The following is a 57,671-nucleotide window of genomic DNA, read 5'->3' as shown; positions in this document are numbered from 1 at the left end:
TTCGGGGTCATGTTCCAGCTCCGCCTCAAGCTTCTCAAAGCCCTCGGAATCGCCCAGATCCACGTCGTGGTGTGCCCCCAGATAGGCGTCGATGACAGCCTGGTCCTTCATGACCACATCCGGCGGACCTTCGGCAACCACCTTGCCTTCCGCCATGACGATGACCCAGTCGGCGATGTGGCGGACCATGTGCATGTCATGTTCCACAAAGAGAACGGTCATGCCCTCGGCCTTGAGGTTCTTGATGTGATCCAGCAGCGACTGCGTCAGCGCCGGGTTTACGCCGGCCATCGGTTCGTCCAGCATGACCAGTTTCGGGTTGACCATCAGGGCCCGCGCCATCTCCAGCAGTTTCCGCTGGCCGCCGGAGAGGGACGCGGCGTAGTCGCTGCGTTTGGCATCCAGCTTGAATTTGGCCAGCAGGGCGTCAGCCTGCCGGGTGATCTCCCGTTCACGGCCGCGCCACAGCGGCGGGAAGAATGCCCGCCACAGCGACTCGCCGGGCTGGGACGAGGCGCCCAGACGCATGTTCTCAATTACGGTGAGCTTGCCCATGACCTTGGTCAGCTGGAAGGTGCGCACCATCCCCAGCCGGGCCACTTTATAGGCGGACACCCCGGCCAGGTCCCGGCCCTCAAACTGCCAGTCCCCGGACTGCGGCGTATCGAACCCGGTGAGCAGGTTGAACAGCGTGGTTTTGCCGGCGCCGTTGGGGCCGATCAGGGCCGTGATCTTGTGCCGCGGAATCTCCACGTGCGCCACGTCCACGGCATTGATTCCGCCGTAGGTCCGGGTGACGTTGCGTGCCACCAGGATGGGATCACGCTTGCGGCACCCCGGTTCCACTGCGCCCTCGGTGATGGGGCGGCTGTCTGTCATGTATTCATTGGCCGCGGGTCCGTCTGCCGGTTCAGCGGCGTGCGCGCCGCCGGAACGCTCCCCGCGCTGCGGTTCGTTTGCCTGGGAACTCATGCGAACGCCAGCTCCTTCTTATTACCCAGGATGCCCTGGGGCCTGAAGATCATCAGCAGCATCAGTGTCACACCCACAAGGATGTAGCGGACCTGCCCTGCCTGGGAAGTGTCAATGAACGTGATGTAGCCGGCTTCGATCGCTCCGTAGAGGAGGCCCTGGGTCAGGGACAGCAGGACCCAGAACAGCATGGCACCGATCACGGGACCCAGCACCGTGGACATACCGCCCAGCAGCAGGGCGGTGTAGAGGTAGAAGGTCAGCTCGGTGCCGTAGTTGGCCGGCTGGACCGCGTCACGGGGGAGGGTGAAGACTATGCCTGCGATGGAGCCCAGCAGGCCGCCGAGGATCAGGGCCTGCATCTTGTACGCGTAGACGTTTTTGCCCAGCGCCCGGACGGCGTTCTCATCCTCGCGGATGCCCTTCACCACGCGGCCCCACGGGCTGCGGATCAGCATCCATACCAGCAGGCAGGCAACGATGACCAGGGCCCAGGCGACAATACGGACCCACACATCGCGTTCATTCATGGCAAACGGTCCCAGGTTGTAGCTTCCCGGCGGAATGGGGTTCAGGGCGTAGAAATCTCCGGTGAAGGCGGACAGCCCGTTGGCTGACCCGGTGACCGCCGTCATGCTGTTGGTGGTGACAATGTAACGGATGATTTCCGCGGCGGCGATCGTCACGATGGCCAGATAATCGGCGCGCAGGCGGAGAGTGGGGATGCCCAGGATGACGGCGAAAACGGCGGACGCCCCCAGCGCGATCAGCACCGCAACCGGCAGCGGGGCGTTGAAGGACAGGATAGGGACAGCGAATCCGTAGGCGCCCACAGCCATGAAACCGGCCTGCCCGAAGTTCAGGAGCCCCGTATAGCCGAAATGCACCGCGAGTCCAAGGGCTGCCAGAGCATAGGCAGCCGTCGTGGGGCTGATGATCTCGTTGAGAGCCCCCAGAAAAATATTTGCAAAGTCCATCGCTGCTAAGCCCCTAACCTATGCGCTCGCGGCGGCCGAGGATTCCCTGCGGCCGGACGAGGAGGACAAGAATCATGATGACCAGGGCACCCACATACTTGAGGTCCGCATCCAGCCAGATTGTGGAGATTTCCACGAAGAGCCCCACAATGACGGAGCCGACCAGAGCGCCGAAGACCGTGCCGAGGCCACCAAGGGTCACGCCGGCGAAGATCAGCAGCAGGATCTGCTGGCCCATGTTGAAGGAAACTCCGGGGCGGTAGTAGGCCCAGAGGATGCCGCCCATGGCGGCCAGGGCGCCGCCGGTAACCCAAACCAGGCGGATCACCCGGTCCACGTCGATGCCGGATGCCGCGGCCAGGGACGGGTTGTCCGCAACGGCCCGGGTAGCCTTGCCGATCCGGGTGCGCAGCAGGAGCACAGCGATGATCAGGATGACTGCCAGCGAAACAAACAGGGAGATCAGGGTGTTCCGGGGGATGGAGATGGGTCCGAACTCGAGCGTGGGGCTCTGCGCTCCGGGCAGCTGCTGCATGGCGCCGCCGAAGAAGAAGAGCACGGTGTAGCGGACGGCTACCGCCAAACCGATGCTGACAATCATCATCGGTACCAGGCCGGTGCCGCGCCGCCGCAGCGGTTTCCACAGCACCCCGTCCTGCAGGTAGCCGAATGCCGCCCCGCCGAGGACAGCGAGGGGCAGCGCCAGCCAGGCTGAGAGGCCCAGTGCGGAGAAACCGAAGGCCAGGACCGCGCCCAGGGTAACCATCTCGCCGTGGGAGAAGTTGGTCAGGCCGGTGGTGCCGAAGATGAGGGACAGTCCCACGGCGCTCAGTGCCAGGAGCATTCCGAAGCTCAGGCCTGCCACGGCGCGCTCGGTGAGTGTGGAAAGGAAGCTGTCCTGCTGCAGGACGATGCCTTCGCCGAGGAGGAACAGCGTGGTGATGTTCGAGGTTCCGGCGAAGGTGACAGTGCGCGGGTTCTGCTGGTTTTCAGCCAGTGCAACACCGTCCGGAAGCGTGGATTCGTCCAGCTCCACTTCAAACGCGCCCTGTTCGGGAACGCCGATGGACCAGGAGCCGTTCGCTGCGGTCAGGGTCTCGCCCTCATAGCCGTTACCGGTGGCGGTGATCTTTACTCCCTCGAGGGGAACGCCGGCATTGCGGAGGACGCCGCTAATCCGGTCACTGTATTCAGAACCGTTCGTTGGCCCATCGGGATCCTGGCCTTCAGCAGTTGCGGATGTGCTCCCCGACGGCGAGGGTGCGGGTGTGGTTGTTGTTGCGTGGACGGCAGGAGCGGAGAACAGCAGGGCGGCGAACACCGCCGCCACCGCCGCCAGCATCCCCAGATACCTGGTCAGCGCCGATGTTCTTAGCAAATTCGAAAACCTCCACGCGCAGGCCGTGCGCACCGAGAAACCGGCACTTAGGCGGATCTGATTGTGACGTCTGTCACGGACTGGGGATCATGCTACCCACAGAATGTTTCAGGCAGTGACGTTTGGCCCGGCCCGAATGTCGCGATCAGGTAACGACTTCGAAGCGAGGCTCCGGAACACCAGTGCCGGGGGCCGGAAAGCGGCCGGGTATGCGGAACTGTTATCCCGGCTCACTCCGCTGCGGGGGAATCTTCAGTGCCCGGTAACCGTTGACATTGGTAGGCTCTAGGTAAACAGCCCCCCAGATGGAGGACATTTCATGGCACTTGGCGGTAATCCGGTATTTAACGGAAAGAATTTCAATTCCCAGGTTCGCGGCGGTCGGATGAACCAGGGTTCCCTGGCCACCCAGCCCCATGGACAAATGACGCCGGAGCAGTTGCAGGAGCTGTACACCGCTCCCTCCGCGGGTCCCTCCCAGACGGGCCGGATGACCTACGATGACGTGATCATGAAGACACTCGCCTGCCTGGCGGTGGTGCTGGTTGGCGCTGCCATTCCCATGCTGGTGCTTCCCGGTGCGGCTGCACCGCTCATGATCGTCGGCGCCCTCGGCGGCTTCGTCCTGGGCCTGGTGAACTCCTTCAAGCGTGAACCCGCCCCGGCGCTGATCCTGGCCTACGCAGCACTCGAGGGCCTGTTCCTCGGCGGACTGACCCTGGTACTGGACAACATGTTCCCGGGCATCGGTCTGCAGGCCGTCCTTGGTACGCTCTCCGTCTTCGCCGTGACCCTGGTGCTCTTCAAGAGCGGCAAGGTCCGCGCCACGCCCAAGGCCATGCGCTTCTTCATGATCGCGATGATCGGCTACGCCGTGTTCTCCCTGGTCAACGTTGGCCTGATGATCTTCGGTGCCGTAGACGACCCCTGGGGCGTGCGCGGCATGGAAATTGCCGGCATCCCGCTGGGCATCATCATCGGCCTGTTCGCCGTTGGCCTGGCCGCGTTCTCCCTGATCATGGACTTCACCTCCATCGAGCAGGGCGTGCAGGCCGGCGCTCCGGTGCGCTATTCCTGGACCGCTGCCTTCGGCCTGACTGTAACCCTGGTCTGGCTGTACGTGGAAATCATCCGCATCCTCGCCATTCTTCGCGGCGACGACTAACGAAGCGCTGCTCTCCGGCCCGTCCGGAGAGATGGCGAATCATCGACGGTGGCCGGCAGGCAGTGACCTGCCGGCCACCGTCATTTAACCGCTGCCGTTCAACCCTCCGCCGTCCCGGGAGGAGTGAATTCGCCGTTCGCAGTAAAAAGACGGCCATCACCCTGTGCACCTCCGGCACCGGACCGTAGGCTGTGGCTCGCCGAAGGATCCAGGTGCCAAGGGGAGGGACCACAGTGACAGAGCCTGCTGCAACGGAGTTGTCTCCTGTGCGTCTCCAGGAACTGCTGCTGGAGCATCCTGCACTCGAGGGTTTCCTGACCGCGCTGGCCCGTGACCTTGCCTGCCACTTGGCGGAATGGGACATCTCCGGCGTATCCATTACGGTGGTGCGGCCGCGGCGGCAGACGGTCCACGCAGGCAGCGGACCCGGGGTGCCGGCTGCCGCGCGGCCAGCTGCAGATTCCGGGTCCGGCGCGTTAGCGCAGGCGGCAGCCCTTGCCTCCGTTCCGGTTCCTTCAGCCGGACCCGGAGGAACAATGCTCTCCGTGTATTCGGACCACCCTGCAGCCCTTGGGCAGGCGGCGGTCCGTGCCGTGGAGCGTGCGGCTGCGGAGGCTGCAACCGCAGTGGCCCTGGCGCTGCGCCTGGATGCCCGGGCACACCGCGCGGAGAACCTGCAGGCGGCCCTGGAGTCCAGGACCGTGGTGGATCTTGCCGCCGGAATCATCATGGGACAGAACAACTGCAGCCAGCAGAGGGCCGTCGAGATCCTGCGCGGAGTATCCAACAGCCGCAACGTCAAGGTTCGGGACATTGCCGCCGGCGTCGTCGCGGTGGTATCGGATCGGGTCAGCACTCATTTCGAAGAGTGAGCGGCTGTACGCTTATTTGATGAATTCTCCCGCCATGGCCGGAGCGGTCCGGCCCGCCACCGGTACGCAGTATCAGATCAGCCGCCGAACTCCGGCGGGCCGGGCCGAAGCCTGCATCGCGTCCCTGGCCGGTGCCTTGCGCAGCTACACCGTTGACGGCACCGGGTATGTGGAAACCTACCCGGATGACTCCCTCCCGCCGTCGGCCTGCGGCATCCTGCTGGCGCCCTGGCCCAACCGGGTGGCCGGGGGTACATGGGAACTGGACGGCAAGACCCAGCAGCTGGACATCACGGAGCCGTCCCGGGGCAACGCCAGCCACGGACTTCTCCGCAACACCGGATACCTGGCGCCCGCCGGCACGGCAGGGGAGAGCAGCGTGACCCTGCAGGCGGAGATCTTCCCCCAGCACGGCTATCCGTTTCACCTCATCCATGAGGCCACCTACAGCCTGGACGACGACGGCGGCCTGCGGGTGCGCCAAAGCCTCACCAACGCGGGTCGGCAGCGGGCGCCGTTTGCCCTGGGTGCCCATCCGTTCCTGCGGATCGGTTCGGTGCCGGTGGAAGACCTGACGCTCACCGTGGCTGCGGACACGAGGATCACAGCCGACGAACGTCTGATCCCCGTGGGACGGGAACCCGTGGCGGGGGAGTATGACTTCCGGACCGGGCGCCGGATCGGAGACCAGGCCCTGGACAGCGCCTTCACCGGACTGGAGCCGGCGCACGGGGAGCACCGGCACTGCCTGGCCGCGCCGGACGGCAGGAGCGTCACGCTGTGGAGCGGTCCGGAATTTGGCTACGTCCATGTTTTCCTCACCGACCAGCTTCCCGGGCGGTCCCGGGCCGTTGCCCTGGAGCCCATGACAGCCCCGGCCAACGCGCTGAACTCCGGGGAAGGGCTGCGCTGGCTTGAGCCCGGAAACACCTTCGCCGCAGAGTGGGGAATCCGGCCCGGAGCAGGCGGCTGAGAGGCGCACGTAAAGGTGGGAACAACAGTGCCCGAGTGTGGAAAGATGACCCCATGAGACCTCACGCACGCAGCATTGCCGCGCCCAAAGCGGTGCAGGCTGCGGCAGTCCGTTCCAGCCGGGGAAACGACGACGTCCCGTACGCGCTGCGTGTCAGTGCTGCATGGGCGTGGCGCCTGGGCGTTGTCCTCATCGTTGCCGGCGGCCTCATCTGGGTGCTGCGTGATTTCTCCCTGCTCCTCATTCCCCTGATGATCGCCGGTCTGCTGGCCGGTCTGCTTTCTCCGGTGTCCGAGTGGCTGCGGCGCAACAAGGTGCCCGGCGGCCTGGCCGTGGCCGTCACCATTGTCACCTTCCTGGGCCTGATCGTGGCCGCCCTGACCCTGGTGGGCCGGCAGCTGGCGCTGGGGTTCCGTGACCTGTGGGATGAGACCCTGGCCGGGGTGGACCAGGTTCAGCAGTGGCTCGCCGACGGGCCGCTCAAGATCACCACAACCCAGATGGACTCCCTGCTGGGCGAGGCCACCAACGCGCTCCAATCGAACTCCGCCAACATCCTTTCCGGGGCGCTGTCCGTCGGCACCGGAGCCGGGCACTTCGCCGCGGGCGTGCTCCTGACCCTCTTCGCCCTGGTCTTCTTCCTGCTGGACGGCCGCCGGATCTGGCGCTTTGTGACCGGGCTGCTGCCGCGGCGCGCCCGCCCGGCCGGATACGGTGCCGGACTGCACGGCTGGGAATCCATGGTCAACTATGTCCGGGTCCAGTTGCTGGTGGCGTTCATCGACGCCGTCGGCATTGGCGTTGGCGCCGCCATCATCGGAGTGCCGCTGGCCCTGCCGCTCTCGGTCCTGGTGTTCCTGGGCTCCTTTGTTCCCCTCCTGGGTGCCGTTGTCACAGGATTCGTGGCTGTGCTGCTGGCCCTCGTGGCCAACGGCTGGGTCAACGCGCTGATCATGCTGGGCATTGTGCTGCTTGTGCAGCAGCTGGAATCCCACATCCTGCAACCGCTGATCATGGGCCGCGCGGTTGCACTGCATCCCCTGGCCGTCATCCTTGCCGTTACCGGCGGCACCCTCGCCGCCGGCATCCCCGGAGCCCTGTTTTCTGTTCCGCTGCTGGCCATCCTTAACACGGTGGTGCGCTACATCGCCTCCCGCGGATGGGAACAGGACCCGGCGCTGGCCTCAGACCCCGTCTTTGGGGCTGCGGGCGGGCCGGTGCCAAGAACCAATGGATCCACTGAGGCGTTGGAAGACAACGCAGAAGAAGAGAAACAACCGTGACCGATCTGCCCGACCTGCCCGTAACACTGGACGACATCCAGGCAGCCGCCAAACTGCTGGACGGGGTTATTGCCCGCACTCCCATTGAGGTCTCCCGGGCGCTGGGCCGCCAAACCGGCTCCAACGTCTACTTCAAGTGTGAAAACCTGCAGCGGGCCGGGTCATTCAAGGTCCGCGGCGCGTATGTCCGGATGGCGAAGCTGTCACCTGCGGACCGGGACCGGGGAGTGGTGGCAGCGTCCGCCGGCAACCACGCTCAGGGTGTGGCCGTTGCGGCTGCGCGGCTGGGTATCAAGGCACGGATCTTCATGCCGCTGGGTGTTGCACTGCCGAAGCTGGCTGCCACGCAGAGCCACGGTGCGGAGGTGGTGCTGCACGGCCACAACGTGGATGAAGCGCTGGCGGAAGCCAAGCGGTATTCGGATGAGACCGGCGCCGTTTTTGTGCACCCGTTCGACAACGTGGACGTAGTTGCCGGGCAGGGAACCATCGGCCTGGAACTGCTGGAGCAGATCCCCAATCTGGATACCGTGCTGATGGGAGTGGGGGGCGGCGGGCTGCTGGCCGGCGTCGCCGTCGCCATCAAGGCGCGGGCGAAGGAACTGGGCCGGGAAGTACGCATCATCGGAGTCCAGGCCGAAAACGCCGCTGCCTATCCGCCGTCGCTGGCCGCCGATGCCCTGGTCCCGTTGACCAAAGTTTCCACGATCGCCGACGGCATCGCCGTCGGGCGCCCGGGCCAGCTGCCCTTCTCCATCATCAAGGAGCTGGTGGATGACGTGGTAACCGTCAGCGAAGACTCGCTGGCACGGGCCCTGATCTTCCTGCTGGAACGCGCCAAGATGGTGGTGGAGCCGGCCGGCGCCGTGGGTGTGGCCGCGCTGATGGACGGCAAAATTGAAAACCCCGGCAACACCGCCGTCGTCCTCTCCGGCGGCAACATCGACCCGATGCTGATGCTCAAAGTGATCCAGCGCGGTCTCGCTGCCGCCGGCCGGTACCTGGTGGTGCGGATCCTGCTGGATGACCGTCCCGGTTCGCTGGCCACCATTTCCCGGATCATTGCCGAATCAGATGCCAACGTCACCGGCGTCGACCACACGCGGGTGGGCGGCTCCATCAGCATGGGGGATGTGGCCATCACCATCAACATGGAAACCAAGGGGCACGAGCACTGTGAACTGGTGCTGAACAACCTGCGTGCCTCCGGCTTCCAGCCCATAGTGCTGCACGGGTAGGCGGTGCTCGCCAAGCGGGCCAGGACGGCCCTGTTCATATCCCTCGGCCTGGCTGCACTCCTGTGGCTGTGCTATTTCGTTGCCCTGCTGATAGGCCCGTCCTCCCTGCGGGAATTCGGAGTCCTGCCGCGGCGGCTGGAGGGGCTGGACGGGATCCTGTTCGGCCCGCTGCTGCATGCCGGCATCAACCACCTGCTGGGAAACACACTGCCCCTGGTGGTCTTTTCCTTCCTGACGCTGCTGGAAGGCGTGCGGCGGTATGCCGTGGTGATCGCCTCGTCGTGGCTGACGTCCGGACTGGGCGTCTGGCTCTTCGGCGGCGGGCTGACCGTGGGGATCTCAGGGGTTGTCTTTGGTTTGTTCGCCTACCTGATGGTCCGCGGAATCTACAACCGGGACATCCTGCAGCTGCTGCTGGCCGGAGTGCTGTTCCTCATCTACGGTTCCCTGCTTTGGGGTGTGCTGCCGGTGAACGTTGGGGTGTCCTGGCAGGCGCACCTCTTCGGTGCCGCCGGCGGTGTGCTGGCAGCGGTGCTGCTCAGCCGCGGCAGGCAGAACAGGCGGATAAGCAAAAGCGGGCCTTCCCGTTGGGAAGACCCGCTCTAGCGCATGCAGAAAAACTAGCCGGCGTAAGGCTTGGCCGAGATGATCTCCACCGAGATGTCCTTGCCGTTCGGGGCCTTGTAGGTGACGCTGTCGCCTGCCTTCATGCCCTGGATCGCGGCGCCCAGCGGCGACTTCTCGCTGTACACATTGATGTCCGAGTCGCCGGCAATTTCACGGCTTCCCAGCAGGAAGGTTTCCACGTCGCCGGCTACCTTGGCTTCCACCAGCATGCCGGGTTCAACCACGCCGTCATCCGCCGGAGCCTCGCCCACGTGGGCGGTTTCCAGGAGCTGCGTCAGCTGGCGGATCCGGGCCTCAGCCTTGCCCTGCTCTTCCTTAGCTGCGTGGTACCCGCCGTTCTCCTTCAAATCGCCCTCGGAACGTGCCTGCTCAATACGGGCAACGATTTCCGTGCGGCCGGGGCCGGACAGGTGATCCAGTTCCGCCTTCAGGCGGTCATAAGACTCCTGAGTGAGCCAAGCGGCGGGTGCGCTGTTGGTAGACACGGGTCTCTCCTTAAAAGTGAAACCAAACCACTACATCTGGTTCGGCAGGCTGAATTTGCTTCCGGGCCGGAACGGCCTGACAAGCAAGAACCCCGCCGGGCGGTGACCGTTCACTGGGATGATCACCTGGCGGGGCATAACGTAGGGTCCATACTAGTCAGCCAAAGCGAATTACCCAAGAACCGGTTAAATTTGCCGGAACCGGCCAAACCTGCACTCCGCCGGACACCGAACGCGGCAGCGTTGAAAAGGAAGAGACCGCGGCGGAAAAGGCAGGAAGGGCCGGGCAGAGTTACGCCCAGAGCGTGTTTTAAGCGCTACTCGTCGAGGAGCCAGCAGGCGTTGACTCCGCCAGTTACGCCCAGCGAATCGGTCCGGATGTCCAGCCGGTGCCCGGTGGTTGCCTGCTCGGACGGACCGATGGTGATCTGCTTCCACCCCACCACGGCGTAGCTCTCGCTGAGGACCTGAACGGCGCAGGACGCGCTGTCTTCGGGGTCTTTGGTGACTTGGAAGTCAACGCTGGCATGGGTGGCATCGGCAATGCTGAAGCCCACATCCTTGAAACTCACTTCGCCGCGCGGGGAAGGCATCGCCATGAGGGCGGCGGCTCCGCACGCCAGCAGGACGGCCGCGCCGCCGGCAATGGTCTTGGTCCGGCGGGACCATCCCGGCTTGGGTGCACCGTAACGATTGGCTAATCTTGTTGCGGACGGAGAATCATCCGGGGTCTGCTCGGGGGCGGGCTGCTTGACAGGACCTTCCTCAGTGCTCACCGCTTCATTTTATCCGACTTTCCCCGTCTACTTTTCGCCTACCTTCTCAGGAGATGCTTCGTGCCCACCGCCCCGCTTGATGATTCCAGCCGCCGGGAACCGCTGCGGCTGCTCGCCGTGCATGCTCATCCGGATGACGAAGCGAGCAAGGGCGCGGCCATGATGGCGTTCTACGCGGCCCGGGGCGTGGAGGTTATGGTAGCCACCTGCACCGGCGGTGAGCGCGGCAGTGTGCTCAATCCCGCACTCGAGGACAACGCTGCAGCGAAGCGCGACCTTGCCGGGCTCCGCCGGACGGAAATGGCCAATGCGCAGCGTGAGCTGAACGTGCAGCACCGCTGGCTGGGATTCATGGACTCCGGGCTTCCGGAAGGGGACCCGCTGCCTGACCTGCCCTTCGGATGCTTCGCGCTGGAGCCGCTCGAGCAGGCCGCGGCACCCCTGGTCAAGCTGGTGCGGGAGTTCCGCCCGCACGTCATCATCAGCTACGACGAGAACGGCGGTTACCCGCACCCGGACCACATCATGGCCCACAAGGTGGCCGTGGAGGCCTTTAACGCTGCCGGGGATCCTGACCGGTATCCGGGCACGGGCGAACCCTGGGAGCCGCTGAAGCTGTATTACGACCGCGCCTTCAATCCGGAACGTTTCACTGCACTGCACAATGCCTTGGTGGAAGCAGGCGTGGACTCGCCCTACGCCGAGCGCATTGCCGCCTGGCAGGAAGCCGACGCCGAGGGCCACCAGCTGCCGGTTCCAACCCACCCGACCACCACGCAGATCCCGTGCGGAGACTATTTTGAGACCCGGGACCGGGCACTCAAGAGCCACCGCACCCAGGTTGACCCCGACGGATTCTTCTTCGTGGTTGATGCCGAGACGCAGCGCAGGATTTGGCCCTGGGAAGATTATTCGCTGATCATGTCCAGGGTGGACACCACGGTTCCTGAAACGGATCTGTTCGCTGGCCTACGATAGAGGGCAGGGACGGCGCACAGCCGTCCGCTGCCAAGAGAGAGAATCACCGTGAACTTCCTGTACAGCCTGCCCCTGACCGTTCCCCCCGGCCCGGAGGACGGCGAGCTGAAAACCGGGCTGAGCATTGCTGATGTCACCCCGGGCCTGCTCGGCTTTCTGGCGACGCTCTTCCTGGCACTGGCAGTGGTGTTCCTCATCCGTGACATGGTGAAGCGCATCCGCCGGGTCCGCTACCGCGAGCAGGCACTTACCGGTGTTGGCACCGATGTATTCATCCCCAGCACCGAAGATGTGAAGGCCGCGGAAGCCGGCAGGGCGGGTGCAACCGACGGGACAGCGGCTTCAACCACCCCGGTTGACGGGTCAGGCACCACCCCGGGTTACCACAAGCGAGGCTAGGAGCACCCCATGGCCGGCAGACTGCAGGGAGAGGCTTCGGCCTATCTGCGCCAGCATGCCGGCAACCCCGTGGATTGGTGGCCGTTCGGAGATGAGGCCTTTTCCGAGGCCCGGCGCCGGAACGTCCCTGTCTTCATCTCGGTGGGCTACGCCGCCTGCCACTGGTGCCACGTCATGGCACACGAATCCTTTGAAGATCCCGTCACCGCGGCCTATCTGAATGAGAACTTCGTCTCCGTCAAGGTGGACCGCGAGGAGCGGCCGGATGTGGACGCCGTGTACATGGCGGCCACCCAGGCCATGACGGGGCAGGGCGGATGGCCCATGAGCGTCTTCACCCTCCCCGACGGCCGGACCTTTTACGCGGGAACCTACTTCCCGCCCCGGCCGGTCCAGTCAATGCCGTCCTTCCGGGACGTCCTGGAAGCGGTGGCCTCCGCGTGGAAGGACCGTCCCGGCGAGGTCCGGGAGAGCGCTGCCCGGCTGGCGGCGCACCTCGCCTCTGCCCAGCAGGGGAACCGGCGGCTGCTCGGACCGGTCCTGGATACCGGACCCGGCACAGGAGACGCTGCGGCGGCGGCGCAGCATACTCTCTCCGCAGCCGTTGAGACGCTGGCAGGTCTTGAGGACCGTCAGTTCGGCGGTTTTGGCGGAGCACCCAAGTTTCCGCCGTCCACTGTCCTGCGCTTCCTGCTGGCGCACGCCGCCGCCGGGGGTCCCACGGCAGCCGAAGCCGGGGCCCTGGCGGACCGGACCCTGGGAGCGATGGCCCGAAGCGCACTGTATGACCAGCTGGAGGGCGGCTTTGCCCGGTACGCAGTGGACCGCCGCTGGGCCGTGCCGCACTTCGAAAAGATGCTCTATGACAATGTGCAGCTGCTTGCGCTGTATGCGCAGTGGGCACGGACAGCCGGCGACGACGGCGACCGCCGGCTGGCGCTGCGGGTCACCAGGGAAACCGCTGACTGGATGATCCGACGGCTGCGGGTGGCGGAAGGCGGCTTTGCTTCGTCCCTGGACGCGGACACCCTGATCCAGGGACACCGGATAGAGGGCGGCACCTACATATGGACTCCGGAGCAGGTGCGGGAGGTTCTGGATCCCGGGCAGGCGCAGGCCGTGCTGGCCCTGCTGGACCTGGAATCCGGGGACATGGCAGCCCATGGAGGCACCGGCAGCACCCTGCACTTCGGCCGCCCGCTGAGCGCTGCCGAGGAGGAACTGTGGCTTCGGCACCGGCCGTCCCTGGCGGCGGCGCGAAACCTCCGCCCGCAGCCCGAACGCGATGACAAAGTGGTGGCCGGGTGGAACGGGCTGGCCGTAGCGGGGCTGGCCTCCGCCGCCGTCGTGCTCGCTGATGCCGGGCAGGACCGGGAAGCCGAACGCATCCGCCGTGCCGCCGAGGACGCCGCGTCCTATCTGCTGCGCGTGCACCGGGCCGGTTCCACACTGCGGCGGGTCTCCCATGACGGGCACGCCCAGGGGATTGAGGGTCTGCTGGAGGACTACGCCGGGGTGGCCGAAGGACTGTTCACGCTCTACGCCGCCACCGGCAACGAGCGCTGGTACACCGAGGCGGAGTCCCTGGTCCTGGCCGCGGAAAACCGTTTCCTAACGGCCGGCGTGCTGCAGGACACCGCCGTCCGGCCCAATGAGCTGGTCAACGCCCAGGGAGCGCAGGCCGCCGCCGACCCGCTGGACGGGCCCACCCCCAGCGGTGCTGCCCTCTTCGCGGGTGTCCTGCTGACGTACTCCGCGTATTCGGGTTCGCTGCGGCACCGGGCGCTGGCGCAGTGGCTCCTGAAATACGTTGAAGTGGTGGGCGCCCAGGCGCCGCAGGCCGCCGGATGGGCCATGTCGGTGCTGCAGTTCCTGCTGGACGGTCCCCGGGAACTGGCGGTTGCCGGGACGGATGCTGCGGCCGTGGGGAAACTGCTGCGGACGGCGCGCGACGCCGGCGGGCCGGGCCTGGTGATTGCGCGGCGGATCGCGGAACCCGGGCCTGCGGGCAGCGGCTTCGAGACACGGGTTCCGCTGCTGGAAGGACGGGACCCCGGCGACGCGCCTGCGGTGGCTTATCTGTGCCGGGGGATGGTCTGCCGCCGGCCGGTCAGCTCAGCTGCCGAACTGCAGGCACTGCTCACGGACTAACCGGCGGGTGAAGCCGGTCAGCCCGAAGCGCCCACTGACAGCACTGCCATCAGAATGGCGGCGTAATGGCAGGCGAACCCCGCCAGGGTGAAGGCATGGAAAACCTCGTGGAAACCGAACCAGTCCAGTGAGGGGTTGGGTTTCTTCAGGGCGTAAATGACGGCACCGGCTATGTACATGACCCCGCCCGCTATGACCAGCACGGCCGCTGCTGGATTGATCCTGAAGAAATCCGGGATGTAGATCAGCGCCGCCAGGCCCAGGGCAATATAGGCCGGGGTGTAAACCCAGCGCGGTGCGTGCAGCCACAGCAGCCGGAACAGTACCCCTGCCAAAGCTCCGCACCAGATGAACCACAACAGGACCTTGGCCTTCTCCGGCGGCAGCAGGGACCAGGCCAGGGGAGTATAGGATCCCGCAATGACCAGCATGATGTTGGTGTGGTCCAGCCGCTTGAGGACGATTTTGACCTTGGGCGACCAGCTGCCGCGGTGGTACACGGCTGACACGCCAAACAGCAGCACTCCGGTCAGCGCATACACCGCGGAGGCGATGCGGGTTCCGGTGGTGGGTGCCAGGCAGATAAGGATGATGCCGGCGGCCAGGACAAACGGCGTGGCTCCGGCATGCAGCCAGCCCCGGAATTTCGGCTTGATCTCCAAAATGTCCGCGGCGCGTTCCACGGCGGATTCAACCGGTCCGGGAGCCTTGCGGGAGCTGGGATTATGCTCCGGCGGAGCGGACGACGATGAAGATGTCATGGAGAAAATCCTAGCCTACGATCCGGTAGGTTACGGGCCGGCGGGGGCCGCCGGACAGCCCCGGAGGGACTGCGGCCTGCTGCCGGACCGCCTGGCAGTGCGGGGATATTTTGCCGGCCGGCCGAGCCGCCGAAACTGTTCCCGGTTTTTTAGGAATACACTTTTTAGTGCGCCTCCCACATCCGCGGAGACGTTTCTCTTCCCGCAGGACAGGACAGGCAGGTGCAGCTCCGCATGAGGTTCCCGGGCGTTGTGTATGCCTTCTATGAACGCAAGCTGCGCCGAAGCCTCAGCCAGGACCGCATCCCCGAGCATATTGGCGTCATGGTGGACGGCAACCGGCGATGGGCAAAACTGGCAGGTGCACCCACAGCGGACGGCCACCAGGCAGGTGCGGACAAGATCCTGGAGTTCCTTGGGTGGTGCCAGGAACTGGGGGTGCGCAGGGTGACGCTGTACATGCTCTCCACCGACAACCTGAACCGGAACCCTGATGAACTCGATCCGCTCCTGGACATCATTGGCAACACTCTGGACCGGCTGGGGGAGAAGGGGGATCTGCGGGTCAACGCCGTCGGAGCCCTGGACATCCTCCCCGCCAACCTCGCCGAAAAGCTGAACGCCCTGGGGGCCAGCACCCGCGGGGCGGACGGGCTGCACGTCAATGTCGCCATCGGCTACGGCGGACGCCGGGAGATTGTGGACGCGGTCAAGGAACTGCTGCATGACGCCGCCGCCCACGGCAAGTCGATCGAGGAGATCACCGAGGGACTGTGCGATACGCAGATTTCGGAGTATCTCTACACCCGCGGCCAGCCGGATCCGGAACTGGTGATCCGCACCTCGGGCGAGCAGCGGCTCTCCGGGTTCCTGATGTGGCAAAGCGCGTACAGCGAGTTCTATTTCTGCGAAGCACTCTGGCCGGACTTCCGGCGGGTGGATTTCCTGCGCGCCCTGCGTGACTACGCCAACCGGCAGCGCCGCTTCGGTTCCTGAGTGCCCTTCCCGGCCCGGGCCGGGTTCCCGGGTGCGGACCCGCCGCGGGCGCCGCTGTGTGAACAGCAGATTAACTCCGGGTTGGCAGGTAAAAACCGGGCCGTGTCCTGCTGTGGCCCGGTACCCCTTCGGCGTACCTTGGTGCTATTGATCAGCGACCCGCTGATGGAACCGGAGGCCGGATGCTCAACAGGAGTGTTGCAGAAAGGCCGCAGCCCGGCCTTTCCCCGGCCTGCGGACCTCCCCGCCCAGCTATCCGGGGCGCTGCCCCTGACTGGAGTCTCCGTGGCCCTTTCTTCCTCTCCGCGAACCGCTCCCGACGGCGACCAGGCCGGTTATGTGCTCGATACCTCGGTCCTGCTCTCAGACCCCAAGGCCATCCTGCGTTTCGCCGAACATGAAGTGATTGTTCCGCTGGTCGTCATTACCGAACTGGAGAAAAAACGCCATGACCCTGAACTGGGCTATTTCGCGCGGGCGGCCCTGCGCCTTCTGGATGATCTGCGGATTGAGCACGGAGGGCTGAGCGAGCCCGTTCCGCTGGGCGATTCCGGCGGCATCCTGCGCGTGGAACTGAACCATGTGTCAGTGGACGTCCTTCCGGCCGGCATCCGCGGAACCGACAATGACAGCCGCATCCTCGCCGTGGCCCGGAACCTGGCCGACGAGGGGCGGAACGTCACTGTCGTCTCCAAGGACCTGCCCATGCGGGTCAAGGCCTCCGCCATGGGACTGAAAACCGACGAGTACCGCAGCGACCTGGTCCGTGACACGGGCTGGACCGGCGTCGTGGAACTGGATGTTGCCGACGCCGATGTGGACGGCCTGTACGATCACCGGCCCGTGTTCATTCCCGCAGCAGCCGAACTGCCGGTGAACACCGGGGTGGTCCTGCTCTCCGGCCGCGGATCGGGCCTGGGACGGGTGGGGGCCGATAAGCTGGTGCGGCTGGTCCGCGGGGACCGGGACGTGTTTGGCCTGCACGGGCGTTCAGCCGAGCAGCGGCTGGCAATCGACCTGCTGATGGACCCGGAGGTGGGAATTGTGTCGCTCGGCGGCCGCGCAGGGACGGGCAAATCCGCCCTGGCCCTGTGCGCCGGGCTGGAAGCCGTGCTGGAGCGGCGGGAGCACCGCAAAGTGGTGGTCTTCCGCCCGCTCTACGCCGTCGGCGGCCAGGAGCTGGGCTACCTGCCCGGCACGGAGGCGGACAAGATGGGGCCGTGGGGCCAGGCCGTGTTCGACACGCTCGAGGCGCTGGTGTCCAAGGAGGTGCTGGAGGAGGTCCTGGACCGGGACATGCTGGAAGTGCTTCCCCTGACCCACATCCGCGGCCGTTCCCTGCATGATTCCTTTGTCATCGTGGATGAGGCGCAGTCACTGGAAAAGAACGTGCTCCTGACGGTGCTGTCCCGGATTGGCCAGAACTCGCGCGTGGTCCTCACCCACGATGTCGCGCAGCGCGACAACCTGCGGGTGGGACGCCACGACGGGGTGGCCGCCGTCGTCGAGACGCTTAAGGGGCATCCGCTGTTTGGCCACATCACGCTGACCCGCTCCGAGCGCTCGCCTATTGCCGCGCTCGTCACGGAACTGCTGGAGGAGGGACAGATCGGCTGAGCCGCCCGGGACGGGTCCCGTTACATCCGGCCGTAACGGGACCTGACCAGGGCGAAGAGTCCGTAAAAGATCAGGCCGACGGCTATGACTGCCACAATGGGCGGCCCTGCGGGAGTTTCCAGGAGGCGTTTGAGGCTGCCGTCCAGGCCGGTGGACTCTGCGGGGGTGTCGTGGACTGCCGCCAGGACAAACAGTCCGCCGGCGAGGATCAGCGAAATGCCCTTGGCGATGTGGCCGGTGAGTCCCAGCAGGTCGATGACCTGCCCGCGTTTGGTGCCGGCGAAATGCCGCAGTTCGGTGCGGAAATTGCGCCTGGCGCCCTTGTAGATGAAATAGATTCCAATGCCCAGGATCAGCAGGCCGACGGCGATCAGCGCCGGCATCCCGGCGGGGGAGGCAAGGACCGCCGTGCTGAACGATGCCGTCGAGTCGCCGGAGTCCCTGCCGCGGCCGCGGGCAAACGAGGCGAAGGTCAGGGCCACACTGCCGTAGATAAGGACCAGCGACCCTGAGGACACCGCTTTGGACCAGCGCTCGCCTGTGGATTTGCGGCGGACCCGGACCGTTGCCTCACCCAGCTGCCACAAAGCCAGGGACGCACATGCCGCGCAGCCGCCCCACATGAGGAACGGTCCGGCCGCAGAGGCAGCCAGCGGGCCCAGGGCGCCGCCGGTGTCCGCGTCGCCGTACCCGCCCAGCGCCAGGCGCAGGGCAATGAAACCAATCAGGATGTGGAGCAGGGCCATTACGGCAAAGCCCGCCCGGGCGAGGACATTCAGCCCCTCATTATTGGACGCCCGTTCCAGCGTCCCGGCCGTGCTGTCCGAAGCATCCGGATGCGCCGTTGGCGGGTCCTCCCGGGCAGCCGCGGCACCGGCGGGATTCCCTGCTCCGTGTTTGGTGCTGCGCCGGTCCGTGCTCATCTGGCAAGTGTATTCCGCGGACTGCCCTTCGGGGCGGCCGTCCGGTTTTCCACAGACGGGGACGGGACCGGACCGGCTGCGGGGATGTTGGCGTACGGTGGGGCCTATGGTGGGGATTCTGGGGGAATACCGGTTGCTGGGCGGAGCCGGTTTCTGGCTGTTGTGCGCAGCGGCCGTGTACTTCGTGGTGCTGGCGGTGCGGCTTGCTGCCATAGATGCGGCCACGCACCGCCTGCCGAACCGGATTGTTCTCCCGGCTTATCCGGTGACGGCCGTCCTGCTGGGCGCCGCAGCCCTTGCCGCAGGTGAAGAATCCCGGATCCCCGGGATGGTGCTGGCCGGCGCCGTACTGTGGAGCGCGTACTTCCTGCTCCGGTTCGCCAGTCCCTCCGGGCTGGGGTTCGGTGATGTGAAACTGGCGGGCGTCCTGGGACTGTGGCTGGGCTTCCTGAGCTGGGGGCACGTCCTGGCCGGGACGTTTGCCGCGTTCCTCCTGGGCGGCCTGTGGGGGGTGTGGCTGATCCTCTCCAAGCGTGGAACGGCGAAAAGTTCCATCGCTTTCGGACCGTTCATGCTCGCCGGGGCCGCGCTGGCCATGGCCCTGCCTGGCCTACAGTAGAACAATGCCTACGCCAGATTTTGTCCTGTCCCTGCGCGAAAAAATCGGTCATGAACTCCTGTGGCTGCCCGGAATCACCGGCGTGGTCCTGAACGGGGAGCGCCAGGTGCTGCTGGTTCGCCGGACCGACAACGGCCGCTGGACCCTGGTCACCGGAATGCTTGAGCCCGGGGAGGAACCCGCCGCCGGCACCCTGCGGGAAATCCAGGAGGAAACCGGTGTCACTGCGGAAATCGAGCACATGATCCATGTGGGCTCCCACGGTCCCATCACTTTTCCCAACGGAGATGCCTGCACCTTCCTGAACGTGGGATTCCGCTGCCGCTATGTCAGCGGCGAGGCGAGGGTGAATGACGACGAATCCACTGACGTCGGCTGGTTTGCCCTGGGCGACCTGCCGGAGCTCAGCGAACGGCACCTCATGCTGCTGGACCTGGCGCTGAAGGCCGACGGCGTCCCCGCGTTCGAGCGGTAGGCAAGGCGAAGACGGTGCGGACGCGGTTGGCCCCTGCATCCCTGGGGAAGCAGGGGCCAACGCGGTTCTGTATCGTACCGGGCGGTCTAGCCGGCGTGAGGGTTCCGCGGCTCGGTGTCTGACGGGCGGGCATCCGACGGGGCCGGATCCGACGGGACCGGATCCGACGCGGCCGCAGGCTTGCCCTGCAAATTCGCCAGGCGTTCGGCTTCAAGCCGGTCCGCCTCGGCGCCGCCCACGGCTTCACCGCGGGCAACCATGCCGGCCACGTCGGAGAGCGGGATCTGCTTCAGGAACAGGGCCAGCACCAGGGCGATGACCAGGAACGGGATGAGGTACCAGAACACCGGGGCCAGGGAATCGGCGTAGGCGGTCACAATCCCTTCGCGCAGCGGTTCCGGCAGGGTTTCCAGCACCGCGGGCTGCAGGGTGGCAGTGGCCTCGCCCGCGGCGGACGCGTCCAGCCCGGAAGCAGTGAAGGTTTCGTTCAGGTTTTCCGCCAGCCGGGAGGTAAACATGGCGCCGAAAATTGCCACACCCAGGGATGCACCCACCTCGCGGAAATAGTTGTTGCTGGAGGTTGCCGTACCGATCTGGTCCACGGGCACGGAGTTCTGCACCACCAGGACCACCACCTGCATGATGTAACCCAGGCCGGCACCGAAAACGAACAGCTGGGCGCAGATGATCCAGACCGGGGTTTCGGCTGACAGCGTGGTCATCCACAGCATGGCGGCGATCACCAGCACGGCGCCCATAATCGGATACTTCTTGTACGTGCCGGTCCTGGTGATGGCCAGACCGGAGTAGATGGAGGTGCCCATGAGGCCCACCATCATCGGAAGCATCAGCAGCCCGGACACGGCTGCGGAGGTGCCGGTGGACATCTGCAGGAAGGTGGGCACGAAAGCCAGCGCAGCGAACATGCCCATGCCCAGGGTGAAGCCAATAGCGGTGGCATTCACAAAGATGGGGTTCTTGAACAGGCTCAGCGGGATGATCGGGTCCTCGACCCGGCGCTCAATCATCACAAAGATGAGGGCAGCAGCCAGCATGCCGGCGCCGAAGGCCAGCGTCAGCGGATCCGTCCAGCCGTGGTCATCGCGGCCGCCGAAGTCGGTGAAGAAGATCAGGCAGGTGGTGGCGACGGAGAGGAACACGACGCCGCCGATATCGATGGGCTTGGTGGCCTTCTTGTTCGGCAGGGTGAGGGTGAAGAACGCCACCAGGAAGGCGATGATGCCAATCGGAATGTTGATGTAGAACGCCCACTGCCAGGTCATGTGGTCCACGAAGAAGCCGCCGAGCAGGGGTCCGGCGACGGCGGAGAGGCCAAAGATGCCGCCGAGCGGGCCGAGGTATTTGCCGCGCTCATTGGCTGGCACGATGTCCGCGATGATTGCCTGGGACAGGATCATCAGGCCGCCGCCGCCCAGGCCCTGGATGGCACGGAAAATCACGAAGCCCCAGAAATCAGTGGCAAAGGCACAGCCGACGGACGCCAGCGTAAACAGGGCAATGGCAAAGAGGAAAAGATTGCGCCGGCCCAGCACGTCACCGAACTTGCCGTAGATCGGCATCACGATGGTGGTGGCCAGCAGATAGGCGGTGGTGATCCAGGTCTGGTGTTCGACGCCGCCAAGTTCGCCCACGATGGTGGGCATGGCGGTGGACACGATGGTTTGGTCGAGGCTGGAAAGCAGCATGCCTGCGATCAGCGCGGAGAAGATGATCCAGATGCGTTTCTGGGTCAACAGCAGCGGCGCGGTGCCCTGCGTGTCGGTGGCGGTCATGAAGGATCCTTGGATGAGGAGCGGGACAGGGGGGTAACGGCGGAAAGTACTTCGAGCGTGGCACCGGCGGCCTCGGAGAGTATCTCGCGGTAGGAGCGGGTGTTTCCGGGTTCAAAGAACGCCGGTCCGGCACGCTGGGCCAGGGCTGTGAAGAGGGAGAGGGCAGCTTGGATCCTCGGGTCGGCCGGTGAAAGTCCTTCCCGTGCCGACAGGAGGGCGCCGAACGCTTCCTCGGCCTCGTGGGAGCCCCGCATGACCTTTTCGAGCAGGCGGGGTTCGGCGGCGACCGCCAGTTTCAGCGAGACCATCTGGTCCCGGGACATGACCATGCGGTCCATCATGGCCGTGGCGAAATCCACGAAGTCGGACAGCAGGGTGGGGGAAATGGTGCCCGGGTCCGAGGCCGCGCCCCCGGCGATAAACTCCTCTGCCAGGTCGGCAGGGATTTCATCCGCCGGTGAACCGAGAACGGCATCTTCCTTGGCGGGAAAGTAGTTGAAGAATGTGCGCCGGGAGATACCGACCTTCTCGCAAAGCTCCTCCACGGTGTAGCCCGAAAACCCGCGCTCGGCGGTCAGGATGCGGGCCGCGGTAATGATGGCGAGCTTGGTGGCTGTGCGCTTGCGTTCGCGCAGGCCGCCGCCGTCGGAGGCTGCGCTGGTTGTTGCACTATTCATCACGGAGTAAATATTTGCACCCCGAGCGCCAGAGTGCAATTCAGGCCGGGGGCGGGGAAACGCAGCAGGGCATCCGGCTTGTTGACCGGATGCCCTGCTGCCGCCCGTCATCCGCAGGAAACCGGATGACGGGCGGTGTAACTGAAGTGAACCTGCGCAACTAGGCCTGCGGCGGCTTCGTCATGGAGAGGACGTCGAGGGCAGCATCCAGCTGTTCCTCCGTGACCTCGCCGCGCTCGACGAAACCGAGTTCGACGACGGCCTGGCGGATGGTCTTGCCTTCCTTGACCGCGAACTTGGCGATCTTGGCGGCGTTCTCGTACCCGATGTACTTGTTCAGCGGGGTCACGATCGAGGGGGAGGCCTCGGCGAGGTAGCGGGCGCGCTCCACGTTGGCTTCGATGCCGTCGATCATCTTGTCCGCCATGATGACGGAGGAGTTGGCGAGCAGGCGGATCGATTCCAGCAGATTCGAGGCAATGACGGGGATACCGACGTTGAGCTCGAAGTAGCCGAAGGTGCCGGCCCAGGCGATGGCGGCGTCGTTGCCCACTACCTGTGCGGCAACCTGCATCACGGCCTCGGAGATCACGGGGTTGACCTTGCCCGGCATGATCGAGGAGCCCGGCTGCAGGTCGGGGATGGCAATTTCGCCCAGACCTGTGTTGGGGCCGGAGCCCATCCAGCGCAGGTCGTTGGCGATCTTGGAGAAGGACACAGCGATGGTGCGCAGCATGCCGGAGACCTCAACGAGGGCGTCGCGGTTGGCCTGGGACTCGAAGTGGTCCCGGGCCTCGGTCAGCGGCAGGCCGGTGTCGGCAGCCAGCAGCTCGATCACGCGCTGCGGGAAGCCGGCCGGGGTGTTGATGCCGGTGCCGACGGCGGTGCCGCCCAGGGGAACTTCGGCCACGCGGGGCAGGGAGGCCTGGACGCGCTCAATGCCGTAACGGACCTGTGCGGCGTAGCCGCCGAATTCCTGGCCCAGGGTTACGGGGGTGGCATCCATGAGGTGGGTGCGGCCGGACTTGACGACGTCCTTGAACTCTTCAGCCTTGCGCTCCAGGGAGGCGGCCAGGTGTTCCAGGGCCGGGATCAGGTTGTTGATCAGGGCCGAGGTTGCTGCAACGTGCACGGAGGTGGGGAAGACGTCATTGGAGGACTGCGAGGCGTTGACGTGGTCGTTCGGGTGAACGGTGGTCTCGCTGCCGGCGGCCTTCAGGGCACGGGTGGCCAGTTCGGCAAGAACCTCGTTGGTGTTCATGTTCGAGGACGTGCCGGAGCCGGTCTGGAACACGTCGATGGGGAACTCGCCGTAGTGCTTGCCCGCGGCAACCTCGTCGGCTGCTGCAGCAATAGCCTTGGCGCGCTCGTCGTCGAGCACTCCCAGTTCGGCGTTGGCGGTGGCGGCCGCCTTCTTGATGCGGGCCAGGGCCTCGATGTGTGCGTCGTCCAGCGGCTTTCCCGAGATGGGGAAGTTCTCGACGGCACGCTGGGTCTGGGCGCGGTACAGGGCGTTGACCGGGACCCGGACCTCGCCCATGGTGTCATGTTCGATGCGGTATTCAGGAGTGTCAGAAGTCATGGTCCCAAGCCTAGTATCCGAGGGTGCCGGGGCAGAAACGCGCGGTCGTCCGGTGACGCCGCCCGTGTCCCTGCCCCGGCGCCGTGTTCCGGGGACCGGCAGGTCAGGAAACGGGTGAGCGCACGACGGCGGGGTGGGTGAGGGCGCCGTACCCGGAGACCAGGTCCGCTGCGCCCTCGGCCAGCCGGTAGGAGACGCCGATGACGGCGGTCCGGCCCTCCTCGACGGCTGCGGAGATAATGGAGGAACTTTCCACCAGCCGGGCGGCGGTCTGCTTGGTGTGCTCCACCACCATGTCGTTGACCTCGGTGAGTCCGTTGCGCTGGGCGGCGAGGACGGAGGGGGTAATCCGTTCCACGAGGTTGCGCAGGTGCCCGCCGGGCATCTCTCCCGTGTCCACCGTGCGCTTGGCCTCGGTCACCGCTCCGCAGCTGTCATGGCCCAGCACCAGAATGAGCGGCACGCCGAGCTTGGCGACGCTGTATTCCAGGGAGCCGAGGACGGCGTCGTCAATCACCTGGCCGGCTGTGCGGATCACGAAGGCGTCGCCGAGGCCAAGATCGAAGATGATTTCGGCGGCGAGCCGGGAGTCGGAGCAGCCGAAGATGACGGCAAAGGGGTTCTGCTGGTCCACGAGGGAGCTGCGCCTGCTCGCGTCTTGGTTGGGGTGTGAGGACTGACCCGCGACGAAGCGGGCGTTGCCTTCCCGCAGTGTCTGCCAGGCCTGGGCGGGTGTTATTGCTGAAGCGGTGGGTTCATTCACAGGTCTTAGCGTAACCCCGCCGCCGCACCGGGCAGCTAATCGTTACTAAGGTCGCTGACTACCGCTTCTGCGAGGACATCAAACTCGGCAAGGTCCGCCTCGCCCGTGAGGACTACGGTTAAACCGTTCAGCTCCAGCACCATGCTGGCCTTGCCGTCCGCCGAGTCCCGCAGCTCCCAGGTCTGTCCGCCGGCTGTACGCTCGCCGGCAACCTTGGCATCGCCGGAGGTCTGGGCAATCCAGGTGGGGTTCCCGGCGGAAGTCTCGGACAGGCGGATGAATTCCATGCCGGGAGTGAGATAACCCACTTCCCAGACGGGGACGCCGGCACTGCCGGAGGCTTCCCAGCGGGCGTAGTTGGCGCTCCAGCCGTCGGGCAGGTTCGGCGCCAGGGGGGCGTACCCGGCATCTCCGGCCGCCTGCAACGCGGTCGCCTTGACGTCAACACTGCGGATCTGCATCTTGGGGGCGGGGTTCAGCAGCACCGGAACCAGGACCAGCAGCAGCGTAACGCCGGTGGCAATCAGCATGCCGATCACCGTGGCATTGGCCTTTTGGGCCTGCTTTTTGGTTAGTACCGGGGTTACGGGCGTCTCTTGGTCCTGCTGCTGCTCACTCACCCTTCCATGATCGCTTATCCGGCCCCCCAACTCCTAGTCGGGCCGGTTAAAGCAACAGGCCATCCGCAGTACGGTTGGCGGTGCCGCAGACCACACCGACTATGATCGGAGCAAGGATCATCCGTTTTGGTTTAAACGCCAAGCGGTTCGCATCGAAATTTCGAAGATGAGGTTAGACGTGTCCAAAGGCGCTCAGTACTCCACACTTTCCCCCGCCCTGGCAGTAGGCGACGACGAGCCGGACCGGAACCTGGCCCTGGAACTGGTCCGGGTCACGGAGGCAGCCGCCATTGCCGGCGGCCACTGGGTGGGCTTCGGTGACAAGAACGCGGCCGACGGTGCCGCCGTCGACGCCATGCGTTCCCTCATTTCCACCGTGCACTTCAACGGTGTTGTGGTGATTGGTGAAGGCGAAAAAGACGAAGCCCCCATGCTGTACAACGGCGAGCACGTGGGTGACGGCACGGGCGCCCTGTGCGACGTTGCAGTGGACCCGATTGACGGCACCCGGCTGACCGCCCTGGGCATCAACAACGCCCTGGCCGTGCTGGCCGTGGCAGAGCGCGGCACCATGTTTGACCCCTCCGCCGTGTTCTACATGGAAAAGCTGGTCACCGGTCCCGAAGCCGCCGACATGGTGGACCTGCGCCTGCCGGTCAAGCAGAACCTGCACCTGATCGCCAAGGCCAAGGGCAAGAAGATCAACCAGCTCAACGTGATGATCCTGGAGCGGGACCGGCACAAGCCGCTCGTGCAGGAAATCCGCGACGCCGGTGCCCGTACCCGGATGCTGATGGACGGTGACGTTGCCGGCGGCATCGCCGCCGCCCGCGAGGGAACCGACGTCGACGCCCTGATGGGCATCGGCGGCACTCCCGAAGGCATCATTACCGCCTGTGCCATCAAGACCCTGGGCGGCGTCATTCAGGGCCGGCTGTGGCCCACCTCCGATGAGGAAAAGCAGAAGGCCATCGACGCCGGCCACGACCTGGACCGCGTCATGACCACCAATGACCTGGTCACCAGCGACAACTGCTACTTTGCGGCCACCGGAATCACCGACGGTGACCTGGTCCGCGGCGTGCGGTACAAGAAGGACCGCGTGCTGACGCAGTCCATCGTGATGCGTTCCAAGTCCGGCACCATCCGCGTGGTGGACGGCGAGCACCAGTCACACAAGTGGGAGTCCTACGCCCGCCTGAAGTAGGCCACGGGCGTCTGCGCACCGAAAAAGCCCCGGAAGCAATTCCGGGGCTTTTTGCTGCCCTGCGGGAGGCAGGAGTTCGACGGCGGACGGTTACCGGTGTGCGGCGGAGGATGCCGCGGCGGCGGGGATCCGGTTGCGTCCGATGATCCGGTACACAATGGCGGCCAGGGCGACGACAACTGCGGCGGCAACCGCGGCAATGGCGGTTCCGGTGGAGAGAAGTTCGCCGTTGAGGCGTGACACGGCAATCCACGAGAGGCCCCAGGACAGCGCAGCGGCCGGAGCCAGCCGTCCGCGGCCGTAGGCTGCCAGAGCCACGGCAACGGCTGCGACCACGGCCAGGATAGCGACGGACCAGACTTCCGGGGCGAGCCCGAAACCGTCGAACCCGGCGTCGGTCAGGGCAGCGGCCGTGTTGGCGCAGGTGGCCACGGCCACCCAGCCCAGATACAGGCCCAGGGTTCCGTCCACGGCAATGGCTTCAATCCAGTTGGAAGCGGGTGTCCGGGAGTAGCGGGCGAAGCAGGCAGCGAGGACCACGAGCAGGGCAACGATCACCAGGACGCTGACGGCCACCCATCCGGCCTGGACGGTCAGGATCCAGGCGGCGTTCAGGAGCAGCGTGGCAGCGACCAGCCAGCCCAGCGAACGCTGCCGGGCGGAGGAGCGCTGGGACGGCAGCCACTGCCAGATCGTGTACGCGCCGAGGCCGGTGTAAATCACTGACCAAATGGAGAACGCGCCGCTGGCCGGGGCCAGATACGTGGCGTCGGCGTTCAGCGCGCCGCCGGCCGCTTCGGCGATGGGCGTGCCGCCGAAAACGCCCACGCCGATGACTGAACCAACAATGCAGATGACGTAACAAACAGTGACCGTTAGCTGTCGGGCGAGATCATTTCCTCGCGGGGCGGAGACCTGGGAACGGGTGCCGGAGGGAGAAGTAGTCATATTCGAGCGTAACAAGTGGCTGGGACCACAGGGGAGGCGCGCCGGGAGCTTCGGCAACCCCCGGTAGGCTGGAAAGCATGACACTGCGCGTTACACCCTGTTCCGATTCCGTCCGCTGGAATGAAGCCGTCAACAGCTTCAACGGACATCCGCAGCAGTTGTGGGGCTGGGGCAAGACGAAGGCTGAACACAACTGGAGCGTGGACCGGCTGCTGATCGAGGACGACGGCGGCAAGGTGGTGGGCGCCGCGCAGGTGCTGCTGCGCCGGCTGCCGTTCCCGTTCAAGGCGCTTGCCTACATTCCGCGCGGACCGCAGTCCGTACCCGGCCGCGAGCTGGAAATCCTCGGGACCGTCAGCGACTACGTTAAGGCAGCCCACGGCCCGGTGGCCCTGAGCATTGAGCCTGACTGGGATGCCGGCGGCGAAATGACCGCCGGTCTGCCCGCTGCAGGCTTCCGGCCCTCAGCCAACACCATCCTCATCGGCCGCACCCTGATCCTGGATTTGTCCCGCACCGAAGATGAGCTGCTCGCGGACATGTCCAAGAAGCATCGCCAGTACATCCGCAAGTCCGGCCGCGAGGCCCTGGAATACCGCCGGGTCACCCGGGACGAGATTCCCCGGTGCCTGGCCGTGTACAAGCAGACCGCCGAGCGTGCCGGCTTCGGGATCCACGAAGACGGCTACTACCTGGATATCTTCGACAACCTGGGCGAGGATTCGCCGGTTTACGCAGCGTTCAGCGGCAACGACGTTGTCGCTTTCCTGTGGCTGTCCACCAGCGGCTACACCTCGTTTGAGCTCTACGGCGGCATGACCGAAGAGGGTGAGCATCTGCGTGCCAACTATGCGCTGAAGTGGCACGCGGTCCGGGAGATGAAGGAACGCGGCATCATCCGCTATGACTTCAACGGTCTGCTTAATGACGGCGTTTCCAAGTTCAAGATGGGCTGGGCCAAGCACGAGAACCAGCTGGCCGGGACCTGGGACAAGCCGCTCTCTCCGCTGTACCCGGTGTTCACCACGGCCCTGCCGCTGGCCAAGAACGGCCTGCGGAAGCTGCGCGGACTGGCCGGCGCGGCCAAGGCCCGGGTCCGCCGGTAGGTTTTTCCCCGTCGAGTGTCGACGTCGTGCCCATTACGGCCGCCGAGTGTCGACGTCGTGCCGGAATGAGTCGGCCGGAGCGGCGTCGTGTGTACACTCGGCGGGCGGGAACGGGGTTTGCCGATTCGCGCAGGCGTGCTTTGGGCCGTTATCTGCCCGAAGGATCAGCCTGAGCCGCTAGATGTCCAGGCGCGGGGCCGCGGGATCGGGCAGGTCCGCGTCCGTGGAGCCCACTGTCACCGCAAAGGCGAGTGCGCCGTCGTCATGCTGGGCTGAATGTGCCGACAGCTTGGCGATGACCGGCGCTTCTGCGGCGGGAATGAACGCGCTTTGCCCGGTCTCCAGCACCAGGTCACCCTTGGGGGAATCCAGGACGACGGTGCCACGGACCACGATCACCACGGTAGGCCCGTTTTGCAGCACCGACACGTCTGAGCCGGACATGGATGCGGCGGGGGAGTAGCCTTCGCCCGTGTCCTGCGCGCGCTGTTCCAGTTCGATCCGCTGCAGCATGAACTCAGCGAACGGGGGACGGTAGAGCTCCTGACCCATCTGGGTGAACTCCGGTTTCAGGGCGGGGATGCCCAGCGGCCGGAAATCCACCGTCTTGAGCAGTTCCCCTACGTCCACGTGCTTGGGCGTCAGTCCGCCGCGCAGCACATTGTCCGAGGACGCCATGACCTCAATGCCGAGGCCGCTGAGATAGGCATGGACGTTGCCCGCAGGAAGATACACGGCCTCGCCGGGCTGCAGGGAGGCGCGGTTCAGCAGCAGGGACAGCAGCACCCCGGGGTCGCCGGGATAGAAGGCGTTCAGCTCCACGGCCGTTGCCAGTTCCCTGGCATACGGCACTGATTCTTTGTCTGCGGAGCCGGACGCTGCGGCACCGTCTCCGGTGCCGGCGGCTTCAAGGGCCGCGGCCGAGAGACGGACCGCTTCACGCACCTCTTCGCCGCCCTCGATCAGGGCCCGGAAGACACGCTGCAGCCTCTCCGGTGCTGGATGCCCGCTGGAGAGCTCATTGACGGTCCAGGTGAGCAGATCCGGAACCGCACTCTTCTGCGCGGACACCGCGCGGACAACAGTCCGGAAGATATCCGCCGCCTCGTCCGGTTCGCGGAAGCCGCAGAGTGCTTCAAACGGCGTCAGCGCGAAGATCATTTCCGGCTTGTGGTTCTGGTCCTTGTAGTTGCGGTCCGAAGCCCCGCGGTCCAGCCCGGCGGCCTCCTCGGCGGCAAAACCGGCCTCGGCCTGGTCCCTGGTGGGATGGACCTGCAGCGACAGCGGCGATCCCGCGGCCAGGACCTTGGCGAGGAAGGGCAGGACCCCGCCGTAGGCCTGCGCCGTCTCCCGGCCCAGCATCTGCTGCGGATCAGCAGCGATCAGCTCGTCAAGGGTCTGTGCCTCCGGCACCGGCGGCACCAGGGCCGACGGCGCCCCCGGGTGGGCGCCGATCCACAGTTCAGCTTCCGGTTCGCCGGAGGGCTCCCGGCCAAAAAGCTCCGCCATGGCGGTTACCGAACCCCAGGCATAGGGCCGGAGGGTGTTGTTCAGCAGGTACATGGTTCTCTTTTCAGCGGTGATGAGGTGTGGCAGTGCTATCCGGGGCTGCAGTTCCCATTGTTGCTGAGCAGGGTTCCCAAAGTGGCATCATCCTGGATTTCCGCCAGATACTGCAGATACTCCTCGGTGATCTCGGGCTGCTCGGCGTCCCCGGTTCCCAGATCCGCTGCCGGACCGGTTTCCGTGCCGATTTCGGCGCCGGTGTCAGTGCCGGTCTCCGGTTCTGCGGCACCGCTGTCATCAGCAGGTGCTTCCCCGGCCGGTGCTTCCTCTGCAGGAGCTTCCCCTGCCGGAGCCTCGGCGGGTTCTTCGGCGGGTGCAGCCGGTTCCGGTTCCGCGCTCTGCCCGGAGATCATCCGCTCCACGGCGGCATGAATCCGGTCAAAGTCCGGGTAAGTGACGAAGTTGTCCGCGGCAGTGCCGAAGTCGGGCGGTCCGATGGTCAGGCGCTCCATCGGCTGGCCCTTGGCCTTGAGTGCAAGATCAAGGAAACTGCCGAGCTGGTCCTGCGGAAGGTCGGTCTTGACGATCTGCTCCCCGGCGGAGGCAATGGCCTGGAAACGGGTCAGCAGCGTGGCGGGATCCAATTGGGCAACCATGGCCTGCTGCACGCACTGCTGCCGGGCAATCCGGTGGTAGTCGGTGACAAACTCCCGCGACCGGGCGTACCAGAGCGCCGTGTAGCCGTCCATCTTTTGGGTGCCCGGGGCAATCCAGCCGTCCGGGGGATAGTGCCGGTTGGTGCCGGGGATTTCCCCGGCGGTGATCGGAACCCAGCCGCCAACGTCAATGGTGATGCCGCCCATGGCGTCAATCAGTTTGGAGAAGCCCTCCATGTCCACGATCACGTAGGCCTGGACCTCCAGGTCCAGAATGCCGGAGGCCGCATCCATCATGGCCTCGGCGCCCGGGTCCGAGGATTCCGGGTAGAGGTCCGGATAGTTCTCCATCACGTTCTGGTACAGGCTGTTCAGGATGCACTCGTCACCACAGTTGTAGCCCTCCGGGTACACCTCGGCCAGCGGCGAATCGGCAGGGAACGGAGCATTCTGGAAGTTCCGGGGAAGGCTGAAGGTAATGGACTTGCCGGTCTTGGCATCCACGCTGATCACGGACATGCTGTCCGGGCGCAGGCCTGTCCTGTCCTCGCCGGCGTCGCCGCCCATCAGCATGAAGTTGTAGCGGCCGTCCACCGGATCAAGCGACGGTCCGGAAGCGAAGATGCTGCCCACCGCGTGGCGGCCGACGTTGAGCATGTAGGCGGTGTAAGCCAATCCTCCGCTGGTCCCCACAACCAGGAGGGTCAAAAGTCCGGCGATCACCGGACGCATCCGCCGTTCCAGCAGCGGCGGGCGAATAATGCGCAGAGTATTCAGGAACAGCAGGGCCCAGCCCACCGCCAGCAGTCCCAGGACCAGCATCAGGACAAAGGACGTCCAGCCGTTGGTGACGATGTTCACCAGCATGATGCGGTTGGTCAGCGCCAGCACCAGCGCCGCAATGACCAGGGCCCAGACCGCGAATGTCACCTGCAGGGCCCGCCTGCCCAGCCGGCGGTTTCCGGCCACCACCTGTGCGGATCCGGGCAGCACCAGAGTGAGCAAAAGCAGGATGAACGCTCGTTTGGTGCGGGTGTGCGGCGGGGCCGACTGCGGATTCCGCACCGGATCCGTCAGCAGCCCGGCGCCGTCATTCTCTCTGTCCCTCGAATCCATGCGCGGGGGCCTAGTCGCTGCCGGTGACTGAGGTGCGCAGGTTGGCACCCTTCGCCAGGGCAGTCTGGCGCAGTCCGGCCGCGAACTCCAGCAGCTGCTGCTGCAGGTTGGCAGCCAGCGGGTCCGTGCCGGCAGCGAGCATCCGCACGGCCAGGAGCCCGGCGTTGCGGGCTCCGCCGATGGAGACGGTGGCCACCGGAACACCGGCGGGCATCTGCACGATGGACAGCAGGGAATCCATGCCGTCGAGGTACTTCAGCGGAACGGGAACACCAATGACCGGAAGGGGCGTGACGGCCGCAAGCATGCCGGGCAGGTGGGCTGCGCCGCCGGCGCCGGCGATGATGACCCGAAGCCCGCGGCGGTGTGCCTGCTGGCCGTACTCAATCATTTCCGTGGGCATCCGGTGGGCGGATACGACGTCGGCCTCATACGGAATCCCGAACTCGGCAAGGGCAGCAGCTGCTGCATCCATGACGGGCCAGTCGGAGTCAGAGCCCATGACAAGTCCTACCAGGGGGGTGTCGCGGCTGGTCATTTAGTTCTCCTTCAAGGAATCGGTGCCGTCACGCAGGATGGCTGCAGCACGTTCAGCGCTGCGGCGCACCCGGGGCAGGTCCGCAGCGCTGCGGCCCACCACGTTGACATGTCCAACCTTGCGGCCCGGCCGGACCGACTTGCCGTAGTTGTGGATTTTTGCCGCCGGTTCGGCAGCCAGTGCCTGAGCATAGCTGCTGAAGAGGTCCAGATTGGTGCCGCCCAGGTAGTTCTTCATGACGACGACGCCGCCCAGGACATCAGTGGCGCCCAGCGGGAGGTCCAGGACGGCCCGCAGATGCTGTTCGAACTGTCCGGTGACGGACCCGTCCATGGTCCAGTGCCCTGAATTGTGCGGGCGCATTGCCAATTCATTGATCAGGAATCCGGCACCCTGTCCGGGTGTTTCGAACAGTTCCACGGCCATCACGCCGGTCACGCCGAGTTCATCGGCAATCCGCAGTGCAGCGTCCTGTGCGGCCGCTGCCACCCGGGAGTCCAGCTCCTGGGCCGGGGCAATGACTTCGTCGCAGACGCCGTCCACCTGGATGGAGTGCACTACGGGCCACGGCAGGGAGCTGCCCTGCGGGGTCCGGGCCACCAGTGCGGACAGTTCACGGCTGAAGGGAACTTTCTCTTCGGCGAGCAGCGGTTCGCCGGTGAACCAGTCTGCGGCTGCGGCGGCGCCGTCGACGTCGTTGATGATCCGCACGCCTTTACCGTCATAGCCTCCGCGCGGGGTCTTCAGCACCACGGGCCAGCCGGCGGCCTTACCGAAATCCACCAGGTCGGCGACGCCGGACACCGGTGCCCAGCGCGGATTGGGCAGGCCCAGGCGGTCAATGGCAGCCCGCATCACGAGTTTGTCCTGGGCGTGAATGAGGGCTTCGGGGGAGGGCTGCACGTTGACGCCTGCAGCGGCAAGGGCGCGCAGGTGCTCTCCCGGGACGTGTTCATGGTCAAAGGTCAGGACGTCCACCCCGGAAGCGAACGCGCTCAGCGTTTCCAGATCGGTGTAGTCGCCGACCGTGGAACGGACCACGGCGGGTACGGCGGAAACGTCCGGCCCCTCAGCCAGAACGCGTAGTTCGAAACCAAGGGCCACTGCTGCGGGGGCCATCATCCGGGCCAGCTGGCCACCGCCGACGACGCCAATAATAGGAAAGCTCACCACCCAAGGTTACCGAAAAGAGACCACAATTCCTTTTCACCGGGCGGGTGCGCGGCCGTGCCCTCAGGGAACTCCCACACTACGGGGGTAATATCGTTACTTACCGTCTGCCTCTTTCCACGTGCAGCGGAGTATTGTGTCCAGCTTCGGCAATCCCGGCCGGCGGCGCACCAACGGCCTCGGAGGATCATGTTTTCATCACTGTCTGCGCGCATCAGGGGCCTTGCCTCGTTGTTCTGGCGGGAAGTAGCGAAGTTCGGCACCGTTGGCGCATTCGCCTTTGTGGTGGACAACGGCCTGTGGTGGCTGCTCTACCACGGTGTCCTGGAGGGAAGCGCCACCAAGGCGCGGCTCATCAGTGCCTCCGCGGCAACCCTGTTTTCCTGGGTGGCCAACCGGTTCTGGACCTTCCGGCGCCGCCGCCAGAACAACGTGACCCGCGAACTGGTCCTGTTCCTGATCATCAACGGCGTGGGCATCGTCATCTCCAGCGGTTTCACCTGGGTTGCCCAGTATCCGATGGGCATTACCGATGCCAAGTGGCTCGGTTTCGCCGGCGTTGTCGGTATTGGCGTAGCCACCATCCTTCGGTTCTTCGCCTACCGGTTCTGGGTCTTCAACGCCACGCTGGATGAAGAGCCCGGTTTCGAAGACGACCACGAACTGCTTGAGGACGGCACGAGGAAGCCTGCCCGTTCGTCCGGCACGCCCGCCGAGGGATCCGGCAAAGGGGCAGGCGGACCGCGCCTGGCCGCGGAGCCTACGCCTCCAGCCGCTCCGTAACCTTTTCCGCAGCAAGCAGCCGCTCGGTAATCTCCACGTCCGCGGCAACCAGGACCACGCTGCCGCCGGCAGCCCACGTCCGCAGCGAGGCGGCCAGAACGGACGGCAGATCCGCCGCAGCCGGAATCAGCAGTGTCTGCGCGGCACCGCTGCCGGCGGATTCGGCCAGCTGGCCGTAAGTCCAGGTCAGGCCGGCCCCCTGCGAACTGTGCAGCGCCGTGTACTCCTCGCCCGCCTCATCGCCGGCCATGTAGGTGTCCGCGTAGCTGCGGACCTCTGCCGCATAGTCCACCGCCGCGGCGGGGAGGGCGCCGGAGAACCGCAGCGCCAGCGCTCCCAGGTCCACTGCCACCGCCGTTCCGTCCACCGTGTCCAGCGCTTCCTGCGAGGCGGTCACCGTAATATCCGGGGCGGCGGCACCGGAGGGCGTGCTGCCCAGCATCACCGTGCATCCTGTCTGCCACGCTGCAAGAGCCCACACCAGCGTTTTCCAGTGCACCGGAAGGTCAAGAGACACCCGGATCCCGGGTTCGGCGTCGAGCTCGTCCACCAGCAGATTGGACGTTTTGGCGACCCAGTTGTCCAGCACCTTGCCGGATAGCTCAATCCGCTCCGAGTCCGGGCCGTACCAGGTCAGCGCGGGAGAGGTTGCCTGGCTCGTGCGCAGGGTGGACAGTATTGCCGGAACTGAAATATTGGCGGGCATGGGGGCTCTTTTCTGTAGAGTACGGGGACAGCGTCCGCCGGCCCGGGCTGATTTCCGCCCGAAACCGGGAGAGAAAAAGATTCTCTGCGGGACAGTGCAAGGGCGACGCGCCGCCGATCGGGCCGAAAATCCGGGCGTGGCGTGCACGGGTTCTGAGGTGTTGACTCTATAGGATGCCGAAACGGCTTGACGGCAACGTATTACACGCGTGTAATTAGGTATCGGATTTGTTCCGGCATTACACCACCAAGATGCATTCCGAGCAGGCTGATTGTGCCGCGCAGGGCTCAAAGATCCGTTGCAGGGACAATAACACCGGGAGGACCTCCATGGGGCAGGCAGAATACACGCACGACCAGTCCATCGCCGCTCAGGCATCCGCTAGCTACGGCGCCCGCGGCGTACCCGTGGATTGGTACGTGGACCCCGCGGACCCGGGGGCCGCTGAGCGCTACCGCCAGGACACCGCAGGCCTGGAGGACCAGGCAACGGCCTTCCTCGCCGCCCATGAAGCCCTCGCCCCGGACACCGAGGAAACAGAACTCCTCGACCCGCCCGTCGCGCTGTTCTCCCCTCCGGCAGAGAAGGACACGCGGCCGGTCTGGATTGGCCTGCCCGGGCTGAGCGACTACGACGAGGGCGAACTCGGCTGGCAGTCCGACGCCCTCTGCGCCCAGACGGACCCGGAAGCCTTCTTTCCGGAAAAGGGCGGTTCCACACGGGACGCCAAAAAAGTATGCGCTGCCTGCAACGTACGGTCCCAGTGCCTGGAATATGCGCTGGCCAATGATGAGAGGTTCGGCATCTGGGGCGGTCTGTCCGAGCGCGAACGCCGCCGGCTTCGGAAGCAGGCAGTCTAATTCCCTCGCACGTTCGCGTTTGCGCCGTTGTGGTGTCCCACAACGGCGCTCTGTACCTCCCCGAAACACTCACCGCCCTCGCCGGGCAAACCCGGCCGGCTGATCTTTTCGTCGGCGTTGACACCGGATCCACCGACAACTCCCTGTCCCTGCTGCGCAGCGGCCTGCCCGCCGGAGCCACCATTACCGAGGCTCCGGCGAAATCCGGTTTCGGTGCTGCCGTGCAGGCGGGGTTAAGCGCCCTGTCGGCCCCTGATTCTCCCGCCGAAACCGTGGACTGGCTGTGGCTGCTCCATGATGACTCCGAGCCCGCCCCCGACGCCCTTGAAGAACTGCTTCTGGCCGTGGAACGGGCACCCTCGGTCACTATTGCCGGAGCCAAGCAGGTGGACTGGGACAACGAGCGGCTGCTCGTGGACGTTGGCGTCTCCGTCAGCCGCTGGGCCGAACGTCTCACGCTGATTGACGCCGATGAGCTGGATCAGGGCCAGTACAACGCGCGCAGCGACTTTTTCGCCGTGAACTCTGCCGGCATGCTGGTGCGGCGGGATGTCTGGGAAGCCCTGGGCGGCTTTGACCCGGCGCTGCCCGGCACCGGTGACGACGTTGATTTGTGCTGGCGCAACCGCCTGGCCGGCCACCGCGTCGTCGTCGTCCCCGCAGCGAAGATGCGCCACGCGGGACGCCGGCCCAATCACGCAGCAACCGCGGCCGCCGCCCGCCGGGCCGAAATCTTCCTGCGGCTCAAACATGCACCCGTGTGGCAGCTGCCGTTCCTGGCGGTGGGGGCAGTCCTTGGCGGGTTCGCCCGGCTGTTCCTGGGGATGCTCGCAAAAGACCCCGCTTATGCCTTTGGTGCCCTCGCAGCCAGCATCGCCGCTGTCCTGCGTCCGGTGGATCTGTACCGGTCCCGCCGCGCCGCCGCAGCCACCCGGACCCGGCCGCGCAGCGCGGTCCGCGCCCTGCGCACCCGGCGGCGGGAAGTACGCGAACACCGCAGGTCACTCTTTGAAGCTGAACCGGCACTCTTCGCCGACGACGCAGCGGCCCGCGGGATCCAGCCGCCCGGTTCTGCGGCACCTGCCGGAACCGCCCCGGCAGCAGTTTCCCTGGAACCCAGCGGGGATTCCAACCATGATTTCGCGGCCCTGGCCGCTCCGTCCCGTGCCTGGGGAGGAACCGGAGCCGTCGCAGCAGCGCTGCTGCTGCTCGCCGCGTCACTGACCGGGCTCTACCGCTATGCCGGGGCGTCTGCGCTGGCCGGCGGATCCCTGCTGCCGCTCTCCGGCAGCCTCAACGAGATTTGGGCCAACGCTTCGTCCTGGTGGATCGATCTGGGCTCCGGCTACCCGGGCCACGGCGACCCCTTTGACTACGTCCTCTGGCTGCTCGGTGCCGCCGGACTCGGATACACCAACATCGCCGTCGTCACCCTGGTGCTGACGGCCATGCCGCTGGCCGGACTCAGCGCCTGGTGTGCAGCCGGGGCACTGACCCGCCACCGCGGCCTGCGTTTTTGGGCGGCAATGTTCTGGGGCAGCACCCCAGCGCTCCTGGCGGCGCTGGGTGAAGGGCGGCTCGGAGCGCTCATTGCGCACATCCTCCTGCCGCTGCTGGTGCTGGCAATGCTGCGTGCTGTGGGAACGGCGCCGCGCAACGTCGCCGACACCGACCGGTTGATTCTTCCGGGCACGCCTGTTCAGTGGACCGGCAAGGAATCCAGCTGGGCGGCTGCCGGTGCTGCCGGCCTGCTGCTGGCGGTTGTCACCGCGTCTGCGCCCACGCTGTTTGTCCTGGCCGCCCTGACGGTGCTGGTGGTCTCCCTGCGGGTGGGCCGCCGTGCCCGCACCCTGTGGTGGTCCCTGATACCGGCCGCTGCACTGCTCCTGCCCCTGGCAGTCTCCACCCTGGACCGTCCCCGTGCTCTCCTTGCGGACCCGGGAGTACCCCTGGGTTTCGATGCGGCCGCACTGTGGCAGCAGCTGCTCGGCTTCCCCCTCAGCTTTGACGCCGGTGGAGAGCTTCCCCTCCTGACCTTCCTGCCGGCCGGTCCCTGGCCGCTGGTGCTGGCTCTGGTTCTTGGCGCCCCGGTGCTGCTGCTGTCCGCCGCCGCCCTGTTTGCCGGTCCCCGCACGGCGCTGGCCCGCCTGGCCTGGATCCTGAGCCTTGCTGCACTTGTCCTCAGCTGGCTCTCCGCCTTCGTCGCCACGGGGGCGGCTCCGGGCAGGCTGGTGACGCCCTTCCCCGGCCCGCTGGTGTCAGCAGCCGTTTTCCTGCAGTTGTGTGCTGCGCTGCTGGCGGGCAACACGCTGCTTAACCGCCGGGCCGCCCGGGATTCCCCCGCAGCCGGGAGTCCCCGGAAATCTCTCCGTCCGGCAGCCGTCCTGCTGGGGATCATCCTGGCCCTGGGGCCGGCAGCGGGACTGGCCCTGTGGAGTGGTCCGCTGGCCACCGGGTCCACCACCGCCGGCGGCATCAACGGCGTGCACGGCGCGCAGCCGCTGGTAGCACCCGCGGCGGAACGCACGCTGCCCGCCACTGCTGCGGACAAGGGCAGCAGCGACGAGCGCACCCGCACCCTGGTGCTGCGGACAGACGTCAACGACGACGTCACGGCGGCAGTGATGCGCCACGGCGGCACCACGATGGACAGCTTGTCCGCCATTTACGCAGCCCGCACGATCACGGGGGAGGTCAACGCCGAGGAACTCGCCGCCGACGACGACGCCGCCGCAGACGTGCGCCGCGCCGTGGCCATCATCACTGCCGGGACCGGAGTGGATCCCCGCGCTGAGCTGGTCCGTCTTGGCGTGGGATACGTGGTCCTTCAACAATCAGACACCTCCGCGGAGCTGTTGGCGGGAAAGATGGATTCCGTGCCGGGCCTCGCGCCGGTGGGGCAGACCGGTTCGGGCTGGCTCTGGCGGGTTGTCGGCCAGCTTGATGAGCAGGGAACCGAGGAGTTGTCCGAGGACACCGCCCGGGTCCGCATCATGTCCGCAGACGGTTCCGTGGAATCCGTGGTTCCCTCCGGTGCTGCCGATGTGCGTACTGCCGTCCCCGCAGGAGCTGCAGGCCGGACCCTTGTCCTGGCTGAACGCTCCGACCCGGGCTGGCAGGCAACCCTGAACGGGACGCCGCTGAAACCGGCCGGGGACAACTGGGCGCAGGCCTGGACCCTCCCTGCCGAGGGCGGGGACCTGGAAATCCGTTATGACACCGTCTGGGAACCCTGGCTTGGTGCACTCCAGGTCCTGGTTATTGCCCTGACAGTGCTCCTGGCGCTGCCCACCCGTTCCCGTAAAGGCACGGTCCGGCTGCCCGGCCGGCAGCTTCCGCGCCGGCGCGCACCGGCTGAAGCGGCTAACGGGAGCAGCACTTCCGGTGACGGCGCCGACGCAGATTCCGGTGCCGCCCCGGTGCCGGCGGAACCGTCCAGGGCCGCAGCAGCCGGCGCCGTTGTGCAGCCGGAGACAGAGGAACTCAACGCCGCGGGGAAACCCGGCGTCAGGGAAGGGCAGCGCTGATGAGCCGCAGGAACGAATCCCCGGGCCGCCGGGCGCGGAAGCAGGCAGGCAGCGACGCTGCTGCCGCTGCCGGGGCTCCGGTTAGCGCAGCTTCGGAGCCGTCCGGGGGTGACGCAGCGCAGGCCGGAACCGCTGTCCCGTCCGGGCAAAGCGGCCGGGCCGAAACCCGGGTGCGGAGGCAGCGGCACCGTCGTCAGGCCGTCACCGCGGGGTCTGCCGTGCTGATCCTTGCCGCTGCAACGGCGGTGGTGGCCGGTTCCGGGGCCGTTGAATCCGGCAGCGCGGGAAGAACCGTGGAAAGTGCCGCGGCTGATGTGCCGGCTGGACCGCTGACAGCTGTCTGCCCGGAGCCGCTTCGGCTGCTTTCCGGTGCCGTTGCGGGAACTGATCCCCAGTTCAGCCCGGTGTCCGGGTCCGCCAGGACCACCCTGAGTGCGGTGGTGCTGAGTGGCGCAGGAAATCCGGTTCCGGCGTCGTCGCTGCTGGAGGCTGACGGGACGAGCGTGCTGAAAACCATCGCAGACGACGCCCCGGAAGAGCAGCCCCTGGCCGGAGTGCGAAGCGCCGGCGTGCTGGCCAACGAGTTGGTCACCGGCGCCACGGTCCTCAGCGCCGAGCCCTCGGGCACCCTGCAGGCTACCGCCAACGCCGTCGTCGGCTTCTCCGCAGAGGACGGCGACCTTGCCGGCCTGGCCGCGGCCAACTGCCAGGCCCCGGGCAACGACATGTGGATCCTCGGTGCACGCACTACGGTGGGTGCCACCGCCGTGCTGCGCCTGACCAATCCGTCGGAAAGCCCGGCCGCGGCCGATCTGGAGGTGTACGGCTCCCAGGGACGGGTGGAAGGAACCGGAACACGCGGGATTCTGGTGCCGCCCGGGGAAACCAAGGCGATTGTCCTGGCCGGAGTGGCGGCGAATGATCCCGGACTGGCCGTCCGGGTACGCAGCTCCGGCGGACCGGTCACCGCACTGGTGCAGCAGAGCGTCCTGCGCGGAGTGACACCCGGAGGTGTGGAGCTCATCCAGCCGTCAGCCGCTGCGTCGCCGCAGCAGGTCATCAGCGGTGTCCGCATCCAGAGCCCCGCAGCCACCAAGGCACTGACGGCCAAGCGGGGGTACGAATCAGCGTCCCCGGTGCTCCAGGTGGCGGTTCCCGGCAGTACCAACGGCGTGGTGTCGGTGCGGGTACTGGGTGAGGACGGAGACGTTTCCCTGCCGGGCGGCGGAGTTTTCACCGTTCCCGCCGGCAGCGTGGGGCAGCTGCCCCTGGACTCGCTGCCCGAAGGTACCTACTCGGTTGAGGTCACGGCCGACGTGTCGGTGGTTGCCGGCACCGTTTCCAGCCGCGGCAGCAAGCCCGACACGGCGGTGGACCTGGCGGTCACGCCGTCGGGAGAGCGCCTGGGCAATGAACATTTGGCGGTGCTGCCGGCAGACATTGCCTCCGTGCTGAGTTTTGCTGCCCCCGCCGGTGCCGCTGAGGTGCGGCTGACCGGCGTTGCCGGGGACGGCAGTCTTGCCGATGAACAGATCATCCCCGTGCCGGAGGGGTCCACGGTCAATATTCCGGCGCAGAGAGTCGGAACGGATCTTGCGGCCGTGCTGATCAGCACCACCGGTGAGCCGGTGTACGGTGCGCAGGTTCTTACCGGGAAGAATAGCGGCGTTTCGGTGCTGCCGCTGCCCAAGGGGAACATTGGCGGCACCTCGGTCCCGGTGAGTCTGGGCTACTAAGCCGGCCCGGCTGCTCGGCGCCGGCTACAGCGGACGGAAACGGCCGTAGGTGGGGTCCACGATTTCGGGATCCATCCCAATGAGCGTCGCCAGCTGTTCCACCACGACGTCGTGGATCAGTTCGCTGACCGGCACCAGGCCGCGGGCGGCGGATTCAATCGGATGCCGGTAGACGGTGATGACGGCCGGCTTTGGCCCCGCTGCGGGTGCGCCTGCGCCGAAGGGAATGTGCCCGTGCTCCGCTGCGATTTCTTCCAGCCCCGGAGGGATGTCCTGCACCACAAACTGATAGGACTGGATGCTCTCGCCCCACAGCCTTTCCAGGCGCTGGGCGGACTCCATCACCCAGGTGTCGAAGCGCTCCGAACGGGAGCGGAAACCCGCCAAATGTGCGGGAATAAGCTCACCGCGCAGGCCGCGTCCGTGCCGGTTGCGGCGCCTGAGCCGGAATGGACGCGCCGCAGCCGGCCCGGAGAAAACGGCGTCATCCGGCCCGTTCCCGGACGGCTCTTCGCCGGGGCCGAGATTCACCCTGAGAGTTGGTCCGGTGGACATACAAGTACTGTAACCGCTGTACCCGCCGGGAGGCACTGTTAATGGATCCCGGTCTCCCGGCGAGCCTGTCCGCTGCCGCTGCCCCCGGCCGGTAAAGTGATCCTCCGTGGAATCCTTAAGACTGTGCTCAAGATCAGCGTGCCGAGAGGCAGCTGTTGCCACCCTGACGTATGTGTACGCCGATTCCACTGCGGTGCTGGGACCGCTGGCAACGTACGCCGAACCTCATTGTTACGATTTGTGCGAAGCGCACGCCGCCCGGCTGACGGCGCCGCTGGGATGGGAAGTGGTCCGCCTGGATCTCGCGGGCCAGCCGCGCACCCCCAGCCGCGATGAGCTGTCAGCCATCGTGGATGCCGTGCGTGAAGCCGCCGGCAATCCTCAGGCTGAGCCGTCCAAACGGGCCGGCAGGAACACCCTGGAACCCCCGGCGGAAGCCCCGGGCGCCCGGCGCTCCCACCTCCGGGTCCTGCGCGAAGAAGGCTGACCCCTGCACTGCCGCGTCCTCAAGGGATAGTCTGGGGGCCAGCGCTGTGTCCTGCTCTTGGGCACAGCATCAACGTCTCCAAGGGAGTGCTGCAGTCCATGGTTAAACTCACTGCCGATCTGATGGCGGTTTTGCGCTGTCCCGTGACCGGCTCCGCACTGGAGCAGGATGACACAGGGCTGGTTTCCACCGCCCCCGATGCAGACGGCAACCTCGTCCATTACGTGCTTGAAGAAGGCATCCCCGTTTTGCTGGCACCTTCTGCAGCTCCGGCAGCCCCCGCCCCGGAGTAAGGACTCCGCCGCGTGAGCCTCGATTTCAAAGTCGCCGACCTCTCTCTCGCCGAAGCCGGCCGCCACCAGATTCGCCTGGCCGAGCACGAAATGCCCGGCCTGATGGCCCTGCGCCGCGAATACGGCCCCGACAGGCCGTTGGCAGGAGCCCGCATTGCCGGTTCCCTGCACATGACGGTGCAGACGGCGGTACTGATCGAAACGCTCACCGCGCTGGGTGCCGAAGTCCGCTGGGCTTCCTGCAACATTTTCTCCACCCAGGATGAAGCGGCCGCGGCCGTGGTGGTGGGAAACGGCACCCCGGAGGAGCCGGCAGGTGTTCCCGTTTTTGCGTGGAAGAACGAATCACTGGAAGAGTACTGGTGGACCGCGCAGCAGATCCTCACCTGGCCCGAGGGGTCCGGCGGCCCCAACATGATCCTGGACGACGGCGGCGATGCCACGCTGCTGCTGCACAAGGGTGTGGAGTTCGAGGCCGCCGGTGCGGTGCCGGAGAACCCGCAGGAGGGCGACGCCGGTTACTCCTACGAGTACACGGTCATCCTTGACGTGCTGCGCCGCTCCCTGGCGGAGAGTCCCGGTAAGTGGACCGAAATCGCAAAGGGCATCCGCGGCGTGACGGAGGAAACCACCACCGGTGTCCTGCGCCTGTACCAGCTGGCTGCCGAGGACAAGCTTCTCTTCCCCGCCATCAACGTCAATGACTCGGTCACCAAATCCAAGTTCGACAACAAGTACGGCATCCGGCACTCGCTGCCGGATGGCCTGAACCGCGCCACCGACACCCTGATCGGGGGCAAGGTTGCTGTGATCTGCGGCTACGGTGACGTCGGCAAGGGTGCCGCCGAGGCCCTCCGCGGGCAGGGTGCGCGCGTTATCGTGACGGAGATTGATCCGATCTGCGCACTGCAGGCCGCAATGGACGGTTTCCAGGTGGCCAAGCTGGAATCTGTCCTGGACCAGGGCGATATCTTCATCACCGCCACGGGCAACAAGGACATCATCAGGGCCTCCGACATGGCCCGGATGAAGCACCAGGCGATCGTGGGCAACGTGGGCCACTTCGACAATGAGATCGACATGGCAGGCCTCGCCGCGACCCCCGGCATCCGTAAGGTGGAAATCAAGCCGCAGGTGCACGAATGGGTCTTTGACGGGGGCACCGGCGCCCAGCGCAGCATCATTGTGCTTTCCGAAGGCCGCCTGCTGAACCTGGGCAACGCCACCGGCCACCCGTCCTTTGTCATGAGCAACTCCTTCGCCAACCAGACCATTGCGCAGATTGAGTTGTTCACGAAGCACGGCAGGCCCCCTCAGGACGGCGGCTATGCCAACCAGGTGTATGTGCTGCCCAAGGTACTGGATGAAAAGGTGGCGCGCCTGCACCTGGCGGCTCTCGGCGTCGAGCTCACGGAATTGACCAAGAGCCAGGCGGAATATCTGGGCGTGGACGTTGCCGGACCGTACAAACCCGAGCATTACCGCTACTAGGTTCCCGCGTCCCGGTGCCGCCGTTGCCGGCTGCCCGCCCGGGCCGGGCAGAAAGCCGGCGTGGCATCCTTGACTTGAGCCATACCGTAAAATGGCGCAGGAGCAGCTATGGTCGCTCCAACGTCTTGTTAAAGAGCACCGGGAAGCATTGGTTGGCAGTTATGGCACAGGGCAGAACAAAGCGCAGGGGCTGGATCGTCGGTCCCGTTCTCGCAGTGACGCTCCTTCTGGGGGGAGGCACTGCGCTCACGTCGTGCTCGTTCGCGGCTGAAGACGTCCAAAGCAGCGGCTCGGGGTCATCCCGGCCGGCTTCGAAGGATGCGGAATCCAAACCTGCCGTTCCCGAGCCCGTGGCCGTTGTCACCCCCGAAGCGGACGCCGTCGAAGTGAACCCGATCTCCGTACCGGCCATCACCGTGGAGCAGGGGACCCTGGAATCAGCAGAGCTGGCTCCGGTTTCCGGTGGTGAACCAGTACCCGGGGAACTCAGCGCTGACGGAACCACCTGGACTGCCACCGGGACGCTGGCCTTCAACACTCCCTATGCCCTGACCTTCACCCTTGCTGACGCCAACGGGGACACCAGTACGCAAACCCGGAAATTCACGACGGTCTCCACGGCCAATGAGGCCAACGCCGTCATGTATCCGCAGGACGGGTCAGTGGTGGGCACCGGCCAGCCGCTGGAGCTCAGCTTCAGCGAACCGGTCCTGAACAAGCAGGCCGTGGAAGAAGCCATCACGGTCACCTCCACCTCCGGCCAGGTAGGGGCCTTCTACTGGATCAGCGACACCAAGGTCCGGTACCGGGCTGAAGAATTCTGGGCACCGCAGAGCACCATCACCGTGGACATGAAGCTGCTGGGCGTGGATTTCGGCAACGGGATGATCGGCAACTTCAATAAAACCGCCAGCTTCAGCACCCACAACAACCGGCTGGCCGTTGTGGATAACGCGGACAAGATGATGCGCGTGTACATCGACGGGCAGCTCACCAGGACCTTCCCGGTCACGCTGGGCAACGAGGACTGGCCGTCCACCATCGGCTACCACGTGATCATGGACCAGCATGAGTCCATCCCGTTCCGCGCGGAATCCATCGGCTTGAAGCCCGGCGATGAGCACTATTACGAGCCGGTCACCGCGCACAACGCCTCCCGCATCTCCAACGGCGGTGCCTTCATTCACGAAGCCCTGCCGTCAGCGCAGCCGATACTGGGCAAGTCCAACGTGTCGCACGGCTGCATCGGCATGAGTCCCGAGGGCGCCAAATACATTTACGACAATTTCGACGCCGGCGACGTGGTCCAGGTCCTGAACACCGGTTACGGTCCCATGTTCGTGTGGGACGGGTTCGGGGACTGGAACATGCCGTGGGCTGAGTGGGTCAGCCAGCCCAAGCAGTAAGGCCCGCACGATCCTATTCCTCGAACGGCAGCCGGTGCAGCCGCCGGCCCACCCGTTCGGTTTGTTCACGCTGCCGGGACATCCTGGCATAGTCGCGGTCCCGGCGTTCAGCCGTCACCGCGCTGAGGAAGTCCTCGGCCAAAGTGCCTGGCGGGGGCTGGGGGGACACAAAGGCTGAGACCTCATCAGCCAGTTCGGCCGCGCGGGCGGCGCGGGCCGGGGCAGAGAGCCGCGGCGCCTGGGTGAGGAATCGGGACACCCGGCGGGACAGGGTGTCCGGAAAGCGGCCCATATCCGCCAGCTGTGCCCAGCCGCGAAGCCGCGGCGGCATCTGCACCTGACGTGACGGGGGAGCGGTGACCCGTTCCCGCAGGGCATACGTTCCTGCCATCATGTCTCCGAGCCGCTTGGATCTGTCGTTGAACATGGCAGCAATGAACGCCGCAGATCCCGCGGTCAGATAGATTTCCAGCACCGCAGCCATGCCCCGGATGAAACAGTGGCGGAAGCGCACCGCACCGCCGTCGTCGCGCACTATCCGCAGCCCCATCGCCAGGCGCCCCAGCGACTTGCCTCGGGTGAGCGTCTCCACCGTCACCGGGATTCCGATCAGGACCAGGACCACTATGGCCAGGATCAGGGCCTGCCCCAGGGCCGGATCAACGGACTCGCCCAGGGTCCGGCCGAAGAGCACCAGCAGCCCAAAGAGGACAACAAACTGGACGACCACGTCGATGAGGGAGCTCAGCGCGCGTGCCGCGAAGGACGCCGGGCGCAGTTCCAGGACAACGGCCTCTCCGGTGACGATGGAACTCACGGGCGGTCCTCTCGGCCGGTACTGGTGCTGGGTACTCCACTGTACCCAGCGCTAGGGTGTAACCGTGGATATGGAAGCCTTCAGCGCAGCGCATGCCCCTGACTGGAAGCGGCTGGATGAACTGGCCGCCCGGCGCCGGCTCAGCGGAGAGGAAGCCGATGAGCTGCTGCGCCTGTATCAGCGGGCGTCGGCACACCTGTCCATGGTCCGGTCGGTGGCTCCGGAGGGCGCGCTCTCGGCGGCGCTGTCCATGCGCCTGTCCCGGGCGCGTACCAGGTTCACCGGGGCGCGCTCCAACTTTGCCGAGGACCTGGCGCATTTCTTCGTGGTTGCCCTGCCTGCAGGCTTCTACCGGGTGCGCTGGCTGACCGTTGCCGTGGGGGCTGCGTTCATTGCAGTTTCCTGGCTCTTCGGGATCTGGGCGGCGAACACTCCGGGAGTCATTGCCGCGGCTCTGGGGTCCGATGAGGAAGTCCGGCGGTACGTGGAAGAGGACTTTGCCGCCTATTACTCGGAGAACCCCGCGGCTTCCTTCGCCGGGCAGGTCTGGACCAACAACGCCTGGATTGCCCTGCAGGCTGTCGCATTCGGCATCACCGGCATTTGGGGACCGTTCGTCCTGTACCAAAATGCCCTGAACGTTGGCATCGCCGGGGGGACCATGGCCGCGTACGGGAAGCTGGACGTTTTCTTCACCTATATCCTGCCCCACGGGCTCATGGAGCTGACGGCCGTCTTCATTGCCGTAGCTGCGGGGCTGAGGATTTTCTGGGCCTGGGTTGCCCCGGGACGGCGTACCCGGGCTGTGTCCGTGGCAGCGGAAGGACGGTCACTGTTCACCGTTGCGCTGGGCCTGGTCCTCGTGTTGTTCCTTTCCGGATTGGTCGAAGGATTCGTGACGGCGTCACCGCTGCCGGTCTGGGCGCGCATTGGAATAGGTGCGCTCCTGTTCTGTGCCTACTGGGCCTACACGCTGGTCCTGGGCGGCCGCGCCTACCGCGCGGGCCACCGCGGCGATTTGTCCCGCCGCGACACCGGCGACGCGGTGCGGACCGCCTGACCGGGTCCGCGGTTGAAAGCTAACAGTCGGATTCAGTCTCCCCGAACCCGGGGTGGCGGCACGGTTCCTGCCGTGCCTGCCCGGTAGGGTCGAAGAAGAATGGAACCGCAAAAGTCCATCGGTATCCGTAAACAGGCCAGAACCAACAGGCCAGGTAAGTGAAAGAGGAAGTAGTGGCAAGCCAGGACGACACCCCCCAGCAACACCCCACGCCCGGAGGCTCCGCTGAACCCGAGAAGCACCGCACTGATCAGGCCGCCGAGGAGAGCAGCCGGCTCAGCGACGCCAGCGAAACCATCGTGAGCGGCGACCACGCGGCCGGCAGCGGCACAGGTGCCGCGGCCGACGGCGGTGCAGCAGGTACCGCCGATACCGCGGGTTCTCCTGCATCCCCGGATTCCGACGCGGACCGGCGCAATCCCGAACTCGACCATGATGACTGGGAGGCTGCCTTTGCCGAGGCGGCGGGCACCCCAAGCGCCGATGTTGTGCCCGGCGGACATCCTTCCCTCGCCCAGCGGAGCACCTTGCCGATGCGGCGGGCCGGCACCATGCCCAACGTCAGCGGTTACGGGGACCTCAGCGATGAGGAGCGGGAACAGGCGGGCCGGATTGACGCCGAGGTGCCCTCCGCCGGAACAACCGCGGCAGCGGACAGCTCCGGCGCTCCGGCCGGTGACGAAGGCTCTGACGGGTTGCCGAAGACCGCTCCCGTCAGCAGCGGCACGGCTTCGGCCCCGCATCTTCGCGACAGCTCCGCGGAACGCGACCAGCCGGAGGAACCGGTACAGGAACCGGTACCTGCGACGCCTGGCCAGGAGACGGCCTTGATGTCGGAGACGGCAGTGACCGCTGAGAAGGCAGTGCCCGCCGAGAAGACGGCGACGTCTGAGACGGCGTCGGACCGGAACCCGGACAAGGGCTTGGGCCCCGCAGACCGCAGGTCGGAACCGGCGGCTGCCCCGGGCACCTACAGTGCTGCGGAGGATGCGTCCGGAAGCGCTGCGGCCGGCACCCCCACCGCCGCCATTCCCGCTGTGGGAGTTGCCGCTGCCGGAACCTCCGGCTCTGACGGAAAGTCCGGCGTGCCGGCGGACCGTCCGGCCGAAGATGAGATTTCCGAGGAAGAAATCCGCCGCCGGGCCGAGGAACGCGAGCGGGCCGGAGCAGTCAAGCCGACGCTGGCCCGCATCCTCCAGGTCATGATTGCGGTGTTCTTTCCGGTCATGCTGCTGGCGGCAGCCATCCGCGCGGTGGCCACCCCGCTGTTCCTCTGGATCGAGTATCACCGGCCGGGTTTCCCCGCCGACAGCTACGGTTTCTCCACGGATGACCGCATGACCTACGGCTCCTACGCCGTGGACTATCTGCTGAACTTCTCCGGGGCCCGCTATCTGGGTGATTTGGTGACGGCCAGCGGTGAACCCCTGTATCTGGAAAGCGAAGTCGGCCACATGGCGGACGTCAAAACCGTGCTGACCGTCGCCTTCGTGACGGCCCTTGCCATGGCGGTGCTGAGCCTTCTGGCATGCATCTACCTGGCGAAGCGCAGCCCCGGCGGAATCCGGCGTGCACTCTTCTCCGGTGCCGTGGTGACGCTGGTTCTGGTCGGCGCACTTGTTGTGACGGCCGTGCTGGGCTGGGAAAGCTTCTTCACCCAGGTGCACACCATCTTCTTCGCGAACGGCAACTGGACGTTCCGCATGGATGACACCCTGATCCGTCTCTTCCCCGCCCAGTTCTGGATGGACGCGGGCATTGCCATTGCCGGATTGGTGCTGCTGACCTGCCTCGTGGTGCTGATCGCGTCCTGGCCCACCAAGGCCCGCCGGCAGCGCTCACGCCGCAAGCAGGAAGAAGCCCGCCGCCGCTACCTCGAGTCACTGGAAGCGGTCTAACAGGGCCTCCGGCATCCATGGCTGCCGGATAAAAGCTGCACGAATAAAAAAGCTGCACGTCTCCGAAAGGGGACGTGCAGCTTTTTCGTTGGCGGTCTGGAGATTACTTCTGGTACAGCTTCTCCACCTCGGCAGAGTAATCCGCAATCACGGCATTGCGCCGCAGCTTCAGGGTTGCCGTCAGGTGGCCGGATTCCAGCGAGAAGTCCTTGGGCAAAACAGTGAACTTGCGGATCTGCTCGGCCTGGGAAACCGTGGCGTTGGCCGCGTCCACGGCCTCCTGCAGCGTGGCACGGACCCGGGGGTCATCGGCGGCGGTTGCCGCAACGGCCGGCACACCGTTCTCGCGTCCCCAGGCCGCCAGTGCCTCATCGTCGAGGGTCAGCAGCGCTGACACAAACGGGCGGCCTTCACCCACCACAACTGCCTGTGAGACCAGCCGGTGTTCACGGATTTTCTCCTCCATCGGTCCGGGGGCAATGTTCTTGCCGCCGGCGGTGACGAGGATGTCCTTTTTCCGGCCGGTGATGGTCAGGAAACCGTCGTCGTCCAGGGAGCCTGTGTCCCCGGAATGGAACCATTCGCCGGTGAAGGCGGCAGCGTTGGCCTCGGGGTTGTTGTGGTAGCCCTTGAAGACGCCGGCACCGGCGATCAGGACTTCGCCGTCGTCCGCAATCCGGATCCTGCTGCCCGGCAGGGCCAGGCCCACCGAACCGACCCGCGCCAGCGGAACGGTGTTCACGGTAGCCGGAGCCGTGGTTTCCGTCAGGCCGTAGCCCTCCAGGACCACAACACCGGCACCGCGGAAGAAGTGCGCCAGCTGCGGGCTGAGCGCTGATGCACCGCTGATGGCGTGGGTCAGCTTGCCGCCAAAGACGTTGCGGACCTTCGGGTAGAGGGTTTTGTCGAAGAACTTGTGGCGTGCCTTCAGCGCGAGGGAGGGTCCCTTGCCGCCGCGGCCTGCAGCGTCCACGGCGGTGGAATAGGCGACGGCGGTGTCAGCGGCTGCGGTGAACAGCTTGCCCTTGCCGGCGGCCTCCGCGGACTGCTGGGCACCGGCGTAGATCTTTTCGAAGATCCGGGGCACGGCGAGCAGGAAGGTCGGCTGGAAGGACTTCAGGTCACCCATCAGGTCCGCTGCGCTGCCGGAGTGGCCCACGCGGACTCCGGCGGCCAGGCAGCCCACCTGCACGGCGCGTGCCAGCACATGGGCCAGCGGCAGGAACATCAGCGTGCTGACGTCCTTGTGCTTGAGCATCTCTGGCAGGAACTCGACAATGTTCACGCCAAACAGGGCAAAGTTGCCGTGCGTGATTTCGCAGCCCTTGGGGCGGCCGGTGGTGCCGGAGGTGTAGACCATGGAAGCCACCGAGTCGAGGGTGGAACTGGTCCGTGCCGCTTCCAGCCGGTCATCATCGACGGAAGAGCCCGCGGCAACGAGCTCCTGGAAGGTTCCCTCGCCGCCGTCGGCCGTCATGAGCCACAGCGCAATGTCGAGGTCTCCGGAGGCAACTGCCGCGGACACCACCGCCGCCTTGCGGGCATCCTCGACAAAAACATGCGTGGCGCCGGAATCCTGGATAATCCACTCCACCTGGGAGGGGGAGGACGTCTCGTAGACGGGCACGGTGACCGCGCCGGCAAACCACACGGCGAGGTCAACGAGGGTCCACTCATAGCGGGTTTTGGACATGACGGCCACGCTGTCGCCGGGGCGCACGCCGAGGCCGATCAGTCCCTTCGCCAGGTCACTGACAGAGGTCAGGAATTCGTCGGCGGTGACGTTCTTCCAGCCGTTGTCACTCTTCAGCGAGAACAGGGGATGGTTGGGGGTCTTTGCATGCAGTCCCACCAGGATGTCGGTGATGTTCGACTTCTCGGGGAGATGGACCAGTAAATCAGTGGCGGATTCGCGCACCGTGGCCTCTCTTTCTGTGCCGTGCACATGGGTAAATGAGCCTAAATCCAGCTGGGCATCCACATACGCAGCCGCCAGTCAGAATACGGGATAGTTTCCGCCGTCCAGACCGGCAGGAAAAAAGCGGAGATGAAAACGGCGGCCAGGATGAACACGGCAACCACGGCCGCTCCGGTCCGCCGGCGCACCGGCGGATCAGTGCTTCGGCCCAGGACCAGTCCAAGCACGTAGACGAGCGCCAGGATCAGGAACGGCTCAAAGGAGACCGAGTAGAAGAAGAACGTGGTGCGTTCGGGATAAGCGAACCAGGGCAGGTAACCCGCCGCCATCCCGGACAAAACGGCGCCGGCCCGCCAATCCCGGCGGCCCAGCCAGCAAAAGAGCAGGACCAGCAGGGACAGTGCGGCGGACCACCAGATCAGCGGATTTCCCACGGAGGAGATGGCCGTGGAACAGCTGTCCGCAGGGCACCCGTCCACCCCGAGGGTTGAGGATTCGTAGAAGAAGGAGGTGGGCCGGCCCATGAACAGCCAGGTCCAGGCACTGGATTCGTAGGCGTGCTCCGAGCTGAGATTGTTATGGAACGAGTAGGCGCTGCGGTGGTATTCCGCCAGTGACCGCAGCCAGTCCGGCAGCCAGCCCCACGCGTCGGAGGGGTTGTCCTTCGCCCAGTTGCGGTCGTAGGCGCCCGCCGAGCGCAGCCAGCCGGTCCACGATGCCAGATAGGTGAGCGCCGCAGCCGGGATGACCGTGAAAAACGCCGGCACGCCGTCCTTGAGCAGTCCCGCCGTTGGCCAGGAACGGATGCCTGCGACACGGCGCGCATTCACATCCCACAGCACGGTCATCAGGCCAAACACGGCAACAAAGGCCAGCGCAGACCACTTGGTGCCCACAGCCAAGCCCAGAAAGATGCCGGCGGCCAGGCGCCAGGGCCGCCACAGGATCCACGGACCGTACAGCAGGGCGCCCGGCGGGGGCGCACCGCCGCCGGCGGCCGCCGACAGTGTGCGGGCCAGCCGCCGCCGCCCGTCAGCGCGGTCCAGCAGCAGGGCACCGAACGCGGCCACCACCCAGAACGTCAGGAAAACATCCAGGAGGGAGGTGCGGGACAGCACCAAATGGTGACCGTCAACGGCCAGCAGCAGCCCCGCGATGCCGCCCAGCAGCGGAGAGCGGAACAGGCGGACGGCAATGAGTCCCACCAGCAGCACGGTCAGTGTGCCGGTCAACGCGGCGCTGAAACGCCAGCCAAAGCTGTTGTCCGCGCCGAATAGTGCCATTCCCGCAGCGATCATCCATTTCCCGACGGGCGGATGCACCACGTATTCCGGGTCCGCAAGCAGCACATCCGGAATTCCGGCGTTGAAGGACTCATTTGCGTCTTCGGGCCACTGCCGTTCATAACCGGAGACCAGGTAGGAATACGCGTCTTTGACGTAATAGGTTTCATCAAACACCAGCGAATGCGGTTCATCCAGCCGGACAAAACGCAGCACGGCCCCAATCACCGCGGACACCAGCGGCAGAATCCAGCCCCAGACGCCCAGGGTGAAGGAGGTGCCCGGCGCCCAGCCCAGCAGCCGGCTCAACAGCCTGGCGCCGTCATAGGCCTTGCGGGGATCCTGCACCAGCGGTGCTGCCCCGGGGGCTGGGGTCTCGATCGCAGTCCGGCTCACCCGCACCACTCTATAGGTGCCGGGGCGTCCGGTGTTCCCAACTCGCGTAGGGTTAGATGGTGAATTCCAGCAAGCAGACCACCGGCCACGGCACCTCCCCGAACACGCAGAACGACGGCGGTTCAGCCCCCGCTGACGCCCGCACCGGCGGCGGGCAGATTGTTTTGGCTGCCACTCCCATCGGCAACATGGGAGACGCCACGAACCGGCTCATCGGGCTGCTGGAGACAGCCGATGTCATTGCCGCCGAAGACACCCGCCGTCTGCACCGGCTGGTGTCCGCCCTGAAGATCACCACCAGCGGCCGGATCATCAGCTACCACGAACACAATGAGGCCACCCGCACGGCGGACCTGCTGGAGATGGTGCGCGGCGGTGCCACGCTCCTGATGGTGACCGACGCCGGCATGCCCGCGGTCTCCGATCCCGGGTTCCGGCTGGTGGAGGCGGCAGCCGCCGAAGGCCTCACAGTGACAGCGGCTCCCGGGCCGTCCGCGGTCCTGACCGCCCTGGCGCTGTCCGGCCTGCCGACGGACCGTTTCTGCTTCGAAGGTTTCCTGCCCCGGAAGGCCGGCGAACGCAGCGCACGGCTGGCCGAGCTGGCGGGCGAGCGGCGCACCATGGTGTTTTTTGAAGCGCCGCACCGCCTGGAACCAATGCTCCGCGCACTGGACGCAGCCTTCGGCGGTGACCGGCGTGCCGCCGTCGCCCGCGAACTGACCAAACTGCACGAACAGGTGCTCCGTGCCCCGCTGCGCGAACTGCTGGAATGGGCCGAGACTTCGGAAATCCGCGGGGAGATCGCCGTCGTCGTCGCCGGAGCCGGGGAAGCCGCCCCCGAGCTGCCCGAAGACCACGTGGCCGCTGTCAACGGCCTGGTGGCCCAGGGCGCCCGCCTGAAAGACGCGGTAGCCACCGTCGCGGAGGACGCCCGGATCAGCAAACGGGAACTGTACTCGGCGGTACTCGCCGCCCGCGGGTAGGACTGGAGCAGCGGCCGGGCGTTTGGCCAAATGCACAGTGTCACCGCCACTTCATGGTGCACTTCCGCATTTACAGCCGCTGCACCGCCCGCATACCGTGAACAACGATGACGGGCTTTCCGGCCCGGGCAACGACGTCGAATCTTGGAGGCATTCCATGGGTATTACCGCTGACCGCGAAGCTGAACTTCTGGCTCAGGTCCCCACCGGCTTGTTGATCAACGGCGAGTGGAGGGATGCCGAGGGCGGCAAGACCTTCGACGTCGAGGATCCGGCCACCGGAAAGACGCTGCTGAGCATCGCCGACGCCAGTGCCGCAGACGGCGCCCTCGCCATGGACGCTGCCGCTGCCGCGCAGGACGCCTGGGCAAAAACCGCACCGCGGGAGCGCGGAGAAATCCTGCGCCGCGCCTTTGAACTGGTGACCGAGCGGGCTGAGGACTTTGCCCTGCTGATGACCCTGGAAATGGGCAAGCCGCTGGCCGAGGCCCGGGGCGAGGTCACCTACGGCGCCGAGTTCCTGCGCTGGTTCTCCGAGGAAGCCGTCCGCATTTCGGGCCGCTACGGCACCTCGCCGGACGGCAAGTCCCGCCTCATGGTAAACAAGAAACCGGTGGGCCCGTGCCTGCTGATCACCCCGTGGAACTTCCCGCTGGCGATGGCCACCCGCAAGATCGCCCCCGCTGTGGCGGCGGGCTGCACCATGGTGCTCAAGCCGGCCAAGCTCACCCCGCTGACCTCGCAGCTTTTCGCCGCCGTCATGATGGAAGCCGGCCTGCCGGCCGGTGTCCTGAACGTGGTCTCCACTACGTCCGCCGGCGATGTCACCGGTCCGATCATGAAGGATGAGCGGCTGCGCAAGGTGTCCTTCACCGGCTCAACTCCCGTGGGCCAGAGCCTGATCCGCGACGCCGCGGAGCGGGTGCTGCGCACCTCCATGGAGCTCGGCGGCAATGCCCCGTTTGTGGTGTTCGAGGACGCGGACATGGACAAGGCCGTGACCGGTGCCATGGCCGCGAAGCTGCGCAACATGGGTGAGGCCTGCACAGCAGCGAACCGCTTCATTGTGCACGAGTCCGTGGCCGACGAGTTTGCGGAGAAGTTCGCAGCAAAGGTGGCGGCCATGACCACCGCCCGCGGCACCGAGGACGAGTCCAAGATTGGCCCGCTGATCGATGCCAAGTCCCGCGACAAGGTCCACGCCCTGGTGTCGGAAGCGGTCGACGGCGGCGCCTCCGCCGTAGTGGGCGGCGCACCGGTGGACGGCCCGGGTTACTTCTACCAGCCGACCGTGCTGAAGAACGTGGCACCTGATGCACGCATCCTGCAGGAGGAAATCTTCGGCCCCGTGGCCCCCATTGTCACCTTCTCCACCGAGGATGAAGCCGTAGCGCTCGCAAACAACACGGAGTACGGCCTGGTGGCCTACGTCTTCACCGAGGACCTGAACCGCGGGCTGCGGATCGGGGAGAAGCTGGAAACGGGCATGCTCGGCCTCAACGCAGGTGTGGTCTCCAACGCCGCTGCCCCCTTTGGCGGGGTCAAGCAGTCCGGGCTCGGCCGTGAAGGCGGCGCCGAGGGCATCGAGGAATACCTGTACACGCAGTACATCGGCATCGCCGACCCCACCGCGGTCTAGCCGCACCGTCCGGGCTGACCGTACTGCGGTCAGCCCGGAGCCGGACCGCCTGCAGGCAGCCGGGCTGTCAGCGGCGGAATCTGGAGGCTAGCGAGGCCGGAAAGAAACGGGCCCGCAGCTTCGCACCCCAGGCAGCGGACTCTTCGAGTCCCTCCCGGAGGACGGTGACATCGGACCAGAGTGCCGCGCCCGGGCCCGGCGGCGGGGCTCCGGCATCCCCGGGCGCTCCTGCAACCCCGGACGCTCCGGTTCCTCCGGACGGCCTCTGCGGCCGGGCAGCCGGTGCCGCATACACTTCTTGTTCATACGCAGCGCGGAGCCGCTCCAGCGCCGACGCCGAGCTGTCCGTCAGTCCGGCCTCGTCCGCCAGGCGCAGCGCATAGGCGCGGGGAGATTCCGAACTCTGCGGGACATACCCGTAATCCACTCCGGTGTCCGCCGCTTCTTCCCAGGCCAGAGTGGCGGGCCCGGTGACACTGTTCCCGATGACCTTGCGCCTCCCGGGGCCGGCCCGGCCGGCTCCGGCGGCACCCGCGCGTGCAGACAGCCCTGGCCCAAGCAGGCTCCGGCGGATGCTGCGCCTGCGCCGGCGCAGCAGCCAGGGGCTTAGCAGTGCCCCGGCGGCTGCGGCCAGGCCAAGTCCCACGCCGGCGAACCGCCCGGCCTGGGTTTCTTCCGGCTGGGGCGGAGCGGCAGCCTCGGGGGCAGGTGCACTGGTGGAGGGTTCGGGAAGCGGCTCGGGAAGCACCGGGTTCCCTGCTTCCAGGTCCCGCTCATCGTCACGGTCCTGGCTCGGAGCAGAGCGGGGTTCCACCGCGTAGGCCGGCACTGAGCCCCGGGACGGGGTCGGCTCAAACCGGATCCAGCCCAGCCCCTCAAAATAGAGTTCCGGCCACGCGTGAGCATCTCGGGAATCGACTTCGAATTCCCGAAGTTCCTGCCCGTCGATGCCGGGAATGGAATTGCCGGTGGACCGGCCCGGTGCGAAACCCAGCGCCATGCGGCTGGGAATCCCGGCCTCTCTGGCCATCACAGCCATGGCAGCGGCGAAATGAGTGCAGTAGCCGGACTTTTCCTGCATGAACCGGTCCAGGACATCAATGCCGTTTCCGTCGTATCCGCCCTCCACCGGAGCATCGAGTGAATAGCTGAACGCCGAACCGCGCAGGTAGGACTGGATGGCCATGGCCTGCTCATAGGGCCCGGTTGCTCCCTCGGTGGCAGCCGCTGCAGCGCCCCGGATACTCGCCGGTAAGTTCTCGGGCAGCGAGGTAAAAATGGGGTCCACGGCGTCTCTGGGCGCCGGTGCCAGGCCCTGCAAATCAGCCGGCGAGAGGTTGGGTGCCAGGCTTTGTACCTCGTAATCCAAGGTCCCCCGCTCCGCGGCGCCTCCGGAGATGACGGTCATGTTCGCGGGATCCCAGCTGTAGGATCCGACGGCTCCGGACACGCTTTGGGGAGCGTAGGGGGCCAGCAGCCAGGGACTGGCATACGTTTCGGACATGACCCGTGTCGTCACCTGCGACAGTTCGCCCGCCCGGGCACTTTCCTCGGCCGGTGACATGTCCTGCAGGCCCCGCCGGCGGGTGTCCTCCCGCAGGTCCGGGGCCCAGCGCCGGCCCGAGAAGTCCTCCAGGGTGGTGGATCGCAGATACAGGGAAGAAGGAGAATCCGTGGCATACCGGATCCGGCCGGAAGCTGAGGGCTGGCGCAGATCATTGCCGAGCGCCACCACCGGGTTGAGGCCGGATTGACCGGTCCAGATGTTCAGCCGCGAGCCCTGCGGAAACGTGCCCCGGTCAAAGCCCGGAAGCGCTGCGGGCAGGCTCAGCGCGAGAACCACGGCCCCGGCGCCAATGGCTGCCGCGGTGCCCATCTGGGTGCGCGGCGGGCGCCGCAGGGTGTCCCCGGGCTTGTGCGGCCGCTCCTGCCAGGACCCGGTGGCCAGGATCAGCAGGTAGCCGGCTGCAGCCAGGATGAAGGGGAACACGCCAATGCTTTCCGGCTTCAGGACGGCCGGCACAATCAGCAGGGACAGGAGCCCCAGACCGCTGGCTGCGGGCATGCGCAGAGTGGTAGCCAGTGTATCCACCAGCAGTGCGATCAGCCCGGTACCCAGACAGGCAATGAAGACGATCCCCGAATCGGGCAGCACCGGCGGAACCTGGTTCATGATGGTCGCCTGTGCCTCGGTGACCAGCTGCCCCGCGCGGCCCAGGGAGGCAGCGGTGGGCAGCAGCCCCACCAGCGCCGTCGACGCGGCAAACAGCCAGGTCAGGACGACGGCGAGCGCGGCCAGACCCGCTGCCGGCACCAGTACGGTGGGAAAGCGGAACCTGCGCGCCGCCGCCATGCCGGCAATCACCGCACCGGTGGTGAGGGCCAGCGGCGGCAGCCAGCTCCAGCCGTCCAGGACTCCGTGCAGACTGAGGCTGCAGAGCAGGACGGCCGCGGCGCTGGCCGCGGCCGCCGTCCAGTCCCACGGG

50 protein-coding genes (1 of these 50 running past the window's edge) are annotated in these 57,671 nt (G+C 66.3%); 27 read left to right on the top strand and 23 right to left on the bottom strand.

The annotated features are described in order from the left end of the window. From QMA10_RS02500 to QMA10_RS02490, 3 genes are all read right to left on the bottom strand, one after another. Positions 1-879, bottom strand: partial view of an ABC transporter ATP-binding protein gene (locus tag QMA10_RS02500; RefSeq protein ID WP_290166101.1) — the 5' portion only. 69 nt of this gene lie to the left of the window's left edge; 879 of the gene's 948 nt are visible here — the first part of the coding sequence; the start codon lies at positions 877-879; the stop codon falls past the left edge of the window. Between the two features lie 89 nt (positions 880-968). Next, positions 969-1,949, bottom strand: a complete 981-nt coding sequence (locus QMA10_RS02495) for a branched-chain amino acid ABC transporter permease (RefSeq protein WP_290165846.1) — start codon at positions 1,947-1,949, stop codon at positions 969-971. A gap of 13 nt (positions 1,950-1,962) precedes the next feature. Continuing rightward, positions 1,963-3,291: a branched-chain amino acid ABC transporter permease gene (locus tag QMA10_RS02490; protein ID WP_290166099.1), complete on the bottom strand. Its 1,329-nt coding sequence runs from the start codon at positions 3,289-3,291 to the stop codon at positions 1,963-1,965. 355 nt (positions 3,292-3,646) lie between these two features. On the opposite strand from QMA10_RS02490, the gene QMA10_RS02485 reads away from it, so the two are divergent. From QMA10_RS02485 to QMA10_RS02460, 6 genes are all read left to right on the top strand, one after another. Then, the gene (locus tag QMA10_RS02485) at positions 3,647-4,492 is read left to right on the top strand and encodes a Bax inhibitor-1/YccA family protein (protein WP_290165844.1); all 846 of its coding nucleotides are present in this window, start codon (positions 3,647-3,649) and stop codon (positions 4,490-4,492) included. Between the two features lie 266 nt (positions 4,493-4,758). After that, the gene (locus QMA10_RS02480; protein WP_290165842.1) at positions 4,759-5,364 is read left to right on the top strand and encodes an ANTAR domain-containing protein; all 606 of its coding nucleotides are present in this window, start codon (positions 4,759-4,761) and stop codon (positions 5,362-5,364) included. A gap of 19 nt (positions 5,365-5,383) precedes the next feature. After that, positions 5,384-6,337, top strand: coding sequence for an aldose 1-epimerase family protein (locus tag QMA10_RS02475; protein ID WP_290165840.1), 954 nt, complete (start codon positions 5,384-5,386; stop codon positions 6,335-6,337). Between the two features lie 53 nt (positions 6,338-6,390). After that, positions 6,391-7,620, top strand: coding sequence for an AI-2E family transporter (locus tag QMA10_RS02470; protein ID WP_290165838.1), 1,230 nt, complete (start codon positions 6,391-6,393; stop codon positions 7,618-7,620). Continuing rightward, positions 7,617-8,858, top strand: a complete 1,242-nt coding sequence (gene ilvA / locus QMA10_RS02465) for a threonine ammonia-lyase (protein ID WP_290165836.1) — start codon at positions 7,617-7,619, stop codon at positions 8,856-8,858. Before QMA10_RS02470 ends, ilvA begins: the two co-directional genes overlap by 4 nt. Positions 8,859-8,861: 3 nt before the next feature. Continuing rightward, positions 8,862-9,464, top strand: a complete 603-nt coding sequence (locus tag QMA10_RS02460; protein WP_290165834.1) for a rhomboid family intramembrane serine protease — start codon at positions 8,862-8,864, stop codon at positions 9,462-9,464. A gap of 14 nt (positions 9,465-9,478) precedes the next feature. Here the strand turns inward: QMA10_RS02460 and greA are convergent, their stop codons facing one another. Both greA and QMA10_RS02450 read right to left on the bottom strand, forming a co-directional pair. Beyond that, on the bottom strand, positions 9,479-9,970 hold the full coding sequence (gene greA / locus QMA10_RS02455) for a transcription elongation factor GreA (protein ID WP_290165832.1): 492 nt from the start codon (positions 9,968-9,970) through the stop codon (positions 9,479-9,481). A 317-nt stretch (positions 9,971-10,287) separates the two neighbouring features. Then, positions 10,288-10,746: a DUF4307 domain-containing protein gene (locus QMA10_RS02450; RefSeq protein WP_290165830.1), complete on the bottom strand. Its 459-nt coding sequence runs from the start codon at positions 10,744-10,746 to the stop codon at positions 10,288-10,290. A gap of 60 nt (positions 10,747-10,806) precedes the next feature. Between QMA10_RS02450 and mca the strand changes: the two genes are divergently transcribed. The 3 genes from mca to QMA10_RS02435 are packed head-to-tail and all read left to right on the top strand — an operon-like array spanning position 10,807 to position 14,274. Continuing rightward, entirely contained in the window at positions 10,807-11,724 is a 918-nt protein-coding gene (gene mca / locus QMA10_RS02445; RefSeq protein ID WP_290165828.1) for a mycothiol conjugate amidase Mca, read from the top strand. A gap of 48 nt (positions 11,725-11,772) precedes the next feature. Then, positions 11,773-12,123 carry a hypothetical protein gene (locus tag QMA10_RS02440; protein ID WP_290165826.1) on the top strand — a complete coding sequence of 117 codons (351 nt, stop codon included), beginning with the start codon at positions 11,773-11,775 and terminating at the stop codon, positions 12,121-12,123. Between the two features lie 9 nt (positions 12,124-12,132). Then, complete coding sequence (locus tag QMA10_RS02435; protein WP_290165824.1) at positions 12,133-14,274, top strand: thioredoxin domain-containing protein; 2,142 nt, start codon at positions 12,133-12,135, stop codon at positions 14,272-14,274. Positions 14,275-14,291: 17 nt separating this feature from the next. On the opposite strand, the gene QMA10_RS02430 is transcribed toward QMA10_RS02435, so the two are convergent. Continuing rightward, positions 14,292-15,035 carry a hemolysin III family protein gene (locus tag QMA10_RS02430; RefSeq protein ID WP_290165822.1) on the bottom strand — a complete coding sequence of 248 codons (744 nt, stop codon included), beginning with the start codon at positions 15,033-15,035 and terminating at the stop codon, positions 14,292-14,294. Between the two features lie 234 nt (positions 15,036-15,269). Between QMA10_RS02430 and QMA10_RS02425 the strand changes: the two genes are divergently transcribed. Together QMA10_RS02425 and QMA10_RS02420 are read left to right on the top strand one after the other, a co-directional pair. Continuing rightward, the gene (locus QMA10_RS02425) at positions 15,270-16,031 is read left to right on the top strand and encodes an isoprenyl transferase (RefSeq protein WP_290165819.1); all 762 of its coding nucleotides are present in this window, start codon (positions 15,270-15,272) and stop codon (positions 16,029-16,031) included. A gap of 165 nt (positions 16,032-16,196) precedes the next feature. Further along, complete coding sequence (locus tag QMA10_RS02420) at positions 16,197-17,648, top strand: PhoH family protein (protein WP_290166097.1); 1,452 nt, start codon at positions 16,197-16,199, stop codon at positions 17,646-17,648. Between the two features lie 20 nt (positions 17,649-17,668). Here the strand turns inward: QMA10_RS02420 and QMA10_RS02415 are convergent, their stop codons facing one another. After that, positions 17,669-18,571, bottom strand: a complete 903-nt coding sequence (locus QMA10_RS02415; RefSeq protein ID WP_290165818.1) for a DUF1206 domain-containing protein — start codon at positions 18,569-18,571, stop codon at positions 17,669-17,671. 106 nt (positions 18,572-18,677) lie between these two features. Between QMA10_RS02415 and QMA10_RS02410 the strand changes: the two genes are divergently transcribed. Together QMA10_RS02410 and QMA10_RS02405 are read left to right on the top strand one after the other, a co-directional pair. After that, entirely contained in the window at positions 18,678-19,190 is a 513-nt protein-coding gene (locus QMA10_RS02410) for an A24 family peptidase (protein ID WP_290165817.1), read from the top strand. A 4-nt stretch (positions 19,191-19,194) separates the two neighbouring features. After that, on the top strand, positions 19,195-19,665 hold the full coding sequence (locus tag QMA10_RS02405) for an NUDIX domain-containing protein (RefSeq protein WP_290165816.1): 471 nt from the start codon (positions 19,195-19,197) through the stop codon (positions 19,663-19,665). Between the two features lie 86 nt (positions 19,666-19,751). On the opposite strand, the gene QMA10_RS02400 is transcribed toward QMA10_RS02405, so the two are convergent. From QMA10_RS02400 to QMA10_RS02380, 5 genes are all read right to left on the bottom strand, one after another. Then, a complete protein-coding gene (locus QMA10_RS02400) occupies positions 19,752-21,458 on the bottom strand; it encodes an MDR family MFS transporter (protein WP_290165815.1) in 1,707 nt (568 codons plus the stop codon). After that, the gene (locus QMA10_RS02395) at positions 21,455-22,135 is read right to left on the bottom strand and encodes a TetR/AcrR family transcriptional regulator (RefSeq protein ID WP_290165814.1); all 681 of its coding nucleotides are present in this window, start codon (positions 22,133-22,135) and stop codon (positions 21,455-21,457) included. The genes QMA10_RS02400 and QMA10_RS02395 overlap by 4 nt, the downstream gene beginning before the upstream one ends. A gap of 160 nt (positions 22,136-22,295) precedes the next feature. Continuing rightward, positions 22,296-23,717, bottom strand: coding sequence for a class II fumarate hydratase (locus QMA10_RS02390; protein ID WP_290165813.1), 1,422 nt, complete (start codon positions 23,715-23,717; stop codon positions 22,296-22,298). Positions 23,718-23,820: 103 nt separating this feature from the next. Continuing rightward, positions 23,821-24,480 carry a carbonic anhydrase gene (locus QMA10_RS02385; protein ID WP_290165811.1) on the bottom strand — a complete coding sequence of 220 codons (660 nt, stop codon included), beginning with the start codon at positions 24,478-24,480 and terminating at the stop codon, positions 23,821-23,823. Positions 24,481-24,515: 35 nt separating this feature from the next. Further along, the gene (locus QMA10_RS02380; RefSeq protein ID WP_290165809.1) at positions 24,516-25,100 is read right to left on the bottom strand and encodes a DUF4245 domain-containing protein; all 585 of its coding nucleotides are present in this window, start codon (positions 25,098-25,100) and stop codon (positions 24,516-24,518) included. Positions 25,101-25,266: 166 nt separating this feature from the next. On the opposite strand from QMA10_RS02380, the gene glpX reads away from it, so the two are divergent. Continuing rightward, the gene (gene glpX, locus QMA10_RS02375) at positions 25,267-26,307 is read left to right on the top strand and encodes a class II fructose-bisphosphatase (RefSeq protein ID WP_290165807.1); all 1,041 of its coding nucleotides are present in this window, start codon (positions 25,267-25,269) and stop codon (positions 26,305-26,307) included. A 90-nt stretch (positions 26,308-26,397) separates the two neighbouring features. Here the strand turns inward: glpX and QMA10_RS02370 are convergent, their stop codons facing one another. Next, positions 26,398-27,255 carry a tryptophan-rich sensory protein gene (locus QMA10_RS02370; RefSeq protein WP_290165805.1) on the bottom strand — a complete coding sequence of 286 codons (858 nt, stop codon included), beginning with the start codon at positions 27,253-27,255 and terminating at the stop codon, positions 26,398-26,400. Positions 27,256-27,332: 77 nt separating this feature from the next. On the opposite strand from QMA10_RS02370, the gene QMA10_RS02365 reads away from it, so the two are divergent. After that, complete coding sequence (locus tag QMA10_RS02365) at positions 27,333-28,361, top strand: peptidoglycan bridge formation glycyltransferase FemA/FemB family protein (RefSeq protein WP_290165803.1); 1,029 nt, start codon at positions 27,333-27,335, stop codon at positions 28,359-28,361. Positions 28,362-28,538: 177 nt separating this feature from the next. Here the strand turns inward: QMA10_RS02365 and manA are convergent, their stop codons facing one another. Genes manA through QMA10_RS02345 form a run of 4 tightly spaced genes read right to left on the bottom strand, consistent with a single transcriptional unit; the run spans position 28,539 to position 33,299 of the window. After that, positions 28,539-29,924, bottom strand: coding sequence for a mannose-6-phosphate isomerase, class I (gene manA / locus QMA10_RS02360; RefSeq protein ID WP_290165801.1), 1,386 nt, complete (start codon positions 29,922-29,924; stop codon positions 28,539-28,541). A 35-nt stretch (positions 29,925-29,959) separates the two neighbouring features. Then, the gene (locus QMA10_RS02355; protein WP_290165799.1) at positions 29,960-31,639 is read right to left on the bottom strand and encodes an LCP family protein; all 1,680 of its coding nucleotides are present in this window, start codon (positions 31,637-31,639) and stop codon (positions 29,960-29,962) included. A 10-nt stretch (positions 31,640-31,649) separates the two neighbouring features. Then, the gene (gene purE / locus QMA10_RS02350; protein ID WP_290165797.1) at positions 31,650-32,177 is read right to left on the bottom strand and encodes a 5-(carboxyamino)imidazole ribonucleotide mutase; all 528 of its coding nucleotides are present in this window, start codon (positions 32,175-32,177) and stop codon (positions 31,650-31,652) included. Further along, positions 32,178-33,299, bottom strand: a complete 1,122-nt coding sequence (locus QMA10_RS02345) for a 5-(carboxyamino)imidazole ribonucleotide synthase (protein WP_290166095.1) — start codon at positions 33,297-33,299, stop codon at positions 32,178-32,180. 237 nt (positions 33,300-33,536) lie between these two features. On the opposite strand from QMA10_RS02345, the gene QMA10_RS02340 reads away from it, so the two are divergent. Beyond that, positions 33,537-34,130, top strand: a complete 594-nt coding sequence (locus QMA10_RS02340; RefSeq protein ID WP_290165796.1) for a GtrA family protein — start codon at positions 33,537-33,539, stop codon at positions 34,128-34,130. Here the strand turns inward: QMA10_RS02340 and QMA10_RS02335 are convergent. Then, positions 34,108-34,836: a TIGR03089 family protein gene (locus QMA10_RS02335; protein WP_290165795.1), complete on the bottom strand. Its 729-nt coding sequence runs from the start codon at positions 34,834-34,836 to the stop codon at positions 34,108-34,110. The genes QMA10_RS02340 and QMA10_RS02335 overlap by 23 nt on opposite strands. Before the next feature lie 329 nt (positions 34,837-35,165). On the opposite strand from QMA10_RS02335, the gene QMA10_RS02330 reads away from it, so the two are divergent. Genes QMA10_RS02330 through QMA10_RS02320 form a run of 3 tightly spaced genes read left to right on the top strand, consistent with a single transcriptional unit; the run spans position 35,166 to position 40,959 of the window. Beyond that, on the top strand, positions 35,166-35,696 hold the full coding sequence (locus QMA10_RS02330; RefSeq protein ID WP_290165793.1) for a WhiB family transcriptional regulator: 531 nt from the start codon (positions 35,166-35,168) through the stop codon (positions 35,694-35,696). A gap of 29 nt (positions 35,697-35,725) precedes the next feature. After that, positions 35,726-39,223, top strand: coding sequence for a glycosyltransferase family 2 protein (locus QMA10_RS02325; protein ID WP_290165791.1), 3,498 nt, complete (start codon positions 35,726-35,728; stop codon positions 39,221-39,223). Then, entirely contained in the window at positions 39,223-40,959 is a 1,737-nt protein-coding gene (locus QMA10_RS02320) for a DUF5719 family protein (RefSeq protein ID WP_290165789.1), read from the top strand. The genes QMA10_RS02325 and QMA10_RS02320 overlap by 1 nt, the downstream gene beginning before the upstream one ends. Positions 40,960-40,983: 24 nt before the next feature. Here QMA10_RS02320 and QMA10_RS02315 read toward each other — a convergent pair whose 3' ends face one another. Further along, entirely contained in the window at positions 40,984-41,514 is a 531-nt protein-coding gene (locus QMA10_RS02315) for a metallopeptidase family protein (protein WP_290165787.1), read from the bottom strand. A gap of 106 nt (positions 41,515-41,620) precedes the next feature. Here QMA10_RS02315 and QMA10_RS02310 point away from each other — a divergent pair, with 106 nt between their 5' ends. The 4 genes from QMA10_RS02310 to QMA10_RS02295 all read left to right on the top strand — a co-directional run bounded on the left by QMA10_RS02310 (position 41,621) and on the right by QMA10_RS02295 (position 45,191). Further along, positions 41,621-42,001 (top strand): DUF3499 domain-containing protein, encoded by a 381-nt coding sequence (locus QMA10_RS02310; RefSeq protein WP_290165785.1) that lies wholly within the window; start codon positions 41,621-41,623, stop codon positions 41,999-42,001. A 98-nt stretch (positions 42,002-42,099) separates the two neighbouring features. After that, positions 42,100-42,294 carry a hypothetical protein gene (locus tag QMA10_RS02305; RefSeq protein ID WP_290165783.1) on the top strand — a complete coding sequence of 65 codons (195 nt, stop codon included), beginning with the start codon at positions 42,100-42,102 and terminating at the stop codon, positions 42,292-42,294. A 12-nt stretch (positions 42,295-42,306) separates the two neighbouring features. After that, a complete protein-coding gene (gene ahcY / locus QMA10_RS02300; RefSeq protein WP_290165781.1) occupies positions 42,307-43,785 on the top strand; it encodes an adenosylhomocysteinase in 1,479 nt (492 codons plus the stop codon). Between the two features lie 161 nt (positions 43,786-43,946). Then, positions 43,947-45,191: an Ig-like domain-containing protein gene (locus QMA10_RS02295; RefSeq protein WP_290165779.1), complete on the top strand. Its 1,245-nt coding sequence runs from the start codon at positions 43,947-43,949 to the stop codon at positions 45,189-45,191. A gap of 13 nt (positions 45,192-45,204) precedes the next feature. Here QMA10_RS02295 and QMA10_RS02290 read toward each other — a convergent pair whose 3' ends face one another. Beyond that, entirely contained in the window at positions 45,205-46,008 is an 804-nt protein-coding gene (locus QMA10_RS02290; RefSeq protein WP_290165776.1) for an RDD family protein, read from the bottom strand. 64 nt (positions 46,009-46,072) lie between these two features. Between QMA10_RS02290 and QMA10_RS02285 the strand changes: the two genes are divergently transcribed. Both QMA10_RS02285 and QMA10_RS02280 read left to right on the top strand, forming a co-directional pair. After that, a complete protein-coding gene (locus QMA10_RS02285; protein WP_290165774.1) occupies positions 46,073-47,068 on the top strand; it encodes a stage II sporulation protein M in 996 nt (331 codons plus the stop codon). Positions 47,069-47,241: 173 nt separating this feature from the next. Next, positions 47,242-48,966, top strand: coding sequence for a TIGR01906 family membrane protein (locus tag QMA10_RS02280; RefSeq protein ID WP_290165772.1), 1,725 nt, complete (start codon positions 47,242-47,244; stop codon positions 48,964-48,966). A gap of 103 nt (positions 48,967-49,069) precedes the next feature. Here the strand turns inward: QMA10_RS02280 and QMA10_RS02275 are convergent, their stop codons facing one another. Both QMA10_RS02275 and QMA10_RS02270 read right to left on the bottom strand, forming a co-directional pair. Further along, positions 49,070-50,884: an AMP-dependent synthetase/ligase gene (locus tag QMA10_RS02275; RefSeq protein ID WP_290165770.1), complete on the bottom strand. Its 1,815-nt coding sequence runs from the start codon at positions 50,882-50,884 to the stop codon at positions 49,070-49,072. A 41-nt stretch (positions 50,885-50,925) separates the two neighbouring features. Further along, positions 50,926-52,563, bottom strand: coding sequence for a phospholipid carrier-dependent glycosyltransferase (locus QMA10_RS02270; RefSeq protein WP_290165768.1), 1,638 nt, complete (start codon positions 52,561-52,563; stop codon positions 50,926-50,928). Between the two features lie 158 nt (positions 52,564-52,721). On the opposite strand from QMA10_RS02270, the gene rsmI reads away from it, so the two are divergent. Together rsmI and QMA10_RS02260 are read left to right on the top strand one after the other, a co-directional pair. Then, complete coding sequence (gene rsmI / locus QMA10_RS02265; protein WP_290166093.1) at positions 52,722-53,546, top strand: 16S rRNA (cytidine(1402)-2'-O)-methyltransferase; 825 nt, start codon at positions 52,722-52,724, stop codon at positions 53,544-53,546. A 157-nt stretch (positions 53,547-53,703) separates the two neighbouring features. Next, entirely contained in the window at positions 53,704-55,185 is a 1,482-nt protein-coding gene (locus tag QMA10_RS02260) for an NAD-dependent succinate-semialdehyde dehydrogenase (RefSeq protein WP_290165766.1), read from the top strand. A 67-nt stretch (positions 55,186-55,252) separates the two neighbouring features. Here the strand turns inward: QMA10_RS02260 and QMA10_RS02255 are convergent. After that, positions 55,253-57,671: DUF3488 and transglutaminase-like domain-containing protein (locus QMA10_RS02255; RefSeq protein WP_290165764.1), on the bottom strand; the 2,419-nt coding region annotated here is incomplete at its 5' end.

Origin of the sequence: Arthrobacter sp. APC 3897, from assembly GCF_030407495.1 — a bacterium.
Taxonomy (GTDB): domain Bacteria; phylum Actinomycetota; class Actinomycetes; order Actinomycetales; family Micrococcaceae; genus Arthrobacter_B.
This window is presented reverse-complemented; position numbering and strand designations above follow the sequence as displayed.

Coding starts and splice junctions, on each gene's coding strand:
- QMA10_RS02410 (WP_290165817.1), top strand. CDS start 18,678: ATGGTGGGGATTCTGGGGGAATACCGGTTGCTGGGCGGAGCCGGTTTC.
- QMA10_RS02400 (WP_290165815.1), bottom strand. CDS start 21,458: ATGACCGCCACCGACACGCAGGGCACCGCGCCGCTGCTGTTGACCCAG.
- QMA10_RS02320 (WP_290165789.1), top strand. CDS start 39,223: ATGAGCCGCAGGAACGAATCCCCGGGCCGCCGGGCGCGGAAGCAGGCA.
- QMA10_RS02335 (WP_290165795.1), bottom strand. CDS start 34,836: ATGCCCGCCAATATTTCAGTTCCGGCAATACTGTCCACCCTGCGCACG.
- QMA10_RS02340 (WP_290165796.1), top strand. CDS start 33,537: ATGTTTTCATCACTGTCTGCGCGCATCAGGGGCCTTGCCTCGTTGTTC.
- QMA10_RS02495 (WP_290165846.1), bottom strand. CDS start 1,949: ATGGACTTTGCAAATATTTTTCTGGGGGCTCTCAACGAGATCATCAGC.
- QMA10_RS02475 (WP_290165840.1), top strand. CDS start 5,384: ATGAATTCTCCCGCCATGGCCGGAGCGGTCCGGCCCGCCACCGGTACG.
- QMA10_RS02405 (WP_290165816.1), top strand. CDS start 19,195: ATGCCTACGCCAGATTTTGTCCTGTCCCTGCGCGAAAAAATCGGTCAT.
- QMA10_RS02485 (WP_290165844.1), top strand. CDS start 3,647: ATGGCACTTGGCGGTAATCCGGTATTTAACGGAAAGAATTTCAATTCC.
- QMA10_RS02490 (WP_290166099.1), bottom strand. CDS start 3,291: ATGCTGGCGGCGGTGGCGGCGGTGTTCGCCGCCCTGCTGTTCTCCGCT.
- purE (WP_290165797.1), bottom strand. CDS start 32,177: ATGACCAGCCGCGACACCCCCCTGGTAGGACTTGTCATGGGCTCTGAC.
- QMA10_RS02330 (WP_290165793.1), top strand. CDS start 35,166: ATGGGGCAGGCAGAATACACGCACGACCAGTCCATCGCCGCTCAGGCA.
- QMA10_RS02315 (WP_290165787.1), bottom strand. CDS start 41,514: ATGTCCACCGGACCAACTCTCAGGGTGAATCTCGGCCCCGGCGAAGAG.
- QMA10_RS02420 (WP_290166097.1), top strand. CDS start 16,197: ATGGAACCGGAGGCCGGATGCTCAACAGGAGTGTTGCAGAAAGGCCGC.
- QMA10_RS02435 (WP_290165824.1), top strand. CDS start 12,133: ATGGCCGGCAGACTGCAGGGAGAGGCTTCGGCCTATCTGCGCCAGCAT.
- QMA10_RS02365 (WP_290165803.1), top strand. CDS start 27,333: ATGACACTGCGCGTTACACCCTGTTCCGATTCCGTCCGCTGGAATGAA.
- QMA10_RS02305 (WP_290165783.1), top strand. CDS start 42,100: ATGGTTAAACTCACTGCCGATCTGATGGCGGTTTTGCGCTGTCCCGTG.
- QMA10_RS02345 (WP_290166095.1), bottom strand. CDS start 33,299: ATGATGGCCCCCGCAGCAGTGGCCCTTGGTTTCGAACTACGCGTTCTG.
- QMA10_RS02430 (WP_290165822.1), bottom strand. CDS start 15,035: ATGACATCTTCATCGTCGTCCGCTCCGCCGGAGCATAATCCCAGCTCC.
- QMA10_RS02470 (WP_290165838.1), top strand. CDS start 6,391: ATGAGACCTCACGCACGCAGCATTGCCGCGCCCAAAGCGGTGCAGGCT.
- manA (WP_290165801.1), bottom strand. CDS start 29,924: ATGTACCTGCTGAACAACACCCTCCGGCCCTATGCCTGGGGTTCGGTA.
- QMA10_RS02395 (WP_290165814.1), bottom strand. CDS start 22,135: ATGAATAGTGCAACAACCAGCGCAGCCTCCGACGGCGGCGGCCTGCGC.
- QMA10_RS02415 (WP_290165818.1), bottom strand. CDS start 18,571: ATGAGCACGGACCGGCGCAGCACCAAACACGGAGCAGGGAATCCCGCC.
- QMA10_RS02260 (WP_290165766.1), top strand. CDS start 53,704: ATGGGTATTACCGCTGACCGCGAAGCTGAACTTCTGGCTCAGGTCCCC.
- QMA10_RS02355 (WP_290165799.1), bottom strand. CDS start 31,639: ATGGATTCGAGGGACAGAGAGAATGACGGCGCCGGGCTGCTGACGGAT.
- QMA10_RS02370 (WP_290165805.1), bottom strand. CDS start 27,255: ATGACTACTTCTCCCTCCGGCACCCGTTCCCAGGTCTCCGCCCCGCGA.
- QMA10_RS02295 (WP_290165779.1), top strand. CDS start 43,947: ATGGCACAGGGCAGAACAAAGCGCAGGGGCTGGATCGTCGGTCCCGTT.
- glpX (WP_290165807.1), top strand. CDS start 25,267: ATGAGGTTAGACGTGTCCAAAGGCGCTCAGTACTCCACACTTTCCCCC.
- QMA10_RS02425 (WP_290165819.1), top strand. CDS start 15,270: ATGAGGTTCCCGGGCGTTGTGTATGCCTTCTATGAACGCAAGCTGCGC.
- QMA10_RS02390 (WP_290165813.1), bottom strand. CDS start 23,717: ATGACTTCTGACACTCCTGAATACCGCATCGAACATGACACCATGGGC.